50 protein-coding genes and 3 pseudogenes (1 of these 53 only partly in view) are annotated in these 56,202 nt (G+C 65.5%); 26 read left to right on the top strand and 27 right to left on the bottom strand.

What is annotated here, in order from left to right:
- Positions 1 to 136: 136 nt before the first annotated feature.
- The 4 genes and pseudogenes from Q4610_RS17310 to Q4610_RS17325 all read right to left on the bottom strand — a co-directional run.
- Positions 137 to 877: pseudogene (locus tag Q4610_RS17310) on the bottom strand (efflux RND transporter permease subunit); the annotation flags it as partial.
- Positions 878 to 880: 3 nt separating this feature from the next.
- On the bottom strand, positions 881 to 2,044 hold the full coding sequence (locus Q4610_RS17315) for an efflux RND transporter periplasmic adaptor subunit (RefSeq protein ID WP_304537229.1): 1,164 nt from the start codon (positions 2,042 to 2,044) through the stop codon (positions 881 to 883).
- Positions 2,044 to 3,306: a TolC family protein gene (locus Q4610_RS17320; RefSeq protein ID WP_304537230.1), complete on the bottom strand. Its 1,263-nt coding sequence runs from the start codon at positions 3,304 to 3,306 to the stop codon at positions 2,044 to 2,046. The genes Q4610_RS17315 and Q4610_RS17320 overlap by 1 nt, the downstream gene beginning before the upstream one ends.
- A gap of 418 nt (positions 3,307 to 3,724) precedes the next feature.
- Positions 3,725 to 4,387, bottom strand: coding sequence for a cation efflux transmembrane domain-containing protein (locus Q4610_RS17325; RefSeq protein WP_304537231.1), 663 nt, complete (start codon positions 4,385 to 4,387; stop codon positions 3,725 to 3,727).
- Between the two features lie 36 nt (positions 4,388 to 4,423).
- On the opposite strand from Q4610_RS17325, the gene Q4610_RS17330 reads away from it, so the two are divergent.
- Positions 4,424 to 4,870, top strand: coding sequence for a MerR family transcriptional regulator (locus tag Q4610_RS17330; RefSeq protein WP_304537232.1), 447 nt, complete (start codon positions 4,424 to 4,426; stop codon positions 4,868 to 4,870).
- Between the two features lie 514 nt (positions 4,871 to 5,384).
- Here Q4610_RS17330 and Q4610_RS17335 read toward each other — a convergent pair.
- On the bottom strand, positions 5,385 to 5,633 hold the full coding sequence (locus Q4610_RS17335; protein ID WP_304537233.1) for a hypothetical protein: 249 nt from the start codon (positions 5,631 to 5,633) through the stop codon (positions 5,385 to 5,387).
- Between the two features lie 457 nt (positions 5,634 to 6,090).
- Here Q4610_RS17335 and Q4610_RS17340 point away from each other — a divergent pair, with 457 nt between their 5' ends.
- The 7 genes and pseudogenes from Q4610_RS17340 to Q4610_RS17370 all read left to right on the top strand — a co-directional run bounded on the left by Q4610_RS17340 (position 6,091) and on the right by Q4610_RS17370 (position 12,014).
- Positions 6,091 to 7,773: a Mu transposase C-terminal domain-containing protein gene (locus Q4610_RS17340; RefSeq protein WP_136451943.1), complete on the top strand. Its 1,683-nt coding sequence runs from the start codon at positions 6,091 to 6,093 to the stop codon at positions 7,771 to 7,773.
- Positions 7,770 to 8,696 carry a TniB family NTP-binding protein gene (locus tag Q4610_RS17345; RefSeq protein ID WP_136451942.1) on the top strand — a complete coding sequence of 309 codons (927 nt, stop codon included), beginning with the start codon at positions 7,770 to 7,772 and terminating at the stop codon, positions 8,694 to 8,696. Before Q4610_RS17340 ends, Q4610_RS17345 begins: the two co-directional genes overlap by 4 nt.
- Before the next feature lie 3 nt (positions 8,697 to 8,699).
- Positions 8,700 to 9,845, top strand: coding sequence for a TniQ family protein (locus Q4610_RS17350; RefSeq protein WP_136451941.1), 1,146 nt, complete (start codon positions 8,700 to 8,702; stop codon positions 9,843 to 9,845).
- 318 nt (positions 9,846 to 10,163) lie between these two features.
- The gene (locus Q4610_RS17355) at positions 10,164 to 10,823 is read left to right on the top strand and encodes a PAS domain-containing protein (RefSeq protein WP_066780665.1); all 660 of its coding nucleotides are present in this window, start codon (positions 10,164 to 10,166) and stop codon (positions 10,821 to 10,823) included.
- 300 nt (positions 10,824 to 11,123) lie between these two features.
- Positions 11,124 to 11,650, top strand: a pseudogene (locus tag Q4610_RS17360) (HWE histidine kinase domain-containing protein).
- Complete coding sequence (locus Q4610_RS17365; RefSeq protein ID WP_304537234.1) at positions 11,647 to 11,814, top strand: response regulator; 168 nt, start codon at positions 11,647 to 11,649, stop codon at positions 11,812 to 11,814. The pseudogene Q4610_RS17360 and the gene Q4610_RS17365 overlap by 4 nt, the downstream one beginning before the upstream one ends.
- Entirely contained in the window at positions 11,808 to 12,014 is a 207-nt protein-coding gene (locus tag Q4610_RS17370; RefSeq protein WP_304537235.1) for a hypothetical protein, read from the top strand. The genes Q4610_RS17365 and Q4610_RS17370 overlap by 7 nt, the downstream gene beginning before the upstream one ends.
- A 371-nt stretch (positions 12,015 to 12,385) precedes the next feature.
- Here Q4610_RS17370 and Q4610_RS17375 read toward each other — a convergent pair whose 3' ends face one another.
- The 4 genes from Q4610_RS17375 to Q4610_RS17390 form a co-directional block, all read right to left on the bottom strand.
- Positions 12,386 to 13,060, bottom strand: coding sequence for a sigma-70 family RNA polymerase sigma factor (locus tag Q4610_RS17375; RefSeq protein WP_231023664.1), 675 nt, complete (start codon positions 13,058 to 13,060; stop codon positions 12,386 to 12,388).
- 180 nt (positions 13,061 to 13,240) lie between these two features.
- Positions 13,241 to 14,836, bottom strand: coding sequence for an ABC1 kinase family protein (locus Q4610_RS17380; protein ID WP_085811333.1), 1,596 nt, complete (start codon positions 14,834 to 14,836; stop codon positions 13,241 to 13,243).
- Entirely contained in the window at positions 14,836 to 15,513 is a 678-nt protein-coding gene (locus tag Q4610_RS17385; RefSeq protein ID WP_231023661.1) for a TetR/AcrR family transcriptional regulator, read from the bottom strand. Before Q4610_RS17385 ends, Q4610_RS17380 begins: the two co-directional genes overlap by 1 nt.
- A gap of 124 nt (positions 15,514 to 15,637) precedes the next feature.
- Entirely contained in the window at positions 15,638 to 16,582 is a 945-nt protein-coding gene (locus tag Q4610_RS17390) for an MlaD family protein (protein WP_046408735.1), read from the bottom strand.
- Positions 16,583 to 16,713: 131 nt separating this feature from the next.
- Between Q4610_RS17390 and Q4610_RS17395 the strand changes: the two genes are divergently transcribed.
- Positions 16,714 to 17,109, top strand: coding sequence for a PaaI family thioesterase (locus tag Q4610_RS17395; protein WP_168770733.1), 396 nt, complete (start codon positions 16,714 to 16,716; stop codon positions 17,107 to 17,109).
- On the top strand, positions 17,106 to 17,537 hold the full coding sequence (locus Q4610_RS17400) for a PaaI family thioesterase (protein WP_052742494.1): 432 nt from the start codon (positions 17,106 to 17,108) through the stop codon (positions 17,535 to 17,537). Before Q4610_RS17395 ends, Q4610_RS17400 begins: the two co-directional genes overlap by 4 nt.
- Positions 17,538 to 17,542: 5 nt before the next feature.
- Here the strand turns inward: Q4610_RS17400 and Q4610_RS17405 are convergent, their stop codons facing one another.
- The 9 genes from Q4610_RS17405 to Q4610_RS17445 are packed head-to-tail and all read right to left on the bottom strand — an operon-like array spanning position 17,543 to position 27,667.
- A complete protein-coding gene (locus Q4610_RS17405; RefSeq protein WP_046408737.1) occupies positions 17,543 to 18,514 on the bottom strand; it encodes an alpha/beta fold hydrolase in 972 nt (323 codons plus the stop codon).
- Positions 18,511 to 20,115, bottom strand: a complete 1,605-nt coding sequence (locus tag Q4610_RS17410) for a flavin-containing monooxygenase (protein WP_046408738.1) — start codon at positions 20,113 to 20,115, stop codon at positions 18,511 to 18,513. Before Q4610_RS17410 ends, Q4610_RS17405 begins: the two co-directional genes overlap by 4 nt.
- Positions 20,112 to 21,725, bottom strand: coding sequence for an acyl-CoA synthetase (locus Q4610_RS17415; RefSeq protein WP_046408739.1), 1,614 nt, complete (start codon positions 21,723 to 21,725; stop codon positions 20,112 to 20,114). Before Q4610_RS17415 ends, Q4610_RS17410 begins: the two co-directional genes overlap by 4 nt.
- Positions 21,726 to 21,742: 17 nt before the next feature.
- The gene (locus Q4610_RS17420) at positions 21,743 to 22,837 is read right to left on the bottom strand and encodes an acyl-CoA dehydrogenase family protein (RefSeq protein WP_066781966.1); all 1,095 of its coding nucleotides are present in this window, start codon (positions 22,835 to 22,837) and stop codon (positions 21,743 to 21,745) included.
- Complete coding sequence (locus tag Q4610_RS17425; protein ID WP_066781967.1) at positions 22,838 to 24,058, bottom strand: acyl-CoA dehydrogenase family protein; 1,221 nt, start codon at positions 24,056 to 24,058, stop codon at positions 22,838 to 22,840.
- Between the two features lie 4 nt (positions 24,059 to 24,062).
- On the bottom strand, positions 24,063 to 24,521 hold the full coding sequence (locus Q4610_RS17430; protein WP_046408743.1) for a Zn-ribbon domain-containing OB-fold protein: 459 nt from the start codon (positions 24,519 to 24,521) through the stop codon (positions 24,063 to 24,065).
- Positions 24,518 to 25,690: a thiolase C-terminal domain-containing protein gene (locus tag Q4610_RS17435; protein WP_046408744.1), complete on the bottom strand. Its 1,173-nt coding sequence runs from the start codon at positions 25,688 to 25,690 to the stop codon at positions 24,518 to 24,520. The genes Q4610_RS17430 and Q4610_RS17435 overlap by 4 nt, the downstream gene beginning before the upstream one ends.
- A gap of 29 nt (positions 25,691 to 25,719) precedes the next feature.
- On the bottom strand, positions 25,720 to 26,856 hold the full coding sequence (locus Q4610_RS17440; protein WP_046408745.1) for an NAD(P)H-dependent flavin oxidoreductase: 1,137 nt from the start codon (positions 26,854 to 26,856) through the stop codon (positions 25,720 to 25,722).
- Positions 26,857 to 26,902: 46 nt separating this feature from the next.
- Positions 26,903 to 27,667, bottom strand: coding sequence for a FadR/GntR family transcriptional regulator (locus Q4610_RS17445; protein WP_046408746.1), 765 nt, complete (start codon positions 27,665 to 27,667; stop codon positions 26,903 to 26,905).
- A gap of 126 nt (positions 27,668 to 27,793) precedes the next feature.
- Here Q4610_RS17445 and Q4610_RS17450 point away from each other — a divergent pair, with 126 nt between their 5' ends.
- The 7 genes from Q4610_RS17450 to Q4610_RS17480 all read left to right on the top strand — a co-directional run bounded on the left by Q4610_RS17450 (position 27,794) and on the right by Q4610_RS17480 (position 34,943).
- On the top strand, positions 27,794 to 28,603 hold the full coding sequence (locus tag Q4610_RS17450; RefSeq protein WP_046408802.1) for an enoyl-CoA hydratase-related protein: 810 nt from the start codon (positions 27,794 to 27,796) through the stop codon (positions 28,601 to 28,603).
- Between the two features lies 1 nt (position 28,604).
- Positions 28,605 to 29,054 (top strand): PaaI family thioesterase, encoded by a 450-nt coding sequence (locus Q4610_RS17455; RefSeq protein ID WP_046408747.1) that lies wholly within the window; start codon positions 28,605 to 28,607, stop codon positions 29,052 to 29,054.
- A 23-nt stretch (positions 29,055 to 29,077) separates the two neighbouring features.
- Positions 29,078 to 29,884, top strand: coding sequence for an NUDIX hydrolase (locus Q4610_RS17460; RefSeq protein WP_046408748.1), 807 nt, complete (start codon positions 29,078 to 29,080; stop codon positions 29,882 to 29,884).
- Between the two features lie 438 nt (positions 29,885 to 30,322).
- A complete protein-coding gene (locus tag Q4610_RS17465; RefSeq protein WP_046408749.1) occupies positions 30,323 to 31,459 on the top strand; it encodes an HlyD family secretion protein in 1,137 nt (378 codons plus the stop codon).
- On the top strand, positions 31,459 to 32,985 hold the full coding sequence (locus Q4610_RS17470) for a DHA2 family efflux MFS transporter permease subunit (protein ID WP_046408750.1): 1,527 nt from the start codon (positions 31,459 to 31,461) through the stop codon (positions 32,983 to 32,985). The genes Q4610_RS17465 and Q4610_RS17470 overlap by 1 nt, the downstream gene beginning before the upstream one ends.
- The gene (locus Q4610_RS17475) at positions 32,985 to 34,412 is read left to right on the top strand and encodes an efflux transporter outer membrane subunit (protein ID WP_046408751.1); all 1,428 of its coding nucleotides are present in this window, start codon (positions 32,985 to 32,987) and stop codon (positions 34,410 to 34,412) included. The genes Q4610_RS17470 and Q4610_RS17475 overlap by 1 nt, the downstream gene beginning before the upstream one ends.
- A gap of 36 nt (positions 34,413 to 34,448) precedes the next feature.
- Positions 34,449 to 34,943, top strand: coding sequence for a MarR family transcriptional regulator (locus tag Q4610_RS17480; RefSeq protein WP_425262583.1), 495 nt, complete (start codon positions 34,449 to 34,451; stop codon positions 34,941 to 34,943).
- 66 nt (positions 34,944 to 35,009) lie between these two features.
- Here the strand turns inward: Q4610_RS17480 and Q4610_RS17485 are convergent, their stop codons facing one another.
- Positions 35,010 to 35,579, bottom strand: a complete 570-nt coding sequence (locus Q4610_RS17485) for a DUF4142 domain-containing protein (protein ID WP_046408753.1) — start codon at positions 35,577 to 35,579, stop codon at positions 35,010 to 35,012.
- A 142-nt stretch (positions 35,580 to 35,721) separates the two neighbouring features.
- Here Q4610_RS17485 and Q4610_RS17490 point away from each other — a divergent pair, with 142 nt between their 5' ends.
- Entirely contained in the window at positions 35,722 to 37,296 is a 1,575-nt protein-coding gene (locus Q4610_RS17490) for a DUF4403 family protein (RefSeq protein ID WP_240886015.1), read from the top strand.
- A 111-nt stretch (positions 37,297 to 37,407) separates the two neighbouring features.
- Here the strand turns inward: Q4610_RS17490 and Q4610_RS17495 are convergent, their stop codons facing one another.
- A complete protein-coding gene (locus Q4610_RS17495) occupies positions 37,408 to 38,064 on the bottom strand; it encodes a recombinase family protein (RefSeq protein WP_046408804.1) in 657 nt (218 codons plus the stop codon).
- A gap of 233 nt (positions 38,065 to 38,297) precedes the next feature.
- On the opposite strand from Q4610_RS17495, the gene Q4610_RS17500 reads away from it, so the two are divergent.
- The 5 genes from Q4610_RS17500 to Q4610_RS17520 all read left to right on the top strand — a co-directional run bounded on the left by Q4610_RS17500 (position 38,298) and on the right by Q4610_RS17520 (position 42,503).
- Complete coding sequence (locus tag Q4610_RS17500) at positions 38,298 to 38,546, top strand: AbrB/MazE/SpoVT family DNA-binding domain-containing protein (RefSeq protein ID WP_018251286.1); 249 nt, start codon at positions 38,298 to 38,300, stop codon at positions 38,544 to 38,546.
- The gene (locus Q4610_RS17505) at positions 38,539 to 38,937 is read left to right on the top strand and encodes a type II toxin-antitoxin system VapC family toxin (RefSeq protein ID WP_168770732.1); all 399 of its coding nucleotides are present in this window, start codon (positions 38,539 to 38,541) and stop codon (positions 38,935 to 38,937) included. Before Q4610_RS17500 ends, Q4610_RS17505 begins: the two co-directional genes overlap by 8 nt.
- A gap of 229 nt (positions 38,938 to 39,166) precedes the next feature.
- Entirely contained in the window at positions 39,167 to 39,949 is a 783-nt protein-coding gene (locus Q4610_RS17510) for a DUF5131 family protein (RefSeq protein ID WP_136451937.1), read from the top strand.
- Positions 39,950 to 39,973: 24 nt separating this feature from the next.
- Entirely contained in the window at positions 39,974 to 41,224 is a 1,251-nt protein-coding gene (locus Q4610_RS17515) for a three-Cys-motif partner protein TcmP (RefSeq protein ID WP_136451936.1), read from the top strand.
- 163 nt (positions 41,225 to 41,387) lie between these two features.
- A complete protein-coding gene (locus Q4610_RS17520) occupies positions 41,388 to 42,503 on the top strand; it encodes a site-specific integrase (RefSeq protein WP_304537236.1) in 1,116 nt (371 codons plus the stop codon).
- Between the two features lie 113 nt (positions 42,504 to 42,616).
- Here the strand turns inward: Q4610_RS17520 and Q4610_RS17525 are convergent.
- The 4 genes and pseudogenes from Q4610_RS17525 to Q4610_RS17540 form a co-directional block, all read right to left on the bottom strand.
- Positions 42,617 to 45,643: pseudogene (locus Q4610_RS17525) on the bottom strand (ATP-binding protein); the annotation flags it as partial.
- Positions 45,644 to 45,718: 75 nt separating this feature from the next.
- A protein-coding gene (locus Q4610_RS17530) for an IS3 family transposase (RefSeq protein WP_425262584.1) occupies positions 45,719 to 47,082 on the bottom strand; the annotation gives its coding sequence in 2 pieces (ribosomal slippage) (positions 45,719 to 46,732 and positions 46,735 to 47,082; 1,362 coding nt in all).
- A gap of 52 nt (positions 47,083 to 47,134) precedes the next feature.
- Positions 47,135 to 47,275 (bottom strand): hypothetical protein, encoded by a 141-nt coding sequence (locus Q4610_RS17535; RefSeq protein WP_304537238.1) that lies wholly within the window; start codon positions 47,273 to 47,275, stop codon positions 47,135 to 47,137.
- Positions 47,276 to 47,305: 30 nt separating this feature from the next.
- Positions 47,306 to 48,190: a WYL domain-containing protein gene (locus tag Q4610_RS17540; RefSeq protein WP_304537239.1), complete on the bottom strand. Its 885-nt coding sequence runs from the start codon at positions 48,188 to 48,190 to the stop codon at positions 47,306 to 47,308.
- A gap of 276 nt (positions 48,191 to 48,466) precedes the next feature.
- Here Q4610_RS17540 and Q4610_RS17545 point away from each other — a divergent pair, with 276 nt between their 5' ends.
- Complete coding sequence (locus Q4610_RS17545; RefSeq protein WP_304537240.1) at positions 48,467 to 51,133, top strand: PD-(D/E)XK nuclease family protein; 2,667 nt, start codon at positions 48,467 to 48,469, stop codon at positions 51,131 to 51,133.
- Positions 51,133 to 54,558: a UvrD-helicase domain-containing protein gene (locus Q4610_RS17550; protein ID WP_304537241.1), complete on the top strand. Its 3,426-nt coding sequence runs from the start codon at positions 51,133 to 51,135 to the stop codon at positions 54,556 to 54,558. Before Q4610_RS17545 ends, Q4610_RS17550 begins: the two co-directional genes overlap by 1 nt.
- On the opposite strand, the gene Q4610_RS17555 is transcribed toward Q4610_RS17550, so the two are convergent.
- Positions 54,525 to 54,857, bottom strand: a complete 333-nt coding sequence (locus tag Q4610_RS17555) for a hypothetical protein (protein WP_304537242.1) — start codon at positions 54,855 to 54,857, stop codon at positions 54,525 to 54,527. The genes Q4610_RS17550 and Q4610_RS17555 overlap by 34 nt on opposite strands.
- Here Q4610_RS17555 and Q4610_RS21850 point away from each other — a divergent pair.
- Complete coding sequence (locus Q4610_RS21850) at positions 54,810 to 55,100, top strand: YkgJ family cysteine cluster protein (RefSeq protein WP_425262585.1); 291 nt, start codon at positions 54,810 to 54,812, stop codon at positions 55,098 to 55,100. The two genes, Q4610_RS17555 and Q4610_RS21850, sit on opposite strands and share 48 nt — an antisense overlap.
- A 9-nt stretch (positions 55,101 to 55,109) precedes the next feature.
- Here the strand turns inward: Q4610_RS21850 and Q4610_RS17560 are convergent, their stop codons facing one another.
- Complete coding sequence (locus tag Q4610_RS17560) at positions 55,110 to 55,712, bottom strand: plasmid pRiA4b ORF-3 family protein (protein WP_304537243.1); 603 nt, start codon at positions 55,710 to 55,712, stop codon at positions 55,110 to 55,112.
- Positions 55,709 to 56,202, bottom strand: partial view of an IS66 family transposase gene (tnpC, locus tag Q4610_RS17565; RefSeq protein WP_425262586.1) — the 3' end only. 1,069 nt of this gene lie beyond the right edge of the window; 494 of the gene's 1,563 nt are visible here — the last part of the coding sequence; its start codon lies beyond the right edge, outside the window; its stop codon occupies positions 55,709 to 55,711. Before tnpC ends, Q4610_RS17560 begins: the two co-directional genes overlap by 4 nt.

The following is a 56,202-nucleotide window of genomic DNA, read 5'->3' on the forward strand; positions in this document are numbered from 1 at the left end:
TTGGGCCCTCGGCGCTGACGGAGGCCATGGGCATGCTCAACCACCATTTCGCAGCAGCCGCCTGATCGGCGCAGAGCGACAGCCTACCTCTGACTGCCGCCAATCTTTGCAACAGAGCCCGATTGACGACGCCGGCACCGGCGCTGGTGTTGTTGCGTTCCAGTGCGGTCGTGAGGTCCTGGAATGTGATGCGCATGGCCGCCATCCGCTGCACATCGGGAACGACGAGATATTCCTTGGTGTAGCCGCCAAGGGAGTCGACCCCGGCCAGCCCCTCCGTGCTCTTGAGCTGGGGCGTGACGATCCAGTCCTGGACGGTGCGCAGGTAGGTTGCCTTGTCCGCGTCGCTGACGAGGTGTTCGCCTTCAGGCGTGATGTAGCTGCCGTCGCGCTGCAGCCCGGGCTCGCCGTTCCGATGACGCACCTGATCCAGCTCACGGTACTCAACGGTCCACATGAAGATGTCGCCGAGCCCGGTCGCGATCGGTCCCATTTCGGGGTTTACACCCTCGGGAAGATCCTCCTCCGCGGTCCGCAGCCGCTCCGCCACTTGCTGACGGGCAAAGTAGATATCCGTCTTCTCGGTAAAGACGGCCGTGACCTGAGCGAAGCCGTTGCGGCTGAGCGAACGGGTATATTCGAGGCCGGGGATGCCGGCGAGCGCGGTTTCGACCGTGAACGCGACCTGCTTCTCGATCTGGTCGGGTGAGAGGGCAGGGGCGACGACGTTGATCTGCACCTGGTTGTTGGTGATGTCGGGAACAGCGTCGATCGGAAGCTGGCGCAAGGCGCCGATCCCGAGCAGAGCCGCGGCGACGGTGAGAAGTAGGACAAGCCAGCGTTTCTCGACGGAGAGGGTGACGATGCGACCGATCATGGCTCAGTCCTCGTCCCCGCCTTCGCCCTTGCCGAGTTCGGCCTTGAGCGTGAAGCTGTTGGTAGAAGCGATCCGCTCCGAGCCGGTGAGCCCGGACGTGACGACGACCTGACCGCCATTGGTGCGCCCCAATGTCACTGGTGTCGCCCGGAACCCGGTCGGGGTACGCACGAAGACGAATGACTTGTCATCGATCATCTGCACTGCGGCCGATGGCACCGCGACGGTGCGATCCCCGGTCGCGGGAACGAGGATCGACACGTTCACCGTTTCGCCGACACGCCAAGTGCTGCCGGCATTGTCGAGCGTGACGATCACCGGCACCAAACGCGTCGTTTCGTCCAGAATGGGAGACACGAACGTGACGCGCCCCTCCTGACGGCGCCCCGCGGCTGTCACCTCGACGCGCGCGCCGGGCTTCACCCGGCCCGCATCGCTAGGCACCAGCGAAGTTGCGACCGTGACCTTGGACAGATTGGCGACCCGGAAGAGCTCGGCATCGGCCGCGACTGTCTGCCCAAGCGTGGCCGAGCGCGCGATCACCTGACCGGCGATCGGCGAGCGCACCGCGATGCGGTTGAGCGCACCGCCCCCGCTGCCGGTTGCGGACAATTGCTGCTGCGCCAGGCGAAGCGCAATGCTGGCTTCCGTGGCGGCGGTCCGCGCCGCAACGAGATCCTGTTCCGGCGACACGCGCTCGGCGAACAGTCGCTGCTCGCGACGAAGGTTCGATTGCGCGAGGGCGGAGCGCGCGCGAGCGGCCTCTACCTCTGCTTTGAGCGACGCCGCTTCGCGGCTTTCGATAATGGCGAGCGGATCGCCGCGGCCTACGGATTGTCCGAGATTGCGGGTCAGCGATACGAGACGACCGCCTACCGATGCCGACACGACCTGTACGCCCTGCGGATCACCCTCGATCGTTGCCGACAGCTCGATCGCACCGGCGACGCCACCTACCGTAGGTCGCGTAACCTCGATCCCAGCGTCGGCGATCTGCGGCGCGGATAGTGTGACGACGTCCTTCGGACCTTCCTTGGCCTCGGCACCTTCCGTCTTTTCTGCTCCGGCTTTTTCATTGGCCTCGCCGCTGCTGCCGGCCCCGCCACATCCGGCAAGGATGAGGGCCAAGGTCACGGGCGCCAGCGCCCGCATGATGATCTTCGTCATTAATTGGTTTCCTCGGGGGAGGGCGCGGCGGCAACGAGCCGTTCCAGGCGTGCCTTTGCGTCGTGGTAGGTGGCGAGCGCGTCGATCGCGGCGGTGCGCGTCTCGGACAGGGTCCGTTCGGCATCGAGCAAATCGAGCTGGCCGAACTTGCCTTCGCGGTAGCCGATCCGGGCGATGCGAGCGGCCTCCACAGCCGATGCTAGCACCGGACCGCTCGCATTGCGTGCGGAGGTAGCGGCATTCGCGACCTCCGCCTGCGCGTTTGCGATGTCCTGCGCCGCGTCCAACTCGGCAGCACGCCGTAGGGCCTGCGCCTGATCGCTTTGTGCACGCGCTTGGGCGATAGCTGCCCGACCGTTGTTGAAAACAGGAAAGGGGATGGAGACCCCGAAAACTGCGGCGACGTCATTGGTCGCCTCGAGCCGTCGCGCGCTCGCGCTCAGCGTCACGTCTGGAACGCGCTGCGAGCGAGCAAGCCGAACCTGTGCCTCTGCCGTCGTGGCGTCAGCACGGGCGGCAGCTAGCGCCAGCGTGCCGTCGGGCTCGATCGGCCTCGCAGGTCCGAAACCCTCGACACGATCATACCATACGAGGTCCAAGGACGCGGTCACGGGCTGGCCGATCCGCCGCGCAAGATTATCTCGCGCCACCTCGGAAAGCCGTTGGGCTCGCTCTACGGCCGTCTCTGCGTTGATGCGCAGCACATCGGCACGCTGCTGTTCGAGCGGTGATGCACGCCCCGCCTGCACGCGAACACCGGCTGCGCGTAGTGCTTCCCGAGCGATGCCGGCCTGTTCGCGAGCTGTAACGAGGCGGCGTTCGGCCGACGCTGCCTGGATGTAGAGCTGGGTAACGGCGAGCCGGAGATCGGCCTCTGCCAACACCGTTCCGATGCGCGCCCGATTACCGATCGCGTCTGCGACGGCGATGCGTGCAGATCGCTTGCCCCCAAGCTCGATCGGGAGCGACAAGCCGGCTGTCGTTTCTGCACTGCGCAGACCGCGATATTGGCCGCTTCCCGCGACGTTCTCGGTTTCAGCAACGATCGACGGGTTGGGGCGGTAGCCGGCAACGGTACGCCCCGCCTCGGCCGCTCGCACCCCTGCCGTGGCCGCTTCAAGGCTAGGCGCAGTTGCGCCGGCGAGCGCCAACGCCCGTTCGAGCGTGAGCGGGGGACTGGTCGATGCTGGCTCGGAAGATTGCGCGTGCGCGATCGATGCGCACGACGCCACGGCCAGTAAGGCCGCGATAATACGGGACATGGTGACGAACTCCTGGCAAACCTGGGATGCCGCACGCGATCGGTGCGGCGGATTAGGTGGTCGTCAGGCTTGGGGCGGTCTCAATGCTGGGTCCGAAGGCACCGGCCCCATCGGATCATGGTTCCAAGACCCATGGGCCATGGGCAGCCCATCGACGGAGGCGACGAGACCTGCCTCAAACGGTACACCAATGTGATGGCCGTGGCAGCCACCATGATGGTGCGGGTAGGACTTGTCAGCATCGGCCGGCACTTGGTCCCCGTCACTAGCGCTATGCTCAAGCGCGCTGGCGGCGGTGAAATCAACGCATCTCACACCTTCGGTCGCGTGCGCGACCGATCCCAGCCCGAGCGACAGCATGAGCATCAAACAAAGGAACAAGGCAGTAAGCCGATGCATTGGCCTTCGCCGTAGCAACTTAACGACTCCCATGTAACGGCTGCCTGTAATCCGAAGGAAGAGGTGTCGGCCCGGATCGCAGTTCGGAGCGTGCCTGACGCATAATCTGAAAGCCGCCCGACAGCCCCAGCGCTGCGATCAGCACGGCGACCACAAGATCAGGCCACGCGCTGTTGAGGCCGAAGACGCCCCCCGCAGCCAGTACCACAGCGATGTTGCCAATCGCGTCGTTACGCGAACATATCCAGACCGAACGCATGTTCGCGTCGCCGCTGCGAAAGCGATACAGCATGACCGCGACCAAGGCGTTCGCGACCAGTGCAGCAACTCCTACGATACCCATAACCTCGGCATGGGGTACAGTGCCGTGGAGCGCACCCCAACCCGCCGCGAGCAGGACATAGAGCCCTAGCAGGGCAAGCGTCGCTCCTTTCAGCATCGCTGCGCGCGCGCGCCAGGCTATCGCCATCCCGGCAACACCAAGGCTGATCGCGTAATTGGCGGCGTCACCGAAGAAGTCGAGCGCATCGGCCTGGAGTGCTTTCGATCCGCCCGTAATCCCAGCGACGATTTCGACCCCAAACATGCCGCCGTTGATGGCGAGCGCGATCCATAAGGCGCGCCGCCACTTAGGGTCGTTTAGGGTGCCCGCCTTGTCGGACGCGCAGCTCGTGCAGGCCATATTTGCCACCTCTGTAGAATCGATCTGGCAGCCTATATGCATCCTCTAGTCGCTAGAGGGTCAAGCGCTGTGTCTGAGAGATTGACGATTGGAAAGCTGGGCTCGGCGACGGGCACCAAGGTCGAGACGATCCGCTATTACGAACAGATCGGCTTGCTGCCGGCGCCAGCGCGGTCGGCCGGCAATTACCGGACCTATCAGGGCGAGCACCTGCGGCGCTTGTCCTTCATTCGTCGGGCGCGCGATCTCGGCTTCTCAATAGATCAGGTTCGCGAGTTGATGGGGCTCGCCGATCGTCGCGAACAATCCTGCATGGCCGTGAACGTCATCGCCAACCAGCACCGGGATGCGATTACGCGGAAGATTGCCGATCTTACAGCTCTCGCGGGCGAGCTCGACACGCTGATCGAATCCTGTAGCCGCAACACCGTGGCCGACTGCAGGATCATAGAAGCCTTGGCTCCGAGCCTGCATAGCGGCTGAGACGCAGCGCCCTCCACTTCGAAGTGTGCCACGTGGCACACCCTGCTTGTCCCGTAACGAAAGAAGGCCGCCCCTTGATGCCATGGGCAACAGCGGGGACGGCCATATTGCCTACCCTATAAGCAGCGGGAGCCGTCACGCATAGGTTGAAACGCTGACAGTCCAGATAAACCAAAGGCCGCCCTTTGGGCGGCCTTGGCCATTAGTTCCCTAGCGGGAAACGGACTCTCCTTGGGAGGACGCCGCGTATGCCGTGACATAAAGGGGAGAGCAATGAATGGTCAACTAACGGCGGTCATGTTCAAGAACTGGCGGCGTCGCAGGGTCATGCTGTCCTGGCCTCTCAATCGGTCCTCGAAAGCACGAAGACGCATCTGCTGGCGATTTCCAATCCCTTCATAAGCCTCCTACAAACGAGAACGAGCTCCCGTTTCGTGCTTTCGAGGACCAAGCAAGCGCTTGAACCTGCCCACGGAAGGATGGCACACGATCAGGACCCTTCAGCCTGAGAGCGTCAGACCGAGTCGTCAGGCCTGTAGAGGCTACTTATAATCGACGGCATGAGGGACGGTGGGACGCCCTCGGCCAGCATCATTGCAAACATTTCGTCTTCGTTGGCCGTTGGCGCCATGTTCTCGATGATGAGATTTGCCCGGGCATCAGCTAGATCCTCGCGCCACAAGGCGATTTGGACGGCAGTACCCCGTTCAAAATCCATCGCGCGGATGCACCGGCGCATATGCTCAACATCGATCTCAGCCATCGCCGGCTATATCGCTCGCGCGCGGTTTCGTATGCAACAAGCTCGACAATCCGCCGCCTACTTTTAATAAGCTGCGGCGAGGCTCAACACCGTCTCAGAACCCTTTCTCATAATTGCGCAACGATGCGTCCACGGCAAGCAGTAGCCGGGTGACGCGTAGAAGCATGAATTGCGGGAATGCCGCCACGCTTGCACCAAGCGCGGAGATCGATCCTTCGCTTCCCGAACGTCCGCCAGTTTGGGCGCGTGTCCATTCTGCTGCATACTATCTATTTAGCGATAACCCTGATTCCCGCTAAAAACATGATGGCCAGATCTCCCGCGATCCTGTCGGTTGTCCTGAAACGGTGGACGCACACGGCGGGCGTCTCCTAAGGTCCGTCCACTCCTGAAACAGTGGACATTCTCCTCAAAAGAGCGGACGCTCGCCAAGCTGGATCAGCCGAGGCGTCGTACCATGCGAACCGCGGACCTGAAGACGGCGAGCGACGCTGACTGGGCAGAAGCGCACCGCCGCGAGAAGATCATCCGCCCACTTGCTGCCTTGGCTCGCGTCCCGGGCAACGCAGCTGCCGAAGCGCTGGATCAGCTCGGGCTCGGTCGCGCCCGTTTCCACGAACTTCTTCAGCTTTATCGGGCGTCGCCAGTCGCCGCTTCGCTGTTGCCGCGCCCACGGGGGCGGGAGAGGGGAGAGCAGCGGCTCTCATCTGCTGTCGAGCAGTTGATCTCCCGAGGCATCGCGGAGTGTTACCTCACTCTCGAGAAGCCAAGTGTGCAGGCGCTCCGCCGCTGGCTCCGACATGAGGGGCAGAAGATCGGGCTGAAGGTGCCCAGCACCAAGGCGATCCGAGCGCGATTGGACAGACTGGTTCCTCAGACCGTCATGGCGCGCAGGCAAGGGTCGAAGGCCGCTGCTGATAAATGGGAGCCGACGCGAGGCGTGTTGGAAGCCAGCTACGCGCTGGAGCTCGTCCAATCGGACCACACGCTGGTCGACGTGATCGTCGTCGACGATCTGTATCGCAAGCCGATCGGTCGGCCGTGGCTTACGCTGATGGTTGATATCGCGAGCCGCACGGTACCGGGGTTCCACCTCGATATGCTCGCACCCTCGGCCGTGTCGGTCGGCATGTGCATGCGTCAGGCTGTTCTCCCCAAGGGCGACTGGTTGGCCAAGCGCGGCATGGAGGCACCTTGGAACAATCAGGGTCTCATGGATCGGCTACACCTCGACAATGCGCGCGAGCACCGATCCGACGCTCTGAAACGCGGCTGTCGCGTCCACTCGATCTCGCTCGAGTATCGTCCGGTTCGGCGTCCGCACTTCGGCGGCCATATCGAGCGGCTGATAGGGACGGTGATGGGCGCCGTCCATCTTCTGCCCGGCACGACGTTCTCCAACGTGGCGGAGCGTGGCGACTATGACTCCGAAGCCGAGGCGTGCATGACGCTTGGCGAGTTGGAGGTCTGGCTCGCCGCACAGATCATCGGGCCATACCATGCGGAGCGGCACCGTGGCATCGGCATCCCGCCGGCGCTCGCCTGGGGTGAAGCGATGGACCGGCGACCGGAGCTGGTCCGCCTGCCGGTCGATCGCGCCAGCTTCCTGTTCGACTTTCTGCCTTGCGAGGCACGCGCGGTGACCCCGCATGGCATCGAACTGTTCCATACGCACTATTGGGATGACGCGCTGTCCTGCTGGTATACGCGACCTGGGCAGACGATGCCGATCCGATGGGATCCGCGTGACCTTTCTCGCATCTGGCTTGAGCTCCCGCATGGCGAGCACCTTGAAGTGCCCTATCGTGACCTCCGGCGGCCGGCCATTACTCGCTGGGAACAGAAGGAAGCGGTTCGCGGCTTGCGCGAGCGCGGTCAACAAGCGGTCGACGAGAGGCTGATTTTTCAGGCGGTGGAGACGCAGCGGCTGATCGTGGCGGAAGCCGCTCACAAGACGAAGGCAGCACGGCTCGCTCTCCAGAGGACAAGGGCGGCTCTGGCCGATGCACGGCGCGCCAGGAGCAGCGGCAAGCCGACCGTTCAGGAGGATAGACCCACAGCTCTGCTGAATATCACGGAAAGGCGCGAGAGTGGTGATCGGCAGACGCTACCCTACCTCGTCGAGGAGATGCCCCGATGAGCGACCTCTCGCACCTCGCCGAGAATTACCGTGAGCGCGCGACGTGGGCCGACAAGGAACGGATCGCCTGGATTCGAATGGATCGATGGCTCGGCTTTCCGAAGGCGGAAACCGTGCGAAAGACCCTGGATGCGATGCTACGCTACCCGCCGCGCACGCGCATGCCATGTCTGCTGATCTACGGCCAGACCGGGATGGGAAAGTCCCGCATCGTCGAGCGCTTCGAGGCAGAGAACCCGCGTGGGTTCAACGATACAACGGGAACGGCGACGATCCCGGTCGTGGCCGTTCAGCTGCCGCCGCAGCCGACGGATGGCGAGTTCTACGGCGAGGTTCTCGAGAAGCTCGGCGCCGGCTTTGCGGGTCGCGGCGACGTCCAGCGAGCGCGGCAGCTCACCCGCCGGCTCATGGGGCAGGTGGGCGCTCGGATGCTGATCCTGGACGAGATCAACCACATGCTGGCCTGCACACCGCGCCAGCAGCGCGTCTTCCTCAACACACTTCGGTACCTGGCCAACGACCTGCAGCTACCGCTCGTCTGCACCGGCAACCATGAGGCGCGCGCGGCGCTGCTCACGGACGCGGCGCTGGCTGAGCGGTTCGACGCGGTTGAGCTCACCCGATGGCAGAACGACGAGCCGTTCCGGCTGCTGATGGTTACGCTCGCTGCGATCCTGCCCCTGCGCAGGCCATCTCAGCTGGAAGAGGAGCGATGCCGCACCGCTATCCTCGACCTCAGCGACGGGAACACCGGCCGCATCTTCCGGCTTGTTGAAACGCTGGCCGTGCGAGCAATCGAGAACGGCACCGAGCGGATCGAGGTCGGAGACCTCGACGCGGACGATCTCGTGCTCCCCTCCGTCAGCATGAAGGCGTTGGCCCAGCGGCGTGGACGCGGGCGGGCGAAGGCGGCGGCAGCTTGAGCCATGACTGGGATGGCGATGCCGATCGCGCCTCGTCCTCGTCCCGACGAGTTGCCGTCGTCCTGGCTCGGGCGGACGGCGACCTGCTACGATATGTCGGTCGCCGAGTTCCGGCAGGTGCTATGGACGACAGGTCCGAGCATGAAAGCACGGCCGGATGTCGAATGGACTCTACACGAGGCGAAAAGCGTCGCAGCCGGTCTACGGGTCGCATTGGAGGCAGTGCTCGACCTCGGGCTTAAGCGCCGCTGGCCGGGACTCGCGGTGGACTGGTTGCCCAGCACGGACGGCTTCGGCCGAGCGCGAGGTGAGCTCGATCTGGCATGGTGCCGCCACTGCCTTGCCGAAGCGCACGAGGCTGGTGGAGCTTATCTCGAGGCAGAGGCGGCGCTGCCGCTCGTCTTCTGTCATCGCCATGGCGCTTGGCGTCAGGACTACTGTCGGCGTTGTCGGCCGAGTCACTCGCCGCGGTTCACCTGGTCGGTCGGCATCGAGCTCGTGTGCGGAGATTGCGGCACGCCGCTCAGGGCGAGCCGCTGGGCGCAGCCGACGCCAGCGCCCTATTTCGAGCCGGAGGAAGCGGGCGCGGCGCTCCCAATCCTGTTCGCATTCGACGGCGAGGTCCGCAACGCACTGCTCGGCCATCCCGCACGCTTGCCAGGGATTGAGCCGGTGCCGGCTCGCCAGTTCCTCATCGTGCTGCGCGATTTTACCCGGGCACTGCTGGCGCCAAGCCTCTTCAGGACCAGTTACATCAACCTGTTCGACTGTCCCTTGCTTCCGATCATGCCGGAGCACAAACCGCGGACCTGGGACGAACAGCCGTACCATGAGCTTTCGCCATCCGGTCGAGCTCACGTTCTGAGCGCTGTGGCAGCGCTCCTCGCCGGCGAGCCCGTCAGCCGCCTGATGTCGGGCGCACATCTGCCTTTCCGCGAGCACCAAACGCTGGAAAAGCTTCTCCATTACGTGCCCCGCTGGGTGCAGGCATCGCTGATCCGAAGCAGTGCGGGCTGGCCGGCGCGCCTGCGCGCTCGCGTGGATGCCCATCACCGACAGACGGGTATGGACGTGGACGACGTTCTGGCGCAGTTTGATGCGTGGCGGGCCGAGCGCGAGCAGCGGCAGCGGACGTCGCTGATCGGGTGATCGCGATCTCGCCGGGGGCACGTAAGTGCCCATAGCGGATCAGAAATTTGCCAGTTCGATAATATGTATTATGTAAAGTCGAGGGAATTTTCCTGAGGCTTTCTTTGTTCCCGATCCCTCTGAATGAGGATGCGTTACCTCACACTCCGCTATATCCTGGCTCTGTCTGCATCGCGGACAAGAACGGATGCATCGGCGCGCGTTCACGCTTTAACTATGATTTGGTTCCGGCGCTTCCCTCAAGTTTTGGGTTCGCCTAAACTGGAAGCAGGCCGTGCAGTGGTTAGCCCGTTGAGATCACCGGACGAGCCATCCCGAATGAACGCCTCTCTCGCCATCAGCATGCCCGAGTTGAACATGGCCGAGCGCACCCGGGCGTTCGCATGGGACCGCACGCCCCTGGGTCCGCGCAGCACTTGGCCGGCGGCCCTTCGCATCTCGGTCGATGCCATGCTTGCCTCGCTCCATCCCATGTGCCTGATCTGGGGGTCGGAGCGCATCCTGCTCTACAACGACGGTTATGCCCCCATCCTGGGCAGCCGGCACCCCGACGCGCTTGGTTACCCGACCGCGGAGGTATGGCCCGAACTATGGCCTGACCTGGAGCCGCTGATCGAGGGGGTGTTCCGGGGCGAAAGCGTCGCCTTCCGGGATCAGCCGCTCACCATGACCCGCAACGGGTTCACGGAGGAGACGTGGTACGACTTCGCCTACTCGCCCGTCTGGGACGACGAAGGCGAGGTCGCGGGCCTGATGAACATCACCTCCGACAGCACCGCGCGCGTGAAGGCGAAGCGCGAGCGCGACGCCGCGACCGCCGAGGCGCAGGAAGCGGCGGTGTTCATGCGCAGCGTGCTGGCCGCCTCGACCGACTGCATCAAGGTCGTGGAGCTGGACGGCACGCTCTCCTTCATGAGCGAAGGCGGCATGAAGACGATGGAGGTCAGCGACTTCAACGCCGTCGCCGGATGCCCCTGACCGAACTTCCTCAAGGAAGGCGGACCCGCCTACGCGAAGGAGGCGATCGAGGCAGCCAAGCGGGGCGAAACCACGCACTTCGAGGCGCCGGCCGATACCTACCTCGGCACCGCCAAGCATTGGTCCATCTCGGTATCGCCCATTCCCGGGCTGGATGGGGAGACCGCCCGCATCCTGTCGGTGTCGCGCGACCACACCGCCCTGGAGCAGGTGCGCCAGCAGCAGCAGCTCCTCAATGGCGAGCTGGCGCACCGCATCAAGAACATCCTGACAATGGTGCAGTCGATCGCCAGCCAGACGATGCGCGACGCGCCCTCGCCGGAGGAGGCATCGGCCGACTTCGCTCCCGCCTCGCCTCCTTGGGGCGTGCGACCGACGTGCTGACCGCATCGTCATGGCAGGAGGCTGGGCTGCACGAGGTGCTGGATGCCGGCCTGACGGCGGTCGCCGGGCAACGCGACCGGATAAAGATGGAAGGCCCGCGCATCCGGTTGAACTCCCAAGCCGCTCTGGCGTTGACCTTGGCCCTGCATGAATTGGCGACCAACGCCACCAAGTATGGAGCGTTGAGCAACGAGACGGGCACGGTGATGATCCAGTGGCAAGTGAGGGATGAGGAAGGTGGCCCCCACTTCTCCTTCCTCTGGCAGGAGCAGGGCGGTCCGCCGGTGTCGGCGCCGACCCGCCGGGGGTTCGGCTCCCGCATGATCGAACGCTCGCTACGTGGCTATTTCCGGGGCGATACCACGTTGAGCTACCCGGTATCTAGCGCCGAGTTCCGGATCGAAGCGCCGCTGGCAGGTGCCGGCGAGGCGATCGGCGCATGACCATCGAGCAAGCCGAGCGGGCGCGAGCCATCCTGATCATGGAGGACGAGGCGTTCATCCGCTACGACCTTGTGGACTTCTTCGAGGATCGCGGCTTCGAGGCCGAGAATGCCGACCAGGCGATGCGCTGCTGGAAGCGAACGCCACGATCTGGATCGTGCTAACCGACGTTGCCATGCCCGGATCGATGGATGGCATGAAGCTCGGCCACTATGTCCGCGACCGCTATCCCCCGACATTGCTGGTGGTGGTGTCCGGCATCGTGAAGGTGCACCCGTCCGAGCTGCCGACGCGGGCGGCGTTCATTCCCAAGCCTTTCGATTTACGATCGATCCTACGCACGATCGACCGTTTAGCGGCGTAATGGAAAGTGAAGGGGCTTGCTGCTGCCTCCATGGCGACAGCGTCCGTGGATATTCCTGGCGCATCCATTCGGTTATGACACCAACCAAGCGGCGGTGGTTCTCCGAGAATGATGCGTTTCTGCGGCTCGTTTCCGGCGAGCAGCTTCACAGGCGTATTTTGGTAGTTTGGAGGAAATGGCGCTTGCACACCAAGCTGAACCCGCAGGTGCCTTCCTGCGCTATCGGGTCATCCCTGCTCGTTGAAAGATGCTCTCGATGCTGCGGGTCAAGGCGCCTGGCCACTGTTTGCTCGATATTGCCAACTCCACGACGATCTCCGGCCAATGTGCCAAGATTGGGGTACGCATTGGGATCGAGCGAGCCGACCGCTTCAGGCTGCCAGACAGCGATCGGCCGCGCGCTTCGTCCGCCAGCTTTGCAGCAGTTCGATCTGTCTCGTGTGCACCTCGTCGATAGATGGCGGCTCGGCCTGACAGATCGCATCGTCCGCAATGATCTGAGGTTCTGATCCGGAAGCCTCATCGCGGCTCGCGTGATCCATGAGTGCGCGCAGCATCTGCCGCCCCCTTACCACGCGGCTCTTGATTGTGCCGACAGGAACCTGCTCGATCGTGGCCGCTTCTTCGTAGCTCAAGCCCTCGATTCCAACGAATTGAATGCACCGCTGCTGCTCGGGCGTCAGGCGTGGCCACAGGCGGCGAACATCGCTCAACGTCACGACCGACTCCTGGTTTGACGCCACCGGAACGTCGTTGAGTTCGGCAGTCTCGCCCACTTGTACCGTGCGTCGACGACGTACATGCGACAGAAACGAATTGCGAAGAATACGGAAGGTCCACGCCTTCATGTTCGTACCGGCTTCAAATGATGCGCGGCTGCGCCACGCCTTCAGCACGGTTTCCTGAACAAGATCCTGTGCAGCATCAGGATTTCTGGCTAGCGATCGTGCATAGCTTGCCAGCATGGGCATCAGGTTGCTCAATGCAGCGCCGAAATCAGCCCAGTCCTCGGCAAGTGGATGTTGTTCGTAGTCCGGCTGTTCCACACGCAAGGCCCTCGTTCGATCTAACCAGGGTGCGGTTTATACACCAGCCGGTTTACTTATAGAGAACACCCCCTCCCCCTGGATTGTTCCGTCGTTCACAGATGAAGCTCGAGGGGCGGTCTCAGCGCGCGCTAGACGGAAGGCAGAAACCGTGAATCCGTCACATCGGGCGATGGCAGGTCAGCGCCTCCGCCTGCTCGCGAACCAGGCCCAGCTTGCGGGCAATACCGCTGACGCCATCAATATCGTGCCGACAACATCATGGTCACGCTGAAGGATCGCGCCGGCGACCAGCATTCCGGCAGACAGGACGTTGGGATCGGCGCGCCGGAGCGAGGCCGGGGGTGAGACTGCGCGTTTGTGCAACTCGATCGGCAGCGCGCCCGACCGTGCGACACGCTCCGCGAAGGTCACCAAATCGGGGGATACCGCGGCCAGCCGGCCAAGGCTTGTCGCCAGCCGCCGTCCGCCCCGCTTGAGTCCGGCCGGGCCGATCCGCTCGCGCAGAAGTTCGCGCGCGATCGGCGCGGCGCGCGCGGCGATGTCGAAGCCGGGATCGAGCCGTCGCACGAACCCTTCGGCGATCAACAGGGTGCGCAGCAGCAGGGCGAGATCGGGCGGCAGCGCCAGCCGGTAGGTTCGCAGCAGCGCGAATACACGGCCGAAGATGTCGGCTAGCTCGATCTGCTGGAGTACCGCCCCGCGGAATCGCCCAGTGAGCGCGTCGAGGTCGCGGGCCAGCGCCTGACGATCGACATCGGTTTCGCCGGACCATTGCAGCAGCACGTCCGTGACCGACCGCGTATCCTCGCTTGCGATCGCAAGGATGAGCGTGACGACCTCGTTCCTCCGGGCGGGGCTGAGCACGCCGACCGCGCCGAAGTCGATGAACGCGAGCGAGCGATCGGCAAGGACAAAGACGTTGCCGGGATGGGGGTCCGCGTGGAACCGGCCGTTGAAGATGATCATCCGCAGCACGGCATCCGCGTAGCGGCCGGCGACCTCCACGCCCCCCTCCTGCGCCCCGTCGATAATCTCGCGGACTGGCACGCCGTTGAGCCGCTCCTGCACGTTGATCCGGCGCCCGACCTGATCCCAGTAGAAGGCGGGCGTGCGGACGCCGAGCGGCTGCAGGAAGGCCCCGATGCTCTCGCAGGCTGCCGCTTCGGCACTGAGGTCCATTTCCTGCGACAGACTCTCCGCGAAAAACCGGAGCAGGTCGTCAGGTTTGAGGCGCCGTATCTCCGGCGAGTGCCTCGCGGCAAGCCGCGCGATGCGGCGGAGCAGCCGAAGGTCGGCATCGACTCGTTCCGCGATCCCCGGCCGGCGTATCTTGACTACGACTTCGGTTCCGTCGCGAAGGGTGGCGGCATGAACCTGCGCGATCGACGCCGCGGCGATCGGGTCGCGGCCGAAGCTCGCAAACACGTCCTCGATCGGGGAGCCGAGCGCGGCCAGGATCGTCGGCTCCAGCGCCTCGAACGGCAGCGGTGTCACGCGATCCTGCAGCGTTGCCAGCGCACGCACCCATTCCGGCCCTAGCAGGTCTTCACGGGTCGCGAGCACCTGCCCCAGCTTCACCGCGACAGGTCCAAGGTCCCGCAGCAGCGCGACGACCCGCTCGGGCGTACAGACGTCTGCCGGCTGCTCCGAGCGACCTGGCAGCAGACCCAGGCGAGCGGCCAAGCCGTTCAGCCCGTGGCGGCCCATGATCTGGATGAGTTCGGCAAGGCGCGCGCGCTCACCGAGTTGAGGCTCGTCGTCGTTGACGAGCATCACATGGTCCCTTTGTCGACGTGCCGCGGACGGCAGCCGTCGAGAAACAGATCAATCACGCGCAAGATACGTTCGCGAGCTGCATCGTCGTACGCGGGAGGAGACAGCCCGAGCGCCGCGCGGCGCATGGGCGCGACGACGACGAGCGTGACGAACTGCTCGGCAGCGAACACCGGGTCCGCCAGCGACAGCTCGCCCTTGGCATCGGCATGGGCGAGGATGGAGGCCACCCATTGGACAGCCCGCTGATAGCCGAAGTCGTGGATGTTCGCCGCGAGCGCAGGAAAACGCACCGCTTGGGCAATGACGACGCGTTCCATCGAGGCGATCCGAGGCGTCAGGAGCCACTCGAGCAGGCGATCGGCGATGACGCGAAGGCGCGATGCAATGTCGGGTTCGTCGCTGCCGGAGGGTTCGAGCGCGCGCAGCTGCGTATCGATCTCGTCCAGGATGACAGCCTCGAACACGCGAGCCTTGCTGCCGAACCGCGCGTACAGGGTTCGCTTGGAGATGCGCGCCTGTTCGGCGATCATGTCGGCACTGGCGCCGTCGAAACCGTGCTGGAAAAACAGCTCGCGGGCGCTCTTGAGGATATGCGAAGTCAGTCGGAGCGCGTCCTCGGTCGTCGGTCTGCCCATCTTCCCTGGGCGCCGGCTCTTCTTCTCGTCATCGCTCAATCTCGTTCTCCTGGAGCGAGGGTAGCGCGATCCGGACCCGTTGACGAGGATCACGCCGGGACGGTCGGTTCCTCGCCTGCCAGCCCGCTCTCCGACCAGAGTTGTCCTATCGTGTCGCGGTCGATCACTGCCGCGACCCCGGCTTGTAGGTCGGGAGGGACGGTGCACCCACACCCAGCCCTTCCTGATCGAGGCGAACGGCCGTATCTCTGACAGCGCCTGCCTTCTTCCTTGCTGAACGAACGGTTTCACGCAGTTGGGCCTCTTTCACGGTCGCGCTGCGGATCGTGGGTCGAACAGCCTCGACGCGAGCCGTGAGACGCACGGCTCCGCCACGGGCATTCAGCAACGCACGGTTCGCCCTGGCGAGGACGGTTGCGCGGCTTTCTACCACAGCGCTCCCCAACCGTTCGGCGCTTTCGCCGGATCGCTGCAAGGCGTCCCCCAGGGCCACGACACGCCCGCGGGCGCCGGTAAGCGCGTCAGATGCCGCTCCAGCCTTGTCTGCCCAGCCTGCGGAACTCTCCGCGAGCGCCGCCAGCCGATCGCTGGCCCGCTGCTGTTGGGCGGCATCGAGGTTGCGCGACACGGAGTCGACTGTCCGGCTGATCTTGTCCACGAGCGCGACTGGATCCCCTCCCCCGCCAAGAAGCCCACCCTCCTTGGCGGGGATGATGGGAAGCTCACCGACCCTCGTCGCGACGATCGGGGATGCACCGGACTTTGCGCCGTCGAGACTGATGTTGGCCGTCCCTGCCAGTGCGGATCGCGCGATCGTTGCCTTGACACCTGTGACGATGGGGGTTCCCGGTTCGAGGCTGATGGTGACGAGAACCGCTGAGGGATCAGCTCCGTCAAACCGTATGGACGTGACATGGCCCGCCGGGACGCCCGAGAACGTCACTGGTGATCCCTTTTCCAGGCCGGCGACGCTCCCGGTGAAACGGATGAGATACGGGTTTCCGTCTCCACTTCGCGCATCGAAAAGCCAAAGGGTGAAGACGAGAAGCGTGCTCAGCAGAAGGCCGGTGACCGCGAGCACAAGGAATTTGTTGGATCGCGTTTCCATCGCAGGATGCAGACGTTAAGGCGAAGAAGTTTGTAAGTAAACCGTACCGTTTTCCTGTGCTTGGCTTGTGGACGCGGCGGGGAACAGGAATCGTCTGGGCAGGGAGGGGTTTTATGGTTGGAGACTTGAGCTTGCGACCGGGCGACATACCGTGGGGCAATCGGCTGGGCCTTGAGCTCGTTTCGATCGGCGACGGGCTCAGTTCGCTCCGGGTCGATTGGCACGCGGAGCTGGCGGACGAGGAGGAGGCGCTCGCGACCGGTGTGTTGACGAGCCTCATCGATCAGGCCTGCGGCGTTGCCGTGATGTCTCGATTGGGCAGACGGCTGGCGATCTCCACCCTTAACCTGAAGGTGGACCATGTGCGATCCGCCGAGGCGAGATGCCCCGCGACGGCGTGGGCTCACTGCTACGACGCGACCGAGCACCGTGCGTTCGTACGCGCCGAAGTCTGGGATACAGATCCGTCTCACCTGATCGCGACTGCCCAAGGCGTCTTTTCGATCAATCGGGCTGTCGCCCCATGAACGAAGGCGCGATCGGGGCCAGTACCGGGCGGAACGGCTTTGCGAAGCTACTCGGTACCATGATGACGCAAAGCGGTGAAACGTTCACGCTGATCCCCACGGAGGAGCTTGTCGGGAATCCCATTCTGCCCGCCTTGCATGGAGGCGCGATCGCGTCCTTTCTTGAGCTGGCCGCACAGCTTGCTCTCTCCCGCACACTCTCGCCAGGGCAGTCCTGCCGGCTGATCAGCATGAACCTTCAATTTCTCGCCCCGGTCAGACTGGGCGCAGTCAGCACGACGCCGACGCTGGTGCGCGTAGGGCGTCGTGTCGCAGTGGTGCATGCCGAAGGCGTCGAGCGAAACGGAACCGGAAAACTGTGCCTTGCGCAGCTGGAATTCGCCGTCGGACAATCCTCCGGAGACGAGGATCACACCCGACATTCCTGATTGGTTCAGCGGGCCGATCTCCAGAGAGCAAGGATGCTTCTGAGCGCCGTCGCGAAGGCGAGCGGCTCATCCAGCATCAGGTGATGGCGCGCGTTGGGCACCGCGACGATCGGGATCGCGCCGGCTCCCAGTTCGCGCAGATATGCCGCGGAATCCCTGCCGAAGAGCGCGCTGTGCTCGCCGTAGATGATTGCCAGCCGACCGGGCGCCGCGGCGACACGGCGACCCATCGTCATCCATTCGTCCGCCGAGTTGCCGCGCGCGAACACCGCGGGCGAGAACTTCCACGTCCACGCGTCCCCGTCCCGCCGGAGCGAATGATAGGCCATGTAGTCCATCAGGAACGGCTCACCCGCGGGCTGTGGCGGCGCGAGCACGTAGCGCGCGCGTGCGGTCGGGTAATCGGGATACCGGCTGGCGGGCTTGTTCGGGTCGCCCGAGCCGGGGCTGCCGCGTCCGCCACGCCAGTAGGCGGCAAGCGCCTCCGGCCGCATGATCATCAGGTCGCAGATGATCGCGCCCGCGAACCGTTCGGCCGCGATCGTCATCGCGGTCACCGCGACCCCCGCGCCGAAGCTGTGGCCGATGATCACGGGCGGCGCAGCACCGTCGAACAGCCCGGTCGCCTCCGCCACCGCGATCATCTCGCGCCCGCGGCCGTCACCATCGATCCCCACGCGCGCGTCGCTGTCGCCCATGCCCGCAAGATCATAGGCGACCACATGGTAGTCCGCGGCGAGCAACGGCGCGATAAACGCCCAGCAGCGCGCATGGGCAAGAAAGCCGTGCGCCATGAGCACGCCCGGCTTTGCGCGGTCGCCCCAGCGCAGGTAGTGGATCTGCGCGCCCTCTACGGTGACGAAGCCTTCTTCCCGCGGAACGGCCAGCGCATCGACGAACCAGTCCGGCAGGTGCGACCCGTCCTCGGCCCATATCGGGTCGATGTCCGACGATCCGGTAGCCTCGGCGGCGCTCATGCCGACAGCCGGAAACCGCTATAGCCCGCCTCGGCGACCGCATCGCAGATCTCGGCATAGCCGACCACAGACGGATAGTTGAGTAGCTGACGCGGTTTGCCTGGGATGTTCGCTCCCATGTACCAGGAATCGGCCCTGGGAAAGAGCGTCATGGCGGCGATCTCGTCGATGTGGCGCGCCCATGCCGCGTGCGCGTCCGGCTCGGCCTCGAAGCGGGACCACCCGCCCGTGCGCAGATGCTCGAGGAACCGGACGACCCAGTCACCCTGCACCTCCGCGGCAGTCGGACCATTGGAGAAGCCGGACGGGCTCTGCGGGCCGTAGAGGAACACCATGTTAGGGAAGCCCGAAACCGCGTAGCCGAGATGCGTGCGTGCGCCTTCGCCCCACGCGTGCGCCAGCGTCGCCCCGCCGCGCCCGCGAATGTCCATCTGCATCAGCCCTCCCGTCACTGCGTCGAAACCGGTCGCGAGCACCAGGACGTCGTGTCGGCGCTCACCGACGCTCGTGGCTATGCCGTCGGGCAGGATCCGTTCGATCGGCTCTTCCCGCAGGTCGACGAGTTCGACGTTCGGCTGGTTGAAGATGTCGTAATAAGTCTGCTCGAGCGACGGCCGCTTGACCCCGAACGGATGCGGCGGGTCGCTGGGTGCGAGCTTCTCCTGCAACGCTGGGTCGGTGATCCGCTCGCGCACCTTGTCTCGCCAGAAATCGTAGGCCAGCCGGTTGGCGCGCTCGTCCACCAGGATGTCGGCGTAGTTGCCGACCCAATAGTGGAAGCCGCCCGCCGCCCACAGCCGCTCGAACGCCGCGGTGCGCTCCTCGCTTGACACCTCGAGCGCGGACTGGTCGAGCCGCAGGATCTCGAACCCGCCGCTGCTCAGTCGGCGTTGACGGAAGATCTCGGGGTAACCGGGCTTGGCCTGCTCCTGCTCAGCCGCGGTCAATGGGCGCTGGCGCATCGGCAGAGCCAGTATAGGTGTGCGCTGGTAGATCGTCAGCTGCGCAGCCTCGCGTGCCGCCTCCTGAGCGACCTGCACACCGCTCGCGCCGGTCCCGATGATCGCGACGCGCTTGCCGCCAAAGTCGATGCCCTCCTGCGGCCAGTGGGCGGTGTGGTGGGCCGGGCCGGCAAAGCTGTCGAGTCCCGAAAGTGACGGGATGTACGCCTTGGCCGCAAAGCCGGTACACGGTAGCAGATAGCGGGTGGTCAGCCGCTCTCCATCGGCGAGTTCCACTCGCCAGAAGCCGGCATGTTCGTCGAACACGGCGGAGCGCATCCTGACGCCGAGCGTCATTGCAGGCCAGAGGTCGAGAACGTCGCAGGCATGTCGGAAATAGCGACGCAACTCGCGCCAGCCTGGGAAGCGTTCCGACCAGGTCCAGTCGCGCCACACCCGCTCGTCCGAGAACTCGTAGATCGGAACATGCGAATCGACTCGCGCGCCAGGGTAGCAGTTCCAGTACCAGATGCCGCCCGGCTCCGCCGCCGCATCCACCAGCCGAACGTTGAAGCCGTTCTCGCGCAACTTCCCGAGCAGGTAGATCCCGCTGAAGCCCGCGCCGATCACCAGCGCGTCGATGTCGGGCACGCCCGTCATCGCGCAGCGACTGCCGCGACGGCGATGTCGGTCGCCGCCTTGTAATCCGCCTTGCCGTTCGGCGCGCGCAGCGGTCGGTCCGTGACGACGATCGCTTTGGGCGTCTTGTAGCCGGCGAGCGCGGCGCGCACGTGAGCGCGCACCGCCGCCTCGTCTACTGTCGCCCCCGGTGCGGCATGGACCACCGCCGTCACCGCCTGGCCCCATTTCTCGTCGGGCACGCCGACCACAAGCGCGTCCGCGACCGCTGGATGCGTCTTCAGCACCTCCTCCACCTCTTCCGGATAGACCTTCTCACCCGCCGTGTTGATGCACACGCTGCCGCGCCCGAGCAGCGTCAGCGTCCCGTCCGCGGCGACGGTGCACCAGTCGCCAGGCATCGAGTAACGGACGCCGTTGATGGTGCGGAACGTCTTCGCGCTTTTCTCCGGATCCTTGTAGTAGCCGATCGGGATCGCGCCCTTACGCGCGATGAAACCGGGCGTGCCGCTGCCCGGCACGACCGGCCGGTCATGCTCGTCGAACACGTCGCACAGCCCGCCGATGGTGAAGCGTGCGGTCGCCGTCTCGCCCGCCGCGCTGGTGACCGACAGGCCGAACCCCAGCCCTTCCGACGCGCCGAAGCTGTCCATCAGCACGACTTGCGGGATGTGCCGGATCAACCCAGCCTTCACCTCGCGGCTCCACATCACCCCGGATGAAACGATCGTGACGAGGCTGGACGTGTCGTAGCGCCCGGGCGCGGCATCCAGCGCGGCCAGCATCGGCTTGGCGAAGGCGTCGCCGACGATCGCGATCGATTCGACGCGGTCGCGATCGACCGACCGCCACAGCTCGTCGGCATCGAACGATTCACCGCCGAGCGTCACGATGCAGCCGCCGCTCATCAGCGTGCCGATGGACGTGATGAAGCCGGTGCCGTGCATCATCGGGCAGGCGGGCATCGTACGCCGGCCCGGTCCGTCGCGCGCGGTCAGCGCCGCGGTTTCTGCAAGGTCGGCGGGCGTCGGCCCCATCAGCCGCTGCGCGTCGAGTTGCGCCTCGCGCATGTCGGTGTGCCGCCACATCACGCCCTTCGGCATCCCCGTCGTGCCGCCGGTGTAGATGAACAACTCGTCGTCGGGCGAGCGCGCGATGCCGAGCGGCGCGCCGTCGCCCTCCCGCGCGAGCGCCTCGTAGGGCAGCGCGAACGAGGCGCGCTCCGCCTCAGGACCGATCTCCACGAAGGTATGCACCTTGCCGAGCCGGCCGTGCAGCTCCTCGATGCAGGCGCGGAACTCGGCGCTGTAGACCACGACCTCGCTGTCGCTGTCGTCGAAGATGTAGAACACCTCGTCGGGCCGATAGCGGTAGTTGATGTTGACGTGGGTCAGGCGTCCCTTGAAGCACGCCGCCATCAGCTCGCCGTATTCGGGCCGGTTGCGCATATAGAAGGCGACCTTGGCGCCCGGTCCCGCGCCCCGCGCACGCAGCGCCCGCGCGATGTTGTTTGAACGGCGCGCCATCTCGGGCCAGGTGATGACCCGGTCGCCGTGGATCAGCGCGGGGGCGTCGTGGGGCATTACGGGCTCGATCGCGTCGAGGATGTCGCCCAGGTTCCACTGCGTCATGCCTGCTGCTCCTCGTCTCAGGCGGCGCGTTTGCCCCAGCCCTGCAGCGCGGCCGCCTCCGCGCGCACGATCTCCGGCCCGCCGAGCAACTGCCGGTCGAAGCCGATGCGCTTGAACCAGTAATGGAGGCCGAGCAGGTCGGTGAACCCCATCCCGCCGTGGACCTCCGTGGCGGTACGCGCGACGAATCGGCCCACCTCCCCGGTGTGAGACTTGGCATGACATGCCATCAGCAAAGCCTCATCCGGGACCGCGTCGAACGCATGCGCCGCGTACCAGACGAGCGATCGGCACGGCTCCAGCCGCGCCGCCATCTCGGCGCACATGTGCTTGACCGCCTGGAAGCTGCCGATGACGCGCCCGAACTGCTCGCGCTCCCCGGCATAATCGACCGCCCGCGCGATCATCACGTCGCCCGCGCCCACGCTGTCCGCCGCGAGCAGCACGCGGCCCGCGGCGACAAGCCGGTTGGCGGTCCCGCCGTCGTCCTCGCCGAGCGGCTCGGCCGCGACGCCGTCGAGCCGCAACTCTCCCACCGACCGCGTGAGGTCGATCGTGGACAGCGGAAGGCGTTCGAGCCCGTCCGCCTCGCCGGCGACCAGATGCAATTGGCCGCCCTGGTCGGCGATGACAAAGGCATCGGCGTCGGCGCTGTCGAGCACGAACAGCGCGGAGCCGCTGAGCGTGCCGTCCGCGGCCGTGACGCCGCCGCCGTCGCGACGGTTGACGACCTCGGTCAGCCCGACGCCGAAGCGCGCGCTGCCGTCGGCAATGCGCGGCAGCCAGCGCGCCTGCTGCGCCGGCGTGCCGGCAAGCCGCAGCGCAAGCGGGGCGAGGACGCAGCGCGCCACGAACGGCACCGGCGCCACCGCTGCGCCGAGCGCCTCCGCCACTACTAAGGCATCGAGCAGGCCCAGGCCGAGGCCGCCGTGCTCCTCGGGCACCATGATGCCGGAAAGGCCAAGCTCGGACAGCGCCGCCACCACCGCCGCACTGACGGCATGGCCGCCCTCCGCGACCTCGCGGACGTGATCGAGCGGGCAATGTTCGCGCAGCAGCCGATCGACCGCGTCGCGCAGCATCCGCTGCTCGGGGGAAAGACCGAAATCCATCTATGCCGCCCCCGCCTTGGGTGCGCGCGCGTGCTCCAGCTTCGGCTCGCGCGGCATGCCGAGCCCCCGCTCGGCGATGATGTTCTTCTGGATCTGCGCGGTGCCGCCGCCGATGATGAGGCCGAGCTGGAACATGTAGTTCCACTGCCAGCTTCCGCCCGCCCGCTCGCGCCGGCTGCCGCCGTACAGCAGGCCGAGCTCCCCCATGGCGTCGATCGCCAGCGCCGAGATCTGGTGCGCCAGTTCGCACGACTGGAGCTTGACGATCAGCTTGGCGAGGCCGCCGGGTTCGCCCTTCAGCGAATTGGACAGCAGCCGCAGGCCGTTGAACTTCATCGCCGCGACTTCGGCCTGCAGCGCCACCAGCCGGTCGCACAATGCCGCGTTGTCGATCGCGCGCACGCCGTCGATCCGTTCATCGTGCATCAGCTGCACGAGCGCGGCGAGGCGATTCTCCAGCGCCGCCGGGTCGCCCAGCATGCCACGCTCGTAACCGAGCGTGGCGTTGGCCACCATCCAGCCCTGCCCGCGCTGGCCGACGATCTGGTCCACGGGCACGCGCACGTCGGTGAAGAAGGTTTCGTTGAACTCGGCGTGGCCCGTCATCGTGCGCAGCGGGCGCACCTCGATCCCGGGTGTTTTCATGGAGAAGATGAGGTAGCTGATCCCCGCATGCTTGGGCGCGTCCGCTTCCGTCCGCACGAGGCAGAAGATCATGTCCGCCTGATGCGCGGTGCTGGTCCAGATCTTCTGCCCGTTGATGACGAACTCGCCGTTCTCCTCGCGCGCGCTGGTGCGCAGCGCCGCCAGATCAGAGCCCGCGCCCGGTTCCGAATACCCCTGGCACCAGACGATCTCGCCGCGCAGCGTCGGCGCGATCCAGCGGCGCTTCTGCTCCTCCGTGCCGAGCTCGAGCAGCGTCGGAACGAGCATCGAGATGCCCTGGTTCGACAGCCCGCCCGGCACGCCCGCCGCGGCGAACTCCTCGGCGATGATGCGCGAGGTGAGGATGTCGGGTTCGGCGCCGAAGCCGCCATATTCGCGCGGAATGGTGCGCGCGGTGTAGCCGTGTTCGAGCAGCAGCTGCTGCCACGCGACCGCGTCCGCCCCGGCGCGCTGCGCCGCGCCGGGCGCGGCCGGGGCACGGTGGCGGTTCTCGGCGATGAACGCGCGCAGCTCATCGCGGAACGCCTCGTATTCCGGGCCGTAACTCAGGTCCATCGGTTCACGCTCCTGCAGCTGGTGTGAAGACGGGCAGCCGAAACCCGTCGCCGATCGTTTCGAAGGCCAGCGCCACCGGCATGTCGAGCGCGAGCGTGGCAGGGTCGGCGCCGGTCAGCCGGGTCGCCATGCGGACGCCCTCGTCCAGCTCGACCACCGCCGCTACATACGGCACGTCGGCCGCGAAGGCGGGGTGAAGCGCCTGGTGCGTCACCGTCCAGGAAAACAGCCGCCCGCGCCCGCTGCTCGGCTCCCAGGCGAACGACGGCGAGCCGCAGCGCGCGCACATGTAGCGGGGCAGGTGGCGCCACGTCCGGCACTCGCCGCACCGTTGGAAATGGAGCGTGCCGCCCTGGCAGCGCTGCCAGAACTCCTGCTCTACCGGATCCTGCGGGTGCGGCAACGGCTTGGGCGGCGAGACGGCGGGTGCCCGCAGCTTGGGCGCAATGTCGTCGTCGTTCATGCGAACCTCCGCAGGATGGCGATGCTGCCGTCGCCCAGGTCGCCCCAGCCGGTGACGAGCCCCGTCTGTGCTCCCGGCACCTGGCGCTCGCCGCAGTCGTGCCGCAGCTGGCGCACGGCCTCGACGACGTGGTTGAGCCCCCACACGTGCGCCTCGCTCAGCAGCCCGCCATGGGTGTTGAGCGGAAAGCGCCCGCCGAGCTCGATCTGCCCGTCACGCACGAAGTCGAGCGCGCCGCCCGGCTCGCAATAGCCCATCGCCTCCAGCTGGAGCAGCACGACGTAGGTGAAGCAGTCGTAGACCTGGAGGAAATCCATCTCCTCGCGGCGCACACCGGCCATTTCGAAGGCCTTGGGCGCGGCGTAGCTCAGCCCGATCTTGAACGGATCCGGGCGCGAGGGGATATCGTCCGCGGGATAGGGATGCCCCTCGGCGGCGCCTGCGATTGTGACGGGCACATGCGGCATGTCGCGCGCGCGGTCGGTGCGCGAGACGACGACCGCGCACGCGCCGTCGGTCTCGAGGCAGCAGTCGTAGAGCCGGAACGGCTCCGACACCATCCGGGCGTCGTGGTAGGTTTCCCAGTCGAGCGGCCGGCCGTAGGTGAACGCCTTCGGATTGAGTTGCGCATGCCGTCGGCACGCCATCGCCACCGCCCCCATGGCTTCCGGACCGACGCCGTGGAGCTGCGAATGCCGGGTCGCCAGCCAGGCATACATCTGCACCGGCAGGAACACGCCATAGGGCATGTAATACCCGCGGATCGTGTTGGTCAGCGTGTTCATGTTCATCGGCCGCGTGGGCGGAGCGCCCGGCTTGGGCCGCAGCGCGGAGAAGCCGTTCCAGCCGAGCGTGACGAGCACGTGGTCGCACAGCCCCGCCGCGATCGCGATCGCCGCATGCTGGAGCGCGGTCGTCGGACTCGCGCCGCCCATGTGGACGGTCGCGGCGTAGCGCAGCACGTCGTTGCCGAGGTTCGCCGCCAGTTCCTCCGACGTGGTGTAGATGGGCGGCGGCACCATGCCGTCGATGTCGGACGGGCGCAGCCCCGCGTCCGCGATCGCGCGCCGCGACGCCTCCAGCATCATGTCCACCGCGGTGCGCTCGGTGCCCTTGACGTAATCGGTTTCCCCGACGCCGGTGATCGCCGCCTTGTCCGAGAAGGTCATATCTGTCCCTCCTGTACCAGCCGCGACCCTCAGCGGAGGCCCGCCGCGCGGCCGAGCGCGCGCTCGGCATCGGCGACGAGGTCGCGCATCACCTCGGCGGCGGGGCGCACGGCGTGGATCAGCCCCATGCCCTGCCCGGCGAAGCCCGGGATGATGTCCTTGCGCTTCGCACGGATGCCCGACGCCATCACCGGACCGGCGATCATCGACTGGTATGGCATCGGCAGCGGCTCCTTGCCCGCCGCCACCCAGGCGTCGGCCCACTTGCTGCGGATCATGCGGGCAGGCTTGCCCGTGATCGAGCGGCTTACCACGGTATCGGCATCGCCGCTGTCGACGATCGCTTCCTTCTGGAAGTCCTCGATCCCTGCCTCCTCCGTCGCAAGGAACGCGGTGCCGACCCAGGCGCCCTCGGCGCCCAGCATGAAGGCCGCGGCCACACCGCGCCCGTCGGAGATGCCGCCAGCGCCGAGCACCGGCACCCGGTCCCCCACGGCATCGACGACCTGCGGGATGAGCGAGATGGTGCCGATCGGCGAATTATGCCCGCCGCCGTCGTGCCCCTGCGCCACGATCACGTCGATGCCCGACTCCACCACCTGCAGCGCGTGCTTCACCTTGCCGACGACCGCCATGACGACCGTGCCGTTGGCGTGGAGTCGATCCATCCACGGCCCCGGATTGCCGAGCCCCGCCGCGTAGACGGGCACCTTCTCCTCGACGACGACCTCCATCTGGGCCTCGAAGAACTCCTTGGAGAACAGCGCCGCGCCGCCGTTTGCCGCACCCTCCGTGACGGCGCGGCCGGAATCACGCGCGACGATCTCCAGCCCCTCGCGCTCCATGAAGTCGCGCGTGAACGCCTGATAGTCGGCGAGCACCGCGCGCGGGTCCGCCGGCGCGGCCCCGGTTTGCGGCGCCGAGCCGCGCCGCACCGAGGCGGGCAGGAGCGTGTCGACGCCGAACGGCTTGTCGGTCAGCGCGCGCGTTTCGCGGATCCACGCGCGGAGCTGCTCGGGTGAGCACGCTGCCGCGCCGAGCACGCCCAGCCCGCCCGCGTTGGACACCGCCGCCGCCAGTCGCGGGACGCTTGCCCCGCCCATGCCGGCCAGGACGATCGGATAGTCGATGCCGAGCATCCCGCAGATTCGGCTGTTCAGGGCCATTGTCCGTCTCTCCCACATCGTTCTCGTTGCTGATCTACTCCGGCGGCTACGCCTCGAACGCCTGGGTCCAGCGCACCTTCTGATCCATCAGGTCGGGGCTGCGCCGCCCGAGATACTCCGCCGATCCCTCGACGAGCCGTTCCATCTCGCGCCGCGCCGTGACCGCGTCGCGCAGCCGCACCGCATGGACGACGCGCGCGAGGCGACGAACCTGGTTCTCGCGCTCGTGCTCGGAATAGCCGAGCTGGCGCGAAAGGTCGCGGGTCAGCAGATGCAGCGCGGACGTGAGCAACCCGAACAGCGGATTGCCGCTCGCCCATGCCAGAAGGTCGTGGAAGCGCCGGTTGGTTTCCTCGAACAGCATCGATTCCACCTGCTGCTCGAGATCGGCGAAGCAGCTTGCCAGCGCCATCAGATCCGCCGCCGTTGCGCGCCGGGCAGCGTGAGAGGCCGCCCGCGGGGCCAGCGCCTCGCGCAGCTCGATCAGCGCGCGCAGGTCGGTGCCGACGAAGTGCAGTACGAGCGCAAGCGAACTCGTGAAATCGCCAATCTGCGGCCGCGCGACCACCGGCCCGCCGCCTCGACCGGGCTGCAGGTGGAGCACGCCCTGCAGTTCCAGAAAACGCAGCGCCTCACGCAATGTGGCGCGGGCGACTTCGTACCGCGCGAGCATGTCGTGCTCCGGAGGCAGCCGGTCGCCGACCTGGCGTGCGTCGGCCTCGATGTCGTGCACGATCGCCTGCGCCACGCGAAGCGCGCGCTTGCCCCTTGCGAACGAGAGCGCCTCGCCCTGCTCATCCACGTCCGGCATCAATGAATCCTTATCATGGTTTTATGTTGCTCCACTGCTTTATCTTTGTCCAGCGGCAAATTGCTGCCGTCGCCGGCTTGCAAGGCTATTAAAAGGGTATAATGTTAAAGCGCGGGAGGGGAATTGATGACCGACAACGCAGCCTGGATGGAAACCGATGGATATATCGCCATCATCCATCTCAACCGACCCGCGGCGCGCAACGCGCTTGATCCGCAGATGCTGGTGGAACTGGCCGACTGCTGGAGCAGGGTGCGCGACGCCGCCGAGATCCGCGTCGCGGTCGTGACCGGCACCGGCGACGCCTTCTGCTCGGGTGCCGACCTCGGCCGCCTTATCCCGCTCGTCAGCGGCGGGCGACCGCCGGAGGACGAGTGGGATCGCCGCGTGCTCGCTGACCGCGATATTCTCGGCACCGCGCTGCTGCGCACATTTGACGTCGTCAAGCCGGTGATCGCCGCCATCAACGGGCATGCGATCGCAGGCGGCATGGAACTGGTCCAGGGTACAGATCTCAGGATCGCATCGAGCGCCGCGCGCTTCGGCGTGCAGGAGGTCAAATGGGCGATCTTCCCGGGCGGGGGATCGACGGTGCGACTGCCGCGCCAGCTTCCCTTTGCGCGCGCGATGGAATTGCTGCTCACCGGCGATCTGATCGATGCCGGAACCGCGCTCGACTATGGCTTCCTCAACCGCGTCGTTGCGCCGGAGGAGGTGCTGCCTGCGGCGCTCGACTTCGCGCGACGGATCGCCGCCAACGGCCCGATCGCGGTGCAGGCGATCCGCGCGTCGGCGCGCGCCTGTATCGGGCGGCCGGAGAGCGAAGGCATGAACCTCGAGTCGGGCTTCGCCGCGCCGGTGTTCCGAACTGAAGACGCGCGCGAAGGTCCGCGCGCCTTCATGGAAAAGCGTACACCCGTTTTCAAGGGACGTTGAGATGGTTGACGAGGCATCCTCGGGTATCGCGAACGGGCTGGCGGGCGCCGCATTGCAAGGCGCGCTCTCGATCGCGCCGTTCCACGCCTGGCTCGGGCTTCGCGTCGAGGACGTGACAGACGGTGTCCTTCACCTCAGCATGCCGTGGCGCGACGAGATCGTATCGAATCCGCGGATCCCGTCCGTGCATGGCGGCGTGCTCGCCAGCCTGATCGATCTCGCCGGCATGTATGTCCTGCTGACGAGGACGCGTGCGGTCAGCGCCACCGCGTCGCTCCACGTCGATTATCACCGTCCGGCAAGCGGCGGCCCGCTTCACATCCACGCGCGCGTCGTGAAGATAGGACGGACGCTGTCGGTCGCGGACAGCGAGGTGCGCTCGCCCGACGACGTGCTGCTCGCCAGCGGTCGCGGTTCGTATCTCATGCGGGACGGCGGCATCGCGACATGACCGTGCAGAGAATAGGAGAGATCATGAGCATCGAGACCGCGTCGGCGGACGCCAGGCGCACTCCGGCCGAGCCGCGACCGGCCGGCACCATCCTGCTGCTGCGGGATGTGCCCGAATATCAGGTGCTCATGGTGCGACGACACCACCAGATCGATTTCGCCTCGGGAGCGCTGGTGTTCCCGGGAGGCAAGATGCACCCCGGTGACGACGATCCGCGCTGGCGCGATCACGTAACCGGGTGGGACGAAATCGACGCGACCCAGCGCGCGCTGCGCATCGGCGCCATCCGCGAGGCGTTCGAGGAAGCGGGGATCCTGCTGGCCAACTATCCCGACGGCCGCGGCTTCTCCAGTGTATGCGACGCCGAGGCCCGCCGGAAGGTCGATACCGGGGAACTCGCCTTCCTCGATGTCGTCGCCGGATTGGGGGTGAAGCTCTCGCTGACCGCCCTGACCGTTTTCGCCCGCTGGATCACTCCAGAAATGATGCCGAAGCGGTTCGACACCTGGTTCTACGCTGCCCCCGCTCCGGCCGACCAGGTCGCGATCTGCGACGGACATGAAACGGTCGATGCCGAGTGGATCGCGCCAGAGTCGGTCCTGGACCTCGCCCGAAGCGGCGCCCGAACCGTGATCTTCCCCACCTTGATGAACGTGAAGCTGCTGGCCGAGGCCGAGAGCGCAGCGGATTGCCTCGCCCGAGCGGAGGCACGTCCGCTGGTCACCGTGCTCCCGCAGATCGAGACACGGGACGGAGAGCGCGTTCTGACCATTCCGCTCGATGCTGGCTATGGTGAAGTCACACAGAGTTTGACTGAGCTCAGGGCCTGACATCCCAGGTTCCGACTATTGCAGAACCTCCCCATGCCGCTCTGGCAAAACAGAGCGGCCTTTTCTTGGGACTTTGGCCTGACACCTGGAAGTTGCCGAAGGCCGACGTTTCGCGTCGGCTGGCGCCCGGCCAGATCGAGATCAGGATCTGCACATACCGACCGTCACATCTTGGGTGGCGGCGAGACACAATTCGAACGTGGTTTGGCCAGCGTCGGATTAGCTTCCCGACGCGACTCATTCGGGCGTCATATGTGCGACGCCCGGAATGTCTGTAGCGTTACTCTCGAGCTCCGACTATGCTACGGTTCGGTTTACATTTGACGGGACGGCAGGGTGGCTGACGATCGGGCTGAGAACCACGAAAACAAAGTGAGACATGACGACCCGGACGCGAATTTTCACCCAGAATCCAGGTCGGAGGACGGTTCCGAGGAGATGAATGGCGAAAAGAAGCCGTCGCTTCTCGAGCGCTACCCCATCATTCGCTACGTCCTCATCGCCGCGCTTGTCGCCGGCATCATCGCGGCTATCGTTTGGTACATGAATTACCGCGCGAGCGGCCAGTTCCTGCAGTCGACCAACAACGCCTATGTGCGCGCGGACTTCGTGACCGTCTCGCCGAAGGTGGGCGGCTATGTCGAGCGTGTTCTCGTCGCCGACAACCAGCCTGTCCGTCGCGGTCAGCTGCTCGCCGTGCTCGATCCTCGCGACTACCGCGCCAATGTCGAAGAGGCGCAAGCCCAGATCGCCGCAGCCGGCGCCAACATCACCACTGCGCGCCGGACACTTGATGAGCAACAGGCCACGGTCGCCCAGGCGGCCGCCCAGGTCGCGAGCGCCGAGGCTGCCGCCGCAGCGGCAGAGAACGAGGTAAGACGCTACGAACCGCTCACCCGGACAGGGGCGGAATCGCGTGAGCGGCTGGCAAGCCTGGTGCTTCAGCGTGACCGGGCTGCCGCGGAGCTGCGCGCGCAGCGAGCGGCCTACCTCGCCGCCCGTCGCAGTGTTGCAACCCAAGCGGCTCGCATCGGTCAGGCGGAGGCGCAGCGTGGCACCGCGCAGGCGCAGCTTGCGCGCGCCTCGACGGACCTCGGGGCCGTCGAGATCCGCAGCAGCATCGACGGCGTTGTCGCCGACAAGGCCGTCCGGGCTGGGCAATATGTCCAGCCGGCGACCCGGCTGATGTCGGTGGTGCCAGTCGATCAACTCTACATCGAGGCGAACTTCAAGGAAACTCAGGTCGCGCTGATGCGCGTCGGGCAGCCCGTGACCATCAAGGTGGATGCACTGGACGGTGCCGAACTGCGAGGCCGGGTCGCCAGTTTTTCTCCGGGGACGGGCGCGCAGTTTTCACTCATCCCGCCCGAGAACGCGACCGGGAACTTCACCAAGATTGTCCAGCGCGTGCCCGTGCGGATCAGCATCGAGGCGGGTCCGGAGGCGCGGCGGGTGCTGCGTCCCGGACTGTCGGTGGAGGTGACGGTCGACACGATCGGCGCCAAGGGAAGCCGGGAACGAATCAAGCAGGAAACCGAGCGGCTGAAGCGCGGCGAGACGCAGGGCGCGCGCTGATGGCGGCGGAACGCGCCGGCCTGCGCGACTGGCTTGCCGTCGCTGCAGGCACGATCGGGTCGTTCATGGCGCTTCTCGACATCTCGATCGTCAATGCGGCCCTGCCCACAATCCAGGGCGAAATCGGCGCGAGCGGCACCGAGGGCACCTGGGTCGCGACCTCCTATCTCGTGGCGGAGATCGTCATGATCCCGCTAAGCCCCTTCCTGGTGCGCCTGTTCGGTCTGCGCAACTTCCTGCTGGGCGCGGCGATCAGCTTCACCGGCTTTTCCGTCGTGTGCGGCATCTCGACGACGCTGCCGATGATGATCGCTGGCCGTGTGGGCCAGGGCTTTACCGGTGGTGCGCTGATTCCGACTGCCATGACCATCATCGCGACGCGGCTGCCCCCGTCACAGCAGCCGATCGGCACCGCCGCGTTCGGCGGCACCGCGATCCTCGGCCCGGTGCTCGGGCCGATCATCGGTGGTTGGCTCACCGACAATTACAGCTGGCATTATGCCTTCTTCCTCAACGTGCCGGTCTGTGCCGGGCTCGTCCTGCTCCTGCTGTTCGGGCTCAAGCACGAGAAGCTGCGGCTCGACCAGCTGCGCCATGCCGACTGGTTCGGGATCGCGGGGCTCGCGATCGGCTTGGGAGCGCTCACCGTCATGCTGGAGGAGGGACAGCGCGAGATGTGGTTCGAGTCCGCGATGATCGTGAAGCTCGCGATCGCAACGGTGTTCGGCTTTGCGCTCATCACGATCGGACAGGTCCGCTCCGCGCATCCGGTTCTCAAGCTGTCGCTGATCTTCAGCCGGTCGTTCGGCAGCGTCTTCGTCCTCAGCCTTGTCATCGGCGTCGTGCTCTACGGCGTGACCTTCCTGATCCCGCAATTCCTCTCGTCGATGGCGGATTACAGCGCCCTGCAATCGGGCAAGGTGGTCTTCGTCTCCGGCATCCCTGCCCTGATGCTGATGCCGTTCCTGCCGCTCGCGTTCAAATATCTCGATGTCCGGCTGGCTGTCTTCGTCGGGATGACGCTGATCGGCGTCAGTTGCGCCATGGATTGGCACCTCACCGCACAATCGGCGGGGGGCGATCTGAGGGATTCCCAGCTCGTCCGCGGCTTCGGGCAGATCTTCGCCATGATGTTCCTTAACCAGGCCGCGATCAGCGCCGTGGCGCCCGAGGATGCCGGCGACGCGTCCGCGCTGTTCAACGCGGGACGGAACCTTGGCGGATCGATCGGCCTCGCCCTGATGGCGACCCTCCAGGACCGGCAGACTTTCCTGCATTTCAATCGGCTAGGGGAGACGGTGTCGGCCAACGCGGCGACCACGCAGGAGTGGTTCGCGAAGGCCATGTCCATGCCGTCCGGCGAAGCGGGCGCCTATAGGCAGCTTGCCGGGCAGCTCCTCGAGCAAGCTACCGTCATGGCCTATAACGATCTGTTTTTCGCGCTCGGCGTCGCGATTGCGATCACTACCCCGCTGGCGCTGTTCCTCCGCCCGATCTCCTCCGACACGCAGATGGCGATGCACTGATGAAGCGACTTAGCTGGGCCATTCTGCCCGCCCTCCTGACCGGCTGCGTCGTCGGACCCAATTATGGAGGCCCGCCGGGCGTCGCGAGCGGCGAGCGTCCCGGAACGACATTTCGCCGCGCAGATCAGGTAGTCACGTCACCGCAAGCCCCTGTTGCGCGCTGGTGGGAAGGCATGGGCGATCTGCAGCTCACGACGCTGATCAACCGCGCGCTTGCCTCAAATCCCGACGTGGCGATCGCGGAGGCGCGCATCCGCAAGGCGCGCGCCAGCTTGCGCGAACAGCGCGCGAACCAGCTGCCCACCGTCTCGGCGTCGGGCACTGCGATCGTCGCCGATCTTCCCGCAGGCTCGCTCGCGCTGCCGACGCAGGGCGAGCAATCCGATCGTATCAGGGCCGAATTCTACAATGCCGGCCTTGATGCGTCGTGGGAGATCGATCTCTTCGGCGGACGGCGCCGCGCGGCCGAAGGTGCCGAGGCCCAGGCTCAGGCGGCCGAAGCCAATAGAGCTGATGCGCAAGTTCGTCTCTCGGCGGAGGTGGCCCAGAACTATGTGACCTTGCGCGAACTCCAGCAGCGCCTGATCCTGGCGCGCCGCTCCGCGCAGCTTCAGCAGCGATCACTCGCCCTGCTGCAACAGCGCGAGCAGCGCGGCGCCTCATCGCGCGACGAGGTGGTGCGTCTGAAGACCGAGCTGACTCGCACGGAGGCGGGACTGTTGCCGCTTGAGGGACAGATCGCGACCACGCTGGACCAGCTTGCCCTGCTCACCGGCGACGAGCCCGGTGCGCACGACGCGGCGCTCTCCGCGCCCGCTCCGATTCCGATGATCCCCGGGACTGTCGCGATCGGCGATCCCGCCGCCATGCTTCGGCGCCGCCCAGACATTCGCGCGGCCGAGCGGCAGCTGGCGGCATCGAACGCAAAGATTGGCGTCAACATTGCCCGGCAGTTCCCTTCGGTCAGTATCATGGGCATCATCGGCCTGGGTGGTCCCAATATTGCCGATGCGGTCGATCCTGACAGCGTAGCGGGTCTGCTGCTGCCGCGGATCAGCTGGAGCTTCCTTGACTTCGGCCGCAATCGTGCCCGGGTCGAACAGGCGCGGGCCGACCGTGACGAGGCTGAAGCACAATATCGGAAGGCTGTTCTCGGCGCGCTGTCCGATGCGGAAACCAGCCTGACCCGCTTCGGCAATCAGCGACGTAACCTGTTTTCGAGCATCGCGAGCCGGGATGGTTCCAGGCAGTCGGCGACCTACGCCAAGCAGCGATACGAGCAGGGGGCGATCCCGCTGACCACATCCATCGAGGCCGAACGCGCGGCGCTGGCTGCTGATCAGTCGGTCCTGGAAGCGACGGGTGAACTTGATCGTGCATTCATCGCCTTGCAGAAGGCGATAGGACTGGGATGGAGCCAGCAGTGACGGTCTTGCAGCCATGCCAGGGAGGGGCCTGACCGCGTGACGGCGCCGCTTCTGCCGCCACCTGCCCAGTATCTGCGTGATGACGCGATCAGGGGAGGGATGGACCTGATGTTCTTTGCTCACCGATCCCATCTGGCTCATGTCGATACCGAGCTGGCTAAGCAGAACCTCGGGCGGGCACACCACCGCGTTGTTTATTTCTTGGGGAGGCATCCCGAAATTTCCGTCAGCGAACTCCTGGACGTTCTAAGCGTCACCAAGCAATCGCTTGGCAGGGTCATGAGGGACCTCATGGATCGCGGGCTCGTCTCCGGACGGGTCGGGGAGCGCGATCGTCGTCAGAAGCTGCTTTCTTTGACCGATAAGGGACGAGCGCTAGAAAACGCGCTTTTCGAGCATCTCAGGAGCAACATGGCGAACGCTTACCAAGCGGCAGGAGAAACAGCCGTCACGGGCTACTGGATTGTTATGCAGCAGCTCATGCGCGCCGAAGCACGGGAGCAATTCCGCCGGCTGCACTCCAGACAGTGATCGCCGCAAACAGATGCCGGACCAGGTCGAAGGGGGGCTTCATCGACCTGGCCCGGCCGGTTTCACCTATCCTGCAAGCCCGGAGGGGGTAAGGGACTTGCCAGTGGTGAGCTCGTTCTCCAGCACCGGGACCGCAGTGCCGGCGACCTGCTGCAGCGCCGGATCGGTTCCATCCTGCGCGTAACCCTTGTGCACGGCCCATGCGGCCTGCTGGACCTGCGCGGACTGGGTCAGATACAGATTGTCGAACGCGCTTTTGGGCGCCTTCTGGAGCAGCTTGAGCAGGGCGGCTCGGTCGGCGGACAGGCTCGAGGGCGGCGCCTTTATCGTGCGCTGATCGTTCTTCAGCGCCGCAAGTAGCGCCTGGTGGCTGCTCTGCGTTTCCGCCAGCACGCGCTTGGCATAGGCCTTGACGTCATCCCGCTGCGCGCGTGTCGCGGCGAGCTGCGCGGCCTTGATCTGGTAAAGGTTGGCGTCGGCCGCCGCGAGCACGTAATTGGGTCCGCTCTGGCTCGCGATCGGCGAAACGCCGACGTCGGCGCTGGTCATCGTTCCCGAAGTGGCGGGCGAAACGGCCTGCGCCAACACTGGTATCGGCGCCAGGGTGAGCAACGCAGCCACTATCGCAGTCTTCATTGAGATCCTCCATTGGTGTTGTGAGGCGTTGACCGAAATCAACGAGCTGAACGATAAGGAAACGGAACGGTTCCCTTTCTCTAAACTCGTTTGGTGAACCCACTGGATGGATGGCCGCTCGGACGGCTGGAGGTGCGCGGCGATGAAGAACACGACGGCCAGGGGGACCGTTCCCGCGCCGGCAGCGTCAAAAGCTGAAGCGCCAGGCCGGACTGCCGGGTCCTTCTTGCGCAGGAGCGAAGTCTCGAGTGCCTCGATCGCATCCGTCCTGCTCTGCGTCGCCTGCCTCGCTGGCTGCGACCGAACGCCTCGCCAGGCGCCGCCGCGAGCGACGGACACGATCAACGTGCCACCGCAGACGTCCACCGTCGATGTGCCGATCGTCGCGGACCTGGACAAGCTGGCCCGAAGCCTCGAACAGGCGATTCCACGTCGCCTCTGGTCGATCGACAAGCCGGGGCAGACCTGCCTTCCGCCGAAGAAGGTCAAGATCCTCTTCGCGAAGATAAAGACGCCCGCCATCCAGTGCCGCATCACCGGCACCGTCGTCCGAGGGCCGCTGGTGCTGGAGGGCTCGGGAAAAACGATCATTGTCACCATGCCGCTTCACGCCGCGATCAGCGCGCGCGACGTGGGAGGCGTACTCAGCCGGGAAACGGCCGAGGCGGACGCCCGCGTCCGGGCTGTGATCAGGCTCGACATCGCCCGCGACTGGTCGCCGCGCGGCACGGTGTCGATCGCCTACGACTGGACCGACGAGCCCCACGTCGACTTCCTTGGCCAGCGCATCGAGTTCACCAGCAAGGCTGACGCCAAGCTCGCCGGCGTCGTCGCGCGCCTGGAGCGTTCGCTGCCGCAGGAACTCGGCAGATTGCAGCTGCGCGAGCAGGTCGCGCAGGTCTGGGGGTCGGCGTTCACCTCCGTCCAACTGAACCGGGCGAACCCGCCGGTGTGGATGCGGATCACGCCCCGGCAGTTGAGCTACGGAGGCTACACCATCTCGCGCAACCGGGTGAACCTGGCTCTAGGGCTGACGGCAGTTACGGAGACGTTCGTCGGCGACCGGCCACCTGATCCGCAGCGCCGGCCGCTCCCCGACATGACGCGCACGCAGCCCGGACCCGGCCGCATCCTGTTCGCCATACCCGTCATCGCCGACTATCGTCAGCTGGAGCCGGTCCTCGCCAAGGCATTGGTGAAGCGGTCGCGCCGCCCCTTCGAAGTGCCCGGTGTCGGGGCCGTGCGCGCGCAGTTCCACCAAGTGACCATCTACGGCACGACGGGCGGCAAGATCGCAGTCGGGCTTCGCTTCAGCGCGGCAGCCGAAGGCGGGGAGCCTTCGCGGGGCACGATCTGGCTTACCGCCACGCCGCGCAACGCCGTCAACGATCGCCGTGTCGCGTTCGACGATCTCACCGTCGCCAGTGTGACCGACTCGGTCCGGACAAGCCTGCTGCTGAAGCTTGCCAACACTCCCGGCATATCTGGCACTGTGTCAGCCGCGCTGACCCAGAATTTCGAAAAGGATTTCGACAAGCTGTTCGGCAAGATCACCCGTGCGATCGACGAGAAACGTATCGGCGACCTGATCGTGCGCGCCCGCATCACGGACGTGCGGACGGGCCAGCTGAAGGCGGCGGGGCAAGGCGTCTACCTGCCGGTATGGGGGCGCGGCACGGCCACGATCGGCCTTGCGCCACGGCGGGCCGGAAATTGAGATCTCTGCTGCAGCCTTGACGCCTGCTTGATCGTCCCAGCGGCAACGCTGCAGCCTCTTTCGATCTTGGCAGAACTATTCAAAGGTCAAATCAAATCATCCGGCTCTGTCTCACGGTATCGTCGGACGCGCATCGCTCTGCTTGGTCGCCCGGTGGAGGGCTGTGACGCGCTTGACTTGTGCGATGCTGCAACCCGCCAGCGCCGCCGTTTTCGCTATGCTCATCCCAGCCTCACGAAGTGAGACGATGCGGCGATGATGGGCCAAGTCTGGTTTTCGACCGGTGTAGCGTCCCTCCCGCTTGGCGATCGCTATGCCTTCCCGCTGCCGCTCGCGGCGCAGTTCGTAATCATCGCGAGCGGTCTGAAGCGCAACCCTCAGTAACATGTCTTGAATTGCCTCTAGGACGATGCGCGTCACCCCGCCATTGTCCTCGGCAAGATCGGTAAGATCCACGATTCCTGGTACGGCTAGCCTCGCTCCCTTGTCGCGGATAGCGGTGACGAGCCTCTCCGCCTCAGCCAGCGGCAGGCGACTGATCCGATCGATCTTTTCGGCGATAACCACTTCGCCCATTTGCAGGTCGGCTATCATGCGAAGCAACTCGGGCCTGTCAGGACGCGCGCCGGAAGCCTTCTCGCGATAAACAGCTGCGACATAATACCCCGCGGCACGCGAGGACACGACCATCGCCTCTTGTCGTTCAAGATCCTGCTCGTCGGTGCTGACGCGCAGGTACACGCGAGCAGCGCGGACTGTCGTACTCATGTTGGCTCCGTTGGGTACACCCTTGTGAGCCACCCCTGCGACAGCCGGCTCGGAATAGCAAGCACCGATCCTGTCGAGCCTAGCTCAGGAACCCAGGCCTAAGTAGCTGCCGGGCACGGATATGAACGATCATCGATCACCAAACGCGTTGAAGAGCTTCGCTTTGCGCTATCCGTCAGTGCCGATGTCCGGTAAGGTCTGGTGGTTGGGTCAGCCAAGCGAGTTCGGTGCAAATGGAAGCACAGAGGGTTAAGATTGTGGACGGAGGTAAGCTCGTGATCCCGGCAGCAATGCGCCGCGAGCTCGGGATCACCACGGGTGACACCGTTCTCGTCGATGTGGACGATGGCGAGTTGAGGGTACGTTCCGTGCCTAAAGCACTGGAACGTGCTCGCGCGATCCTGCGCAAGTATGTGCCCGAAGGCGTCGGCTTGGCTGACGAGCTGATCGCGGAGCGTCGGCGTGAGGCGGAGCGTGAGTAGCAAGGTCGTACTCGACGCCTCCGCCCTGCTCTGCGTGCTGAACGACGAACCTGGGGCGGATCGGGTAGTCGATGTCCTGACCCGCAGCATCATTGGAACGGCCAACCTTGCCGAGGTCGTCTCCAAGCTTCGGGACCGAGGATTGCCGCTCGACGAGGTGCGTGAGGCGCTTGGCGGGCTGCACCTCGATGTCCGGCCGCTCTCTCCTGGCCAGGCACTAATAGTCGGCGACCTCCGGCCATCAACGAAGGCGCTTGGTCTGTCCCTCGGCGACCGGGCATGCCTCGCTTTGGCAATAGACCTGCAAGCGGAGATGTTCACGACGGACGGACCGCTGGCGAGTGCCGAGGTCGGCATCAGCATCACCAATGTGCGACCGCTGGCAGAGTAGTCGCACATTCGTGCTTTTGGGTGCGGATCGGCAGATTGCCATGCAGAAAGGGCGTATGTGACCGAGCAGCAAGCGCCGACGCGCAACGGCAGACGCGGAGTTAGCCGGGACCAGAATACAGGTGACGTAACACGGGCGCCGAAGCTCTCTCCGCTCAACCCACCCCTTTCGTTCCCTGTCCGTTCTGGGTATGGTGCAACAGCTGCGAGCGGCGCAGGATCAGTGGGTCATGGCTGAAACCGAGATCGAATGGACTGACGCGACATGGAATCCAGTCGCCGGCTGCTCGATCGTGAGCGCCGGCTGTAGTCATTGCTATGCGATGGAAATGGCGCGCCGTCTCGAAGCGATGGGCGTCGAAAAATACGTCGGGCTCACACGGCGCAGCGGCCGGCGCACCATCTGGCAAGGTGTCGTGCGCGAGGATCCGGCCGCGCTGACAATCCCATACCGTTGGAGAAAGCCGCGCAAGATCTTCGTCAACTCGATGAGCGACCTCTTCCACGAAGGCGTCAGCGATGCGTTCATTCGGGCTGTATGGCAGGTCATGCGCGAAACGCCCCGTCACCACTATCAGATACTCACCAAGCGCCCTGAGCGCATGGCGGCGGTAGTTACCCGACTGATCGGTGACGTCCTACCCAACGTCTGGTTGGGCACCAGCATCGAGGATGCCGAGGTCGTGAGGCGTGCCGACTACCTTCGCGCGGTGCCTGCAGCCATCCGCTTTATCTCGTTCGAGCCGCTGATTGGGCCGGTTGGCGCGATTGATCTCACTGGTATCGATTGGGCGATCGTGGGCGGTGAAAGTGGCCGCTCAGCGCGACCGATCCGCGAGGCCTGGGTGGATGAGATCCATGATCAGTGCATCGCCTACGAGACAGCCTTCTTTTTCAAACAATGGGGCACCTGGGGTAAGGACAACAAGAGGCGCTCCAAAAAGGCGAACGGACGCGAATACCGCGGGCAGACCTGGGATGAAATGCCCAGCGGTTTTACAGCCGCTCTATGATCAGCTTGGAAGCGCCAGGATTGCATGGCCGAGAAACCCTATAGCTGGGCGAGCGGGGCGACGCTCGAGGATCACTCCCGACGCAAGCACAAGATACTCGGCGAGTATTTCGCACAATATCTTGGCGTCCGCTGTCAGCTCCCTCAGCAGACCCAGTTCCGGCTGGCGATCGTCGATGGTTTCGCGGGCGGTGGCCGGTACGCCTGCGGCACACCAGGTTCGCCGCTTATCTTCATCGAGGAGCTGCGGCGTGCAATCGACACGATCAACACGATGCGCGCGGCACAGGGTTTCGGCCTCGTGTCGATGGAATGCTTGCTCGTGCTCAACGATCAGAGCCCGGCAGCGATCGACAGCCTGCGCGCCAACGTTGCGCCGCTCCAGGCCGAGATCGTCGGCAACGTGCCCCGGCTCCATCTCCGGGTCGAGTATCTGACCGAGAGCTTCGAGACGGCCTATCCTACGATCAAGAAGCTGCTCGCGCAGGGACGCTATCGCAACCTAATCTTTAATCTCGACCAATGCGGTCATAGTCACGTCGAGCGTACTACCCTTCTCGACATCATGCGGTCGAACCCTTCTGTCGAGATATTCTACACGTTCGCTATCGAGGCGCTGCTCTCCTTCCTGCAGAAATCAGACCCGGTGCAGCTTGCCGCGCAGCTTCGTCCGTTCGGGATCGAAGCTACCGAGCTCGAGCAGCTTGAAGGGGCGATGAGCAAGAACCTGTGGCTTGGCGCAGCGGAGCGGCTCGTGTTCGAGACCTTTCGGACCTGCGCGCCGTTCGTAAGTCCATTCTCTATCAATAATCCGGGAGGGTGGCGCTACTGGCTGATCCACTTCGCGAACATCTACCGCGCCCGACAAGTCTATAATAACGTACTCCATCAGAACAGCACCACCCAAGCGCACTTCGGCCGGTCTGGGCTCAACATGCTGTCCTATGATCCGAGCCACGATGGTGGTGCGCTGTATCTCTTCGATCTCTCTGGTCGCGAAGAGGCTCGCAACCAGCTGCTCGTCGATATTCCGCGCCTAATCTCAGAGTCCGGCGATGTCATCGAAGTGGGAGATTTCTACGAGGGCATATACAACGCAACGCCAGCCCACACCGACGATGTGCATCAGGCGATAATCGAGAACCCCGATGTTCAAGTCATTACGCCCGGAGGCGGCGAGCGCCGCAGCGCGAATGCTATCGGTGTCGGAGACGTGCTGAAGCTCAAGCGCCAGAAAAGCTTCTTTCCGATGTTTCTCAACGCGGGTGGAAACTAAGATCGGCCTATTCGGAAAGCTGATCGTCCACTGTTTCAGGCAAACGTCTACCGCTTCAGGGCGAGCCATGCAGTGGCAGTTCCGTCCACTGTTTCAGGAAAACCTACAGATCCGATAGCCAGTCTGCGACCCCGAAAGACCGTACGGACCTGATCGAACCGACATGCCTAGCGACGCGACGAACCAGCCGGCGGCCAAAGGCAACGACCTTGATGCGATCGTGGCCGGTGCGGTGGTGGTGCTGGATCAGGTCACTTCGCTCGAGCCTTACCTTCCCGATCTCTCGCCTGGCGACCGCGAGCGCGTCGACGCCTATGTCGGCCGCGCCTCGGCGGATGCGACGCTGCGCGCATACAAGTCCGACTGGCGGCTGTTCTGCGCCTGGTGCGCCGAGGCAGGATATCGGCCGCTGCCAGCGACGCCGGCAACCGTCGCCGCGTTCCTGACGCTGCTCGCCGAGACCGGCTTTTCGCCGCGTGAGCCATTGCGCACTAAGGGTGGTCGGATCATCCCGCGCCAGGAACCGCGGCCACTCGGCAAGGCGACGATCGGCCGACGCCTCGCCGCGATCGTGTTTGCGCATCGCGCCGCTGACATGGAGCCGCCGACCACCCAGCCTGATGCCTCCCGTCTGGAAAAAGCGCTGCGCGCGATCCGCAAGGACAAGCGAGACGAGCTGCCCGCCAAAAAGCGTGCCGCCGATGGCGACGTCCTGCGCGACATGCTGCGCAGCGTTATCGGCGAAGATTTGCGCGCCTACCGCGACCGCGCGCTGCTCGCGATTGGCATGGCGGGCGCGTTTCGGCGCTCCGAGCTGGTGGCGATCACGGTCGGCCGCGTTTCGGAGGACAGCCGCGGGCTGCTAGTACGGATTGGGTCGTCGAAGACCGACCAGGAAGGCAAAGGCCATACCGTCGCGATCCCCGACGGCCGTCGCCTCGAGCCGGTGCGGCACTACCGAGCCTGGCTTGAGTTGGCGGGGATCAGCGAGGGGCCGGTGTTCCGCAAGCTGACCCCGCAGGGCCGGCTCACCGACAAGGCGATGAGCGCGCAGGGTGTTGCGCTGGTAGTGAAGGCGGCGGCGCTGGCGGCTGGCTACCCGCCCGAGCTGTTTTCAGGCCACAGCCTGCGCGCCGGGTTCCTTACCGAAGCTGGTCGGCAGAATGCTAACTTGTTCAAGATGAAGGAGCATAGCCGCCACGCGTCGCTCGAGATGGTCGCCGAATACGTCCGGGACCACGAGCGCTTTCGCGAACACGCCGGCGAGGGCTTCCTATGACTTACGGCAAGGCGGGCAGGCATGTGCAGGCACATGCGAACGAGCCCGGTGGACCTACCCCGCTGGCGCGGCGCTTACTGACCCGCGTACGAGTTTTGACAACCTGGTGAGACCTACCTGATTTCCTTGTCAATGAAGCCCAACGTTGTGGCATTCTCGATGAGAGTACGGACCTTACCCTTATCCATGCCAGACGGCACCTCGGCATCGATCTCGAGCTTAAGCGCGACTTCGCTGCCCGGCATTGTCGTGAGCTGTTCGACGATCGCTTCTACGATCTGGTGGATTTCGCGAGCCGGCCGTTCGGCCGAGATCATTACTGTTCCAAGGAAGCGCGTTGGGTTTCGCTCTGGAGGCGGAACATCGGGGGCGCCGTGAGGCGATGACGTAGTGGATGAACCACCTTCAGGTGCAGGCGAGCCACCACCAACAGGTATTTCCCGTTGTGAGGGTGCTGGACGGTGCGCCTCGGCCACGCCCGGCTTGATGATGACGCTTTCCCCATCGATGACGACTGCCGCATTGACAGCCCGCTCGATTGCGAGGCCAAGGTATGTGTCGGTCTTCTCGTCCCACTTTTCGGCATAGGCGAAGGGGCCGGGCAGCATCCCGCCGACCGCCGCCTGGACGGCCTTTACCAGCACGTCCTTATTTTTGACGCGTGGCAGGTAGGTGTAGCGGTTTAGATACTCCCATAGATCCTTAAGGGAGAGATGCGGCTTGCCGTTCCAGATGTATTTCTGGAGATCGCGGTCGAGGCGCGTCGGTCCCAGCTCGGCGAGAAGCCCCTCCTCGCCGACCAGTTTCTTGCTGGCACGGGCCAACAGACCGTCCTGAGCCGGCACCTTGCCCGAAACCCACTCGACCTCAGCCTGCGCGCTCTCCTGAACCGGGTAATGCAGGTAGCACCACGCCTCCCTCAGACGTGTTTTCACCGTCTCGTTGGCTTCGGCGAGCTTGGCCTTGGCGAGAGCGTCATCGCTTTGCGTAAGGTTGAGGCGATCCTTCTCCTTGACGATCTCGCCCCATGCCAGAGCCGCGCGCACGGCATCCTTCAGGTTATCGAGCTGGCGTGCCTCTGCGGCGATGAACACGAGCATGTTCCGGTACACGCGCGGCGTGCTGCCGCGCTGGAGAAGCATCTCCTTCGCCTCGACCAATGCTTCGGAGCCATCGCGACCGTTATGGGGGTGAGCTACCCCCAGCACGACCGCGCGCACGCCGCCCGCTTCGTCAGGCACTTCAGCCGAGGACGTGGGAGCCACCTGCACAGCGTCGAAGTGGCCCCGATCAGCGATGCCGTTGATGTATTTGGCTAGCTCGCGGTCGATCTCCATCAACACCAATTGCGCATCGAGCTGACCCGCCTTGTCCGCCGCGATCCGGTTGAGACTGGCCGACATGGAATACCAGTAGCGACCCAGATCCGCGTGCATGAACTTGGCCTGGTTCGTCAGGCGCCGAAGAGCGTCACCAAAGATGGCGGGTCGCTCGCCGGGCTGAACGACACCCAGGTTGATCTGCTTGTCGTCGAGGCCGGTATTCTGCTGCGCGTGCGTCGGTGCCGTTCCCATGAAGATCGCACGCGCGATGCGACGGGTCGCCGAGTAACGGTTCAGGTTCGGCGCCGCCTGATCCACCTTGTACGGGGTGGCGGCCGTCCCATCGACATCGGCGGCGATGATCGACTGCCAACTGACGTCAAGGTAATGCAGAAGCTCGGGTTCGACGCGCGGTGAGCTGACCGACACGCTGCCAGGCATGATCATCACCGACGGGTCGCCGCTCATCCACAGCTCGTGAATCACCTGCGCCATGAGACGCAACACACCACGCGTCCGCTGAAACTTTTCCAGCGAACCCCAGCAGGTATAGAGTTGATCGAACAGCTCGGGGTGAATCGGGTACGCCTTCTCCAGCTTCCGCCGATAATCCTCATCGGCACAACCCTGCGGGAAGTCGTTGGCGTTCTCCCGGTACAGCTTCGCGAACTGCTTCAGGGTGTTATCGCGATGGTGGAACCTGTCGCCCGGGATTTCCTTGAAAAGGCGCCGGCGGACGATCTCATAGCTCTCTTCCTGAGAGGCAGGGCGCCACGACGATTCGACGCGACTGAAGGTCTGTTTCAGGCGGGCAAGAGCCTCTTGGCCCCCTTCTCCGCCGACCTCGATCTGCGACGCCGGCAGCGAAGCAACGAGCAAGGTGCCGGGGCTCGCCTTTACCGCCTCCGTGAGGGATTGAACGAAGGACAGGTTGGCATCGAAGGAGCCGGAGGGAAGCCCCTCCACTCGGTAGATCTGGCGCAGGTACGCCACCCACTCGTCGATGAGGACCAGGCAGGGAGAATATTTCCTGAAGATCGCCTCGAGCATGTTCGATCCCGGCGCGATCCCCTTCGCGTCGTTCTCGGCGATCATGTCGAACGCCTCCTCGCCGCCGAGCTGCCACGCCAGCTCGCCCCAGGTGGTCCGGATCTTGCGGTCCCCCGCTGCATTCAGGACGTCCTGAGGGCCGCGAGAGGTGCCGACGAGAACCGCACGGTTGATGTCGGTGGGAACGGTAAGCCCGTGCCGCTCAAGGAGCTGATCGAGCCCGGACAGATCATGCGCCGGCGTTCCGCCAGCCATATGGTAGAGGGCCAGCATCGAGTGCGTCTTACCGCCCCCGAAATTGGTTTGCAGCTCCACCACAGGATCGCCGCCGCCGCCCGAAAGACGCTTCGCGGCACCGACCAAGAGGGTGCTCAGGCCTTCGGTCAGATAGGTCCGGCTGAAGAACTGCTGGGGGTCGCGGTACTCTGCCGGCGCGCTGCCGGCATGGACCTTCCCGAGATCGGCCGCGAACTCGGCTTGCTGGAACTCGCCGGTTGCAACGTCCTGATGGGGCTCGACCACCTCGCGCCACGGGAGCAGGCCGGCTACGGTCTCAACGGAGATATCGAGGCGCTGCGTCTTCCGGCGCTCCTCATTCCGCTGAAGCTCTGAAAACTTGGTGCGCAGGATGGTGTCGCGCATCTTTCCGAGCTGGTCGGCGACGTCGCCGGCGCTGATCGACTCCATGAGCCGACGCATGGAGTCCAAGGCGCGTTCGGCGTCGTCGTATGTGAACGTCTCATTGTGCGAGAGCTTGTTCCGGACATCCTGTCCGTCGTCAGAACATTCGGCACAACTCGCGGCGTAGATTAGCGGAGTGCGGATCTCGTCAGGGGGTTGATGTTAGGCGGCGAACTTGCGGTGCTGCAAGCGCCGATGTTCGATGGTCTGTCGCTTGATCCTTTCGCGCAGTTTGATGATTGCCGGAGCCCTGCCGAAGTAGGCATCGGCAGGCGTCACGTTGGCCAGGCTCTCGTGGTATCGCTGGTGATTGTAGTGCTCGACGAAGGTCTCGATGTGGGCTTCGAGGTCGCCGGGCAGGAAGTAGTTTTCCAGCAAGATGCGGTTTTTCAGGGTCTGGTGCCAGCGCTCGATCTTGCCCTGGGTTTGGGGATGACACGGGGCGCCGCGGACATGGCTCATCTTCCGGGCCTCGATGTATTCCGCCAGCTCACCCGCGATGTAGCTGGGGCCATTATCGCTGAGTAGGCGGGGTTTGTGCAGCACCGTGGCGCTGTCGCAACCAGAAGCCGCCAGGGCGAGGTCCAGCGTGTCGGTGACGTCCTCGGCTCGCATGTTGGTGCACAGCTTCCAGGCGATGATGTAGCGTGAGAAGTCGTCGAGCACGGTCGACAGATACATCCAGCCCCACCCGATGATCTTGAAGTAGGTGAAGTCGGTCTGCCACATCTCGTTCGGCCGCGTGGTTTTCGTGTGGAACTGATCGGCAGCCTTGATCACGACATAGGCCGGGCTGGTGATCAGGTCGTGGGCCTTCAACAAGCGGTAAACCGTGGATTCCGACACGAAGTAGCGCTGCCCATCGGTGAAGCGCACGGCCAGTTCCCGGGGGCTCAGCTCAGACTGTTCCAGCGCCAGCTCGATGATCTGGTCGTGGATGCCCGCCGGGATGCGGTTCCACACCCGGCTCGGCGCCGATGGCCGATCTTCCAACGCCTCCGGCCCGCCTTCGAGGTAGCGATCATACCAGCGGTAGAATGTCCGACGAGGGATGCCGAGTTGGTCCAGCGTGCGCTTGGCCGACAGGTGCGACTGCTCGACGGTTCTGATGATCTCGAGCTTCTCGGATGCGGGATACCTCATTCGTCGTTGCCCCCATCCGCGACCATGCTTTTTTTGAGCAGACGGTTTTCCAGTGTCAGATCGGCCACGCATTCCTTCAGGGCCCGGGCTTCGCGGCGCAGGTCCTGGACCTCTCCGGTGGTCGCGGCACGGGCGGTGTCGCCGGCCAGGCGGCGCTTGCCAGCTTCCATGAACTCCTTCGACCAGGTGTAATACAGGCTCTGGGCAATGCCTTCCTTGCGGCATAGCTCGGCGATGCTGTCTTCCCCGCGCAGGCCATCCAGCACGATGCGGATCTTGTCCTCGGCCGAAAAGTGGCGCCGGGTCTGTCGGCGGATGTCCTTCACTATCCGCTCTGCTGGGGCCTTGGCGGGCGATTTTACATCGGAGGATCTGGGCTTCATCTTCGTTCCTTCGTCACTACGACGAAGCCCAGATCCTCCTTAAATCACAACCTCAAATCTGTGCCATTGGTGCTGACGGCGGACAGTTGATCGCCTGATCGCCGATCCAGTCTACCGAAAGTATCTGTGCCGCCTGCGCAGACGCAATACCGCGCACAGATGCGCCGTTCCGAATTTCTTCGAGCTCAGCCACGCAAACCTCCTGCCATCCTCAAGAGCCTGTTCATTCTGCGAACTCGGCTCTCTCAAGCGCAGCTTCGGTCTCGTTCCGGTTGATCACGACAATGTGCTGGCTCCGCGCTGGACGCTTGGCCGCGTCACCGAGGAGACCTAGCCTTTTGAGGACGTAGAAAAGCATGGCGTATCGTATGGTGAGAACGGCTGATCCATTCTCCATACCGTAGTCCTTGGCGACGACTGATTTCTGATTGGGCGTTAGATCAGGATGTGGCCCAATCTCGACCCCAAAACGTTCCTGCCACAACTCATCTGACTGAACGCTCACGCCGCTGTCGCCAAACTCCCCGAAGTTCAAGATTCGCGGCAGCAGGAAGTCCTTAAACTTGTCGGTGACATGGCAGTAGGCTCTCACGTGCCAGCGGAAACCGTCGTAGCCGAAGGCATGCGGCGTTATTCGTCGCCAAGTCGGATCCGGACGCTCTCGACTCATCGATTGATATTGAACGTCGATAGAACGATTTTCTCTTACTGCGCTCAGCACCGAACGAAGTACGCCGGCATCGATGTCCCGGCGCGGTGTCAGCGCAATGTCAGTATCTGGAACCTCGGTGATCCACGATTCTGTCAGGTCGATAAGGCCCTCCGCTACCGAACGCAGTCGGGAGAGATAGCCGTCAGGATCTGGCCTCAGGAATCGCGGCTTGAACCGCTCACTCGCAACGTACCGTTTGGCGCTCTTGTCGTAAAACGCATTGTGGGGTGCCCGCTCCTGGTAGAGGGTCAGATCCTTGGATGCCTGTGGCACCGATACGTCGAACATATCGATGATGTCCGAGCGATTGACCCCGCCTTCCCAGAACAGGCGGAATTCAATGAATTCCAGGCGTCGCTCTACCCCCCACTTCAAAGCTGACGCGACGTCCGCCATCCAAACTCAAACTCCAAGATGCGGATAGAAAGTATATGGACACATCCGCGCGACACGTTTAGTTTCTATCCCCATCACGGATTCGCGTCAAGCGTGCCGGAACCGATTTAAGGAGGCTAGCATGCCAAAGGGCGGAACGAAGGGGGAAGTGACCAGCAAGCGTGCGGCGAGCGCCGCATCGAAGGTTCTCCGTGATCCAAAATCAAGTGTGGCGGCGAAAACGGCTGCGGCCTCTGCACTGACCCAGCGCCCGAATAAGTCGCGAGGAGACCGGCGATGATTGCCATCATGAGCAACCGGCGGACTACCGTCGCCCACGGACGCCTGGCTATGCGGGAGCTTCGCCTCGACGCCGCGCGCCACCGCCGCCACGGCCGGCAGATCATGTCGTTCGAACAGCTGGCGGTCCGCCTCGCCGGCGGCTTTGCAAGGCCGATCGACGACGAAAGCCTTCGCACCGCGATCCAGGCCGTCCTCCCGAACACCCCGCTCGGCGAACTCGAAAGCATCAAGCTCCTGCCTGGAATGGTCGACGCCTCGGCCGACACGCTGCACAAGGCTTGGCGCGCCGGCATAGACCTGGCCTGCCGCGCCCACGAGCATCCGCGTCTCGATTCCATTGCGCGTCTCGAAGCGGCGGTACTGGCGCAGCTGCCGTCGGGCATGATGCGGCCCTGCGACCTGGTCGCGGCTGCCTGTCAGCGCCTCGATCACGCTAAGGCCGTTCTAGGGCCGGTCGAGATCGTCGGCATTACCGAGCTGTCGCCGTGCTGGCGTCCGCTGCTTCACGCGCTGACGGGCTACACTCCGGTGACCTGGACGGCGGGCCCGCGGCCGACGCCGCCCTGGCTCGAAGCGACCGGCGTTATCGTGACGCGCGATGCGCCGCAGGCTCCGGCGGTTCGGGCGGAAAGCGCGGCGACGGCGTATCATGAGGCCATCGAGGCGATCCGCTGGGCGCGGGCGCTGCTGGCTTCGGGTGAGGCCGAGCCGGCGGACATCGCGATCGCCGCCGCCTCGACGGCGGACTATGATGACCATTTCCTGTCGCTTCGCGCCGACGCGAACCTCGACCTGCACTTCATCCACGGGATCAAGGTCACCACCACTCGCGAGGGTCAGGCGGCCGCCGCGCTCGCCGACATCCTCGTTCGCGGCTTGTCGCAGAGCCGGATGCGCCGTCTCGCGGCGCTGTGCGGGTCCGAGGCCGGTCCGTTCCAGACGCTGCCGGTGGGCTGGTTGCGCATCTTGCCGACCGACGCGCCGCTTGCCTCGGTCTCGGCCTGGACGCGTCTGCTCGGGCGCCTGACCGCCGCGGACTGGCCTGACGAGCAAGACCACACCCCCACCTTGCGCGGCATCGTCGAGCTTCTGGGCAAGGGCCACAGCGCCGCCGAGGAGATCGGCGCGGCGCTGCTCAGCGGCCGCGCCCTGGCAATCTGGCGCAAGGCGCTGCTGGCGGGGCCGACCGGGTCGCTCGACACGACGCTGGAGAATCTCAAGCAGGACGACGGCCTCGAGGCCTGCGTATCCGTCGCCTGGATGCCCGCCAGCGCCCTGGCCGCGTCGCCGCGCCGGTTCGTCCGCTTGATCGGGCTGAACTCGTCCCGCTGGCCGCGGAGCATCTCCGAAGACCGCCTGATCTCCGATCACGTCATTCCGACCGCCGAACTCGATCCCCTGCCGGTCGCGGCGGCCGATCGCCGGGACTTCGAGACGATCCTCGCCACGACCGAACGCCAGGTGGTTCTGTCGCGCGCGCGCCGCGACAGTGAAGGGCGGCTCCTCGGCCGCAGCTCGCTGCTCGGCGCCTATGGCGAGGAAAACTACGTCCGCCGCAACGCGGTCCCGGCTCACGCCTTCAGCGAGACCGACCGGTTGATGGCGCGCCCGCAGGAGTTTGCCGGCGAGCCCCAAGCGGTCGCCGCCACGGCCTGCTGGCGCAACTGGCACCGCAAGGAGATCACGCCGCACGACGGCCTGGTGCGCGCCGACCACCCGCTCTTGCTGGCCATCCTCGACCGCACCCAGTCGGCAAGCTCGCTTCGCCTCCTCCTGCGCAGCCCGCTCGGCTTCGTCTGGCGCTACGCGATGCGGCTGCGGATGCCCGAGAGCGGCGCCGATCCGCTCGTGCTCGACGCCCTTGGCATGGGCGACCTCGTCCACATGACGCTCGATCTGGCGCTCCAGAAGTTGGAGGCCGCCGGCGGTCTGGCCAAGGCCGACGAGGCGCAGATCGCAGCCACCGTGCAGGAGGCCGCGCGCGAGGTCGCCGGGGTCTGGGAGAGCGAACGCGCTGTGCCGCCGGAGGTGATCTGGCGCCGGACGCTCGACGACGCCCGCGTCCTGACGAGCCGCGCGCTCACCTATGGCGACGAACGGCTGCCGGACGCCCGTTCCTATGGGGAAGTCGCCTTTGGCGGCTTGGAGCCAAAGTCGGACGCTGACAGCCCCTGGGATTCCAAGATCCCGGTCGAAATCCCCGGCGCGGGCTTCCGCATCAACGGCTACATCGACCGTCTCGACCTGTCGGGCGACGGCAAGCGCGCCCTGGTCCGCGACTACAAGACCGGCCGCCTGCCCAGGGAGGACATCAGCCTCGACGGTGGCCGCGAGTTGCAGCGCTGCCTCTACGCCTTCGCCGTCAAGGCGCTGCTCGGGTCCGAGGTCTCGATCAGCGCCTCGCTGCTCTTCCCGCGCGAGCAAGTCGATCTCCAGCTCGCCGATCCGGAAGCCACCCTGCTCGAGATCACCAGCTATCTGCAGGCGGCGCGCGCCAACCTGACCGCCGGGTACGCCCTGATCGGGCCCGACACCGGCGGAACCTATGACGACCTCGCCTTCGCCCTCCCGGCGAACGCAGGCGCGACCTACTGCAAACGCAAGCTGCCCGCCGCGACCGAGATGTTCGGCGACGCCGCGCAAGTCTGGGAGGCCCAGTGATGATCGCCGCAAGCAAAGCCCTGCGCGACGACAATGCCCGCCGCGCTGCGATCAGCGTCCATGACCGGTCCATCCTGGTGGAGGCCGGCGCGGGTTCGGGCAAGACCGCCGTCATGGCCGGCCGCATCGCCGCCATGCTGGCCGAAGGGGTCGCGCCCAAGTCGATCGCGGCCGTCACCTTCACCGAACTGGCCGCGAGCGAGCTTTTGATCCGCGTGCGCGACTTCGTCGCCGACCTCGTAGTGGGCACGATCCCGACCGAACTGCGGATCGCCTTTCCGGACGGTCTTTCGGAAATCCACAAGGCCAACCTCGCGGCGGCCTCGGCGGCGGTCGACGAGATCACCTGCTCGACGATCCACGGCTTCTGCCAGCGCCTGATCAAGCCCTATCCGGTCGAAGCCGACATCGACCCGGGCGCCGGCGTGATGGACCGCAACCAGGCCGACCTCGCCTTCATCGAGATTGTCGACGCCTGGCTGCGCGAGCAGCTTTCGGGCGTCCAAGGGGGCATCATCGCCGAAATGGTGCTGCAAAGCCCCGGCGAGACCGTCGGGCTGATCCACAAGATCGTCGCTAATCTGCGCAAGCGGCGCACCGTGTCGGCGCCGCCCGTGACGCCGCTCGCGCCGCATCTGCGCGCCTTCCATGACGCGACCGAGGCCTTCACGGACTTCATCCAGACCGCGCCCGCGGTCGAGGAGGAGACGGCGATGTTCGCCGAACGCCTCGCCGAGATGGCCCAGGGGATGGAGGATGCGGCGACCGCCGAAACGCCGGCCGGGCTTGTCCGGCTGCTGATGACGCCGCCGCACCCCGAGCTCTGCACCAAGAGCGGCTCGTTTCTGGCCTTCAAGAAGAAAGGCAAATGGACGGAGGCCGCCAAGCGCGAGGGCTTGGCCAAGGCCGATGGCGAGCGCCTCAACGCGGCGGCCGAGGACCACTACGCGGCGTGCTGCCAGGCGTGGCAGCTCCTGCTTCAGAATGTCGCCAGCCGCGTCTTGGCCGATCTGATCGCGCAGGTGCAGCCGGTGCTGGAGCGGTTCCGGGACTACAAGCGTTCGGCCGCCTTGCTCGATTTCGACGACCTGATCTTTGCCGCGCGCGATCTGCTGCGCGATCACGACGACGTCCGCCGCGCGCTGGGCGCGCGCTTCTCGCGGGTTCTCGTCGATGAGTTCCAGGACACCGACCCGCTGCAGACCGAAATCTTCTGGCGGCTGTGCGGGGAGCCGCCCGCCGAGGGCGCGACCGCCGATTGGACGGAGTTCCAGATCCGTCCCGGCGCGCTGTTTCTGGTCGGCGACCCGAAGCAGGCGATCTACCGCTTCCGCGGCGCCGACGTCAGCGCCTATGTCCGGGCGCGCGACGCCTTTATCGCCCAGGATGCCGACAGCGTCCTGTCGATCTCCACCAACTTCCGCTCCTGCGCGCCGATCCTCACCTATGTGAACGAGCGCTTCGAGACGCTGCTGTCGAGCGACGGTCAGCCGGGCTTCACCGCGCTCGATCCATTTCATGCCGACCGGGGCGAGGCCCCCTGCGTGGCCGCGCTGGACGTCGCCGTCGCCGACGAGAACGGCAAGGCGAGCGCCGAGCAGCAACGCGACGCAGAAGCCGAAGCCGTCGCCGAGCTGTGCGCCCGCCTGATCGGCAGCGAAATGATCCTCGATCGTCGCTCCGGCGCCAGCCGGGTCTGCCGGCCCGGCGACATCGCCCTGCTCGCGCCGACCGGAAGCGACCTGTGGCGCTACGAAGAAGCCCTTGAGCGGCACGGCATCCCGGTCGCCACCCAGGCCGGCAAGGGCCTGTTCCGGCGGCAGGAGATCCAGGATCTCATCGCGCTGACCCGCGTCCTCGCCGATCGCCGCGATACGCTCGCGCTGGGCGCGCTCCTGCGCGGCCCGCTGGTCGGTCTGACCGAGGAAGAGCTGCTCGACATCATCTGGGCGCTGCCCCGGTCCGAGGAATATCCCGACGCCCTGCCGCGCCTCGACCTCGGCGTGGAGGCCAGTACGATCTCCCACCCGCTGGCGCGCCTGGTGATCGAAAGGCTGCAAGCCCTCAATCGCCGGAGCAACAGCACCACCCCGCACGACCTGCTGTCGCAAGCGGTCGACGTGATGCGGGTGCGGCCGATCCTGCTCGCCCGCCACCGCGGCCAGGCCGAACGCGCGCTCGCCAATGTCGATCTCTATCTCAGCCTGGCCTCCGCTTTCGCGGTTCGCGGGCTGCGCGCCTTCGCCGAGACCATGACTGCGGCGTGGACCGACGAAGCCCGCGCCGTCGAGGGGCGGCCCGACGCGCAGGAAGAAGCCGTCGCGCTCTACACCATGCACGCGGCCAAGGGGCTCGAGTGGCCGATCGTCCTGCCGGTCAACACGATGACCGGCATCATGCCGGCCGAGAACGCGGTGACCGATCGCGACAGCGACACCTTCTACTGCCCGGTCTTCGGCGTGAAACCGGCCGGCTATGACGAAGTGCGCGACGCGGAAAAGGCCGAGCTCGATCGTGAGCGCGTCCGCCTCTGGTACGTCGCCGCCACTCGGGCGCGCGAGCTGCTGGTCCTGCCTCGCCTCGACGCCGCGCCGTCGAAGTCGGCCTGGATCTCGCTGCTCGACCTATCGCTCGCCGACCTCCCGGCGCTCGATGTCGCTCATCTCCCGCTGGAGATGGGTGCAGCGGCGGCGGGCGGAGGCAACCAGCAGACCCGCGAGAGCTTCGCGGCGGAAGCCGTCGCCATCGCCGAGCGCCATCGCCGGCTGACCTGGCTGGCGCCGAGCCGTGACGAAAGCAGCGCCGGCGCGGTGCTCACTCCGGAGGCGGTGGAAATCTGGGCGGCGCGCGACGACCGCCAGCCCGATACCGAGGCCGAACGCCCCAGCATCCAGGGCGGGCGCGAACGCGGGCTGATCCTGCACAAGCTGTTCGAAGAGGTGCTGACCGGCGAGACGGCGCAAGACAGCTCCGCGCTAACCGAACGGGCGCGCTCGCTCATCGCGGCGCTCGGCCGGTCGGCGGTCGAAGACCCGTCGCAGGGCCTTGCACCCGCTGAACTTGCCGGCTGTCTGGTCCGCACGCTCGCGTTGCCCGAAATCGCCGAGCTTCGTCCTGTCCTCACCCCTGAGCTCCCGGTCTATGCGTCGGCGCTCCTCGAAGAGGTCGAGCAGGCGACCGCCGGCGTCGCCGATGCCGTCGCGCTGGGTGCCGACGGCACGCTGCAGGTGGTCATCGACTGGAAGAGCGACGTCCAGCCAAGCCCTGAGACGGTCGACCACTACCGCGCCCAGGTGCGGGCCTATCTCGACATGACCGGTGCCGCGCGCGGACTGATCGTCATGTTAACAACAGGTTTGATCTACCGCGTGATGCCCTCCGGAGTTCCAATTCAGGCCGATGCCACGTCGGGAGCCTCGGTATGAACAGAGCCGATCGCCGCAGGCAGGCGAAAGATGACCTTAAGCTCGTGGCGACAGGCATTGACGTTGCCGCGCGTCGAGCGGATCAGGTTTGCGCGCTTATGCGCGTGTTCCACGAGGAAGTCTTGAGCTGCCGTCGTCGCGGCAATCTCGGTAAGCTTTACCCTCTCGCGTTCGCTAGCATGGCCAAGTCCGATCGCGCTGGCCCGCGAGACTTGATTCGATGTTCCAGAGGATGCTCGCACTGCTGCCACATGTGGGTCTCGGTCACAGCGCCTGAAGCGCTGATCATAGCGGCTCATCTCCGATCCAGTGGGCGGGACACCAAACCCTTGCTGGAACGTGCTGCTCGCACCCGAGATTTGAGCTTCGATGCGCGTGCGACGTTTGTTGCGCCCTGCCCGCTTTTAGGTGAGAATCAAGCCTGCTCGGTTTACGACGTTCGACCGATTGCCTGCCGGACTGCGACTTCTACAGACGCGGAGCTCTGCAGGCGCTCCTACCTTGAGCTGAGCGGAGAGGATATTCGTAAGCGTGGCCGGTAGGCCGCCTTGTTATTGCGGCCGGCTCTTCTGGTAGGCGAGCTTGCCAGCATGGCGGCGGATGGCGATGGCGGCGACGGCGCGCCGGATGAAGCGTTCGTCGATGTCGTCAGGGTTGTAAGGGCCGCCATACCAGTTGCGCAGTCGGTCGTGTTCCTCGTGAGTGGGGTCGCCCATGGCGTCGAGGAACATCTCGTATCCGGGCAAGCCACCGACATCCTCGGGTGGACAGCGCCGTTCGCCGGCGACGAAGCGCGGGTATTTGACGTCAGGCTCGCCGGGGCCGACCGTTTCCACGGTGATGGTGTGCCGCCAGTCGTCGCCCATGTCGTAGGTGTAGACGAGTTCTTTCATGCCCCGGTCGAGGAGGGCGGCGAGCTTCACGTTCTTGGCGGCCGCCATGCCGCTTTCCGACCACATCGGGTCCGGCACGCCGTAGCGGTGGTCGCCGGCCTCGAAGTGCCAGAGATGACAGTTCTCCCAGCCCATCGCAGCCTGGACGACATCGTGGAGCATCTTGAGGCTGGCGGTGACCGGCACGTCGACCCGGCGCCAGATGGCGGGTTCGATGTTGTCCAGGACGAGGTGCAGGCGGGCAACGGTTTCGGCGCTCATGCCGCCAGCCTGACAGGTTCGCGAGCCCAGTTCCACGGCATGAGCTCGTCCCAGCGGCTGGCGGGCCAGTCGTCGGCGACCCTGGCGATGACGTCGGCGATGTACGCCTGCGGGTCAACGCTGTTGGCCTTGCAGGTCTGGATGACGGTGTAGATCGCGGCGGCACGCTCGCCGCCCGCCCTGGAGCCGGCGAACAGCCAGTTGCGGCGACCAACGGCGACGCCGCGCAGGGCACGCTCGGCGATGTTGTTGTCGATCTCCAGGCGGCCGTCGTCGAGGAAGCGGCACAGTGCCGGCCAGCGTTTGGTGCCATAGGCGATGGCCTTGGCCATATCGGACTTGGGCGACAGGCGACGAAGGGCAGCGTCGAGCACCTCGCGCAAGGCGCCGACCAACGGCTTGGTTCGGTCCTGTCGCACTCGGTGCCGGACATCCGGTGGCTGGTCGCGCACCTCGGCTTCGACGGCATAGAGCGCGCCGAAGCGCTGGA

The sequence above is a fragment of the Sphingobium cyanobacteriorum genome (genome assembly GCF_030580935.1).
In the GTDB taxonomy this organism is placed as follows: Bacteria; Pseudomonadota; Alphaproteobacteria; order Sphingomonadales; family Sphingomonadaceae; genus Sphingobium; species Sphingobium cyanobacteriorum.

What these genes read in the sequence shown, in the direction of transcription:
- Q4610_RS17555 (WP_304537242.1), bottom strand. Translation starts at nt 54,857, where the DNA reads ATGAGCCGCTATGATCAGCGCTTCAGGCGCTGTGACCGAGACCCACAT.
- Q4610_RS17490 (WP_240886015.1), top strand. Translation starts at nt 35,722, where the DNA reads ATGAAGAACACGACGGCCAGGGGGACCGTTCCCGCGCCGGCAGCGTCA.
- Q4610_RS17445 (WP_046408746.1), bottom strand. Translation starts at nt 27,667, where the DNA reads ATGCCGGACGTGGATGAGCAGGGCGAGGCGCTCTCGTTCGCAAGGGGC.
- Q4610_RS17545 (WP_304537240.1), top strand. Translation starts at nt 48,467, where the DNA reads ATGATTGCCATCATGAGCAACCGGCGGACTACCGTCGCCCACGGACGC.
- Q4610_RS21850 (WP_425262585.1), top strand. Translation starts at nt 54,810, where the DNA reads ATGTGGGTCTCGGTCACAGCGCCTGAAGCGCTGATCATAGCGGCTCAT.
- Q4610_RS17405 (WP_046408737.1), bottom strand. Translation starts at nt 18,514, where the DNA reads ATGAGCGCCGCCGAGGCTACCGGATCGTCGGACATCGACCCGATATGG.
- Q4610_RS17340 (WP_136451943.1), top strand. Translation starts at nt 6,091, where the DNA reads ATGCGAACCGCGGACCTGAAGACGGCGAGCGACGCTGACTGGGCAGAA.
- Q4610_RS17455 (WP_046408747.1), top strand. Translation starts at nt 28,605, where the DNA reads ATGGTTGACGAGGCATCCTCGGGTATCGCGAACGGGCTGGCGGGCGCC.
- Q4610_RS17475 (WP_046408751.1), top strand. Translation starts at nt 32,985, where the DNA reads ATGAAGCGACTTAGCTGGGCCATTCTGCCCGCCCTCCTGACCGGCTGC.
- Q4610_RS17500 (WP_018251286.1), top strand. Translation starts at nt 38,298, where the DNA reads ATGGAAGCACAGAGGGTTAAGATTGTGGACGGAGGTAAGCTCGTGATC.
- Q4610_RS17520 (WP_304537236.1), top strand. Translation starts at nt 41,388, where the DNA reads ATGCCTAGCGACGCGACGAACCAGCCGGCGGCCAAAGGCAACGACCTT.
- Q4610_RS17330 (WP_304537232.1), top strand. Translation starts at nt 4,424, where the DNA reads ATGCATCCTCTAGTCGCTAGAGGGTCAAGCGCTGTGTCTGAGAGATTG.
- Q4610_RS17415 (WP_046408739.1), bottom strand. Translation starts at nt 21,725, where the DNA reads ATGACGCAGTGGAACCTGGGCGACATCCTCGACGCGATCGAGCCCGTA.
- Q4610_RS17515 (WP_136451936.1), top strand. Translation starts at nt 39,974, where the DNA reads ATGGCCGAGAAACCCTATAGCTGGGCGAGCGGGGCGACGCTCGAGGAT.
- Q4610_RS17460 (WP_046408748.1), top strand. Translation starts at nt 29,078, where the DNA reads ATGAGCATCGAGACCGCGTCGGCGGACGCCAGGCGCACTCCGGCCGAG.
- Q4610_RS17350 (WP_136451941.1), top strand. Translation starts at nt 8,700, where the DNA reads ATGACTGGGATGGCGATGCCGATCGCGCCTCGTCCTCGTCCCGACGAG.
- Q4610_RS17345 (WP_136451942.1), top strand. Translation starts at nt 7,770, where the DNA reads ATGAGCGACCTCTCGCACCTCGCCGAGAATTACCGTGAGCGCGCGACG.
- Q4610_RS17400 (WP_052742494.1), top strand. Translation starts at nt 17,106, where the DNA reads ATGAACGAAGGCGCGATCGGGGCCAGTACCGGGCGGAACGGCTTTGCG.
- Q4610_RS17440 (WP_046408745.1), bottom strand. Translation starts at nt 26,856, where the DNA reads ATGGCCCTGAACAGCCGAATCTGCGGGATGCTCGGCATCGACTATCCG.
- Q4610_RS17380 (WP_085811333.1), bottom strand. Translation starts at nt 14,836, where the DNA reads ATGCTCGTCAACGACGACGAGCCTCAACTCGGTGAGCGCGCGCGCCTT.
- Q4610_RS17510 (WP_136451937.1), top strand. Translation starts at nt 39,167, where the DNA reads ATGGCTGAAACCGAGATCGAATGGACTGACGCGACATGGAATCCAGTC.
- Q4610_RS17560 (WP_304537243.1), bottom strand. Translation starts at nt 55,712, where the DNA reads ATGAGCGCCGAAACCGTTGCCCGCCTGCACCTCGTCCTGGACAACATC.
- Q4610_RS17435 (WP_046408744.1), bottom strand. Translation starts at nt 25,690, where the DNA reads ATGACCTTCTCGGACAAGGCGGCGATCACCGGCGTCGGGGAAACCGAT.
- Q4610_RS17465 (WP_046408749.1), top strand. Translation starts at nt 30,323, where the DNA reads ATGAATGGCGAAAAGAAGCCGTCGCTTCTCGAGCGCTACCCCATCATT.
- Q4610_RS17495 (WP_046408804.1), bottom strand. Translation starts at nt 38,064, where the DNA reads ATGAGTACGACAGTCCGCGCTGCTCGCGTGTACCTGCGCGTCAGCACC.
- Q4610_RS17390 (WP_046408735.1), bottom strand. Translation starts at nt 16,582, where the DNA reads ATGGAAACGCGATCCAACAAATTCCTTGTGCTCGCGGTCACCGGCCTT.
- Q4610_RS17540 (WP_304537239.1), bottom strand. Translation starts at nt 48,190, where the DNA reads ATGGCGGACGTCGCGTCAGCTTTGAAGTGGGGGGTAGAGCGACGCCTG.
- Q4610_RS17335 (WP_304537233.1), bottom strand. Translation starts at nt 5,633, where the DNA reads ATGGCTGAGATCGATGTTGAGCATATGCGCCGGTGCATCCGCGCGATG.
- Q4610_RS17320 (WP_304537230.1), bottom strand. Translation starts at nt 3,306, where the DNA reads ATGTCCCGTATTATCGCGGCCTTACTGGCCGTGGCGTCGTGCGCATCG.
- Q4610_RS17325 (WP_304537231.1), bottom strand. Translation starts at nt 4,387, where the DNA reads ATGGCCTGCACGAGCTGCGCGTCCGACAAGGCGGGCACCCTAAACGAC.
- Q4610_RS17425 (WP_066781967.1), bottom strand. Translation starts at nt 24,058, where the DNA reads ATGGACCTGAGTTACGGCCCGGAATACGAGGCGTTCCGCGATGAGCTG.
- Q4610_RS17430 (WP_046408743.1), bottom strand. Translation starts at nt 24,521, where the DNA reads ATGAACGACGACGACATTGCGCCCAAGCTGCGGGCACCCGCCGTCTCG.
- Q4610_RS17420 (WP_066781966.1), bottom strand. Translation starts at nt 22,837, where the DNA reads ATGGATTTCGGTCTTTCCCCCGAGCAGCGGATGCTGCGCGACGCGGTC.
- Q4610_RS17410 (WP_046408738.1), bottom strand. Translation starts at nt 20,115, where the DNA reads ATGACGGGCGTGCCCGACATCGACGCGCTGGTGATCGGCGCGGGCTTC.
- Q4610_RS17485 (WP_046408753.1), bottom strand. Translation starts at nt 35,579, where the DNA reads ATGAAGACTGCGATAGTGGCTGCGTTGCTCACCCTGGCGCCGATACCA.
- Q4610_RS17470 (WP_046408750.1), top strand. Translation starts at nt 31,459, where the DNA reads ATGGCGGCGGAACGCGCCGGCCTGCGCGACTGGCTTGCCGTCGCTGCA.
- Q4610_RS17315 (WP_304537229.1), bottom strand. Translation starts at nt 2,044, where the DNA reads ATGACGAAGATCATCATGCGGGCGCTGGCGCCCGTGACCTTGGCCCTC.
- Q4610_RS17550 (WP_304537241.1), top strand. Translation starts at nt 51,133, where the DNA reads ATGATCGCCGCAAGCAAAGCCCTGCGCGACGACAATGCCCGCCGCGCT.
- Q4610_RS17365 (WP_304537234.1), top strand. Translation starts at nt 11,647, where the DNA reads ATGACCATCGAGCAAGCCGAGCGGGCGCGAGCCATCCTGATCATGGAG.
- Q4610_RS17450 (WP_046408802.1), top strand. Translation starts at nt 27,794, where the DNA reads ATGACCGACAACGCAGCCTGGATGGAAACCGATGGATATATCGCCATC.
- Q4610_RS17355 (WP_066780665.1), top strand. Translation starts at nt 10,164, where the DNA reads ATGAACGCCTCTCTCGCCATCAGCATGCCCGAGTTGAACATGGCCGAG.